This window comes from Modestobacter sp. L9-4, assembly GCF_019112525.1.
In the GTDB taxonomy this organism is placed as follows: Bacteria; Actinomycetota; Actinomycetes; order Mycobacteriales; family Geodermatophilaceae; genus Modestobacter.
This window is the reverse complement of sequence record NZ_CP077800.1, coordinates 4,164,218-4,220,278: the sequence shown is the minus strand read 5'-3', so window position 1 is coordinate 4,220,278 and position 56,061 is coordinate 4,164,218. Positions and strand designations below refer to the sequence as shown.

Genomic DNA, 56,061 nt, shown 5'->3' with positions numbered 1-56,061 from the left:
CAGCGCGGAGGCCAGGAACTGCGCCGCCCCCGGCGGGGTGCGGACGACGGCGAGGTTGGCGCTGCCCTCGGCGCTGGTGAGCAGCTCGGCAAGCAGCCGGGTCAGCCGGGCCGGCGCGGACTGCGCGGGACGCAGCGGGGCGTTCTCCGGGGGCAGCACGTAGGACGCCGGGGCGCCGTCGGACCCGCGCATCTTGACCGCGCCGAGCTCCTCGAGATCCCGGGACAGGGTGGCCTGGGTGACGTCGACGCCGGACTCGGCCAGCAGCCGGGCCAGCTGGGTCTGCGACGTCACCGGTCCGGCGGTGATCAGCTCGGCGATCCGGGCGTGCCGGGCCGAGCGGGTCAGCGCCGTGGTCACCCCGATCGCTCGAGCAGCCACAGCAGCAGCGCCTTCTGGGCGTGCAGCCGGTTCTCCGCCTCGTCCCAGACCGCGCTCTGCGGGCCGTCGATCACGTCGGCGGCGATCTCCTTGCCGCGGTAGGCCGGCAGGCAGTGCAGGACGACGGCGTCGGAGGCCGCGCGGGACAGCGCCTGCTCGTCGAGGGCGTAGGGCAGGAACGGCGCGCTGCGGGCGGCGTACTCGTCCTCCTGGCCCATCGACACCCAGGTGTCGGTGACCAGCACGTCGGCGCCGTCGGCAGCCGCGGCCGCGTCGGCGGTCCACTGCACCGAGCCCCCGGTGCCCGCCGCGATCCGGGCGGCGCGCTCGAGCACGGCCGGGTCGGGCTGGAAGGTCTCCGGGGAGCCGATCCGCACGTGCATGCCGGCCAGCGCGCCGCCGAGCAGGTAGGAGTGCGCCATGTTGTTGGCGCCGTCGCCCAGGTAGCTGAACGTGAGCCCGGCGAGGGTGCCCTTGTGCTCGGCCACGGTCTGCAGGTCGGCCAGGATCTGGCACGGGTGGTAGGAGTCGGTGAGGGAGTTGACCACCGGCACCCGGCTCACCGCGGCCATCTGCTCGATCCGCTCGTGCCCGCCGGTGCGCCACACGATGGCGGCGACCTGGCGGTCGAGGACGCGGGTGGTGTCCTCGACGGACTCCCCGCGGCCGAGCTGGCTGTTGCCGGCGTCGATGACCAGCGGCTGGCCGCCGAGCTCGGTGACGCCCACGGAGAAGCTGACCCGGGTGCGGGTGGACGGCTTGTCGAAGAGCAGCGCCACGGTGCGGGGCGCGCCGTTGGGGGCGCGGAGCGGCGTGGGCGCCTCCGCGGTGTGCCGGCCGCTCTTGAGCGCGGCGGCCAGCGCGAGGACCTCGGCCTGCTCGTCAGGGGTGAGGTCGTCGTCGGCGAGGAAGTGGCGGGTCACTGGTCTGCCTCCTGCAGGGCGGCGTCGAGGGCTGCGGGCAGGGCGGTGACGAACGCGTCGAGCTGGGCGTCGGTGACCACCAGGGAGGGGGCCAGCCGGATGACGTCGGCGGCGACGGCGTTGGTGAGGAAGCCGGCCGCCCGCAGGTGCGCCTCGGCCGCGGCGGCGACCGGTGCGGTGAGGACGACACCGAGCAGCGCGCCGCGCCCCCGGACCCCGCTGACCCCGGCGTGCCCGAGGCCCTCGACGCCGGCGGTGACGCGGTGCTCGATCTCCTTGGCCCGCTCCAGCAGCCCCTCGTCGCGGATGGTGTCCAGCACCGCCAGTGCGGCGGCCGCGGCGATCGGGTTGCCGCCGAAGGTCGAGCCGTGCGAACCGGCCGTCATCAGCTCGGCGGCCGCACCGAAGGCGAGGGTGGCGCCCAGCGGCAGGCCACCGCCCAGGGCCTTGGCCAGGGTGATCACGTCGGGCTGCAGACCGTCGGCCTGGTGGGCGAACCACGTGCCGGTGCGGCCGGTGCCGGTCTGCACCTCGTCGACGGCGAACAGCGCACCCACCGAGCGGGCCGCGGACTGCGCCGCCGCCAGGTAGCCGGCCGGGGCGGGCAGCACGCCGCCCTCGCCCAGGATCGGCTCGAGGAAGACCATCGCGGTGGCGTCGGTGAGCTCCAGGGCGCCGGCGTCGCCGTAGGGCACGTGCCGGACGCCGCCGGGCAGCGGCGCGAAGGCGCCGGACTTGCCGGGCTGGCCGGTGAGCGCGAGCGCCCCCATGGTGCGGCCGTGGAAGGAGCCGAGCGCGGTGACGACCTCGGTACGGCCGGTCAGCCGGCTGATCTTGAACGCTGCCTCGTTGGCCTCGGCGCCGGAGTTGGCGAAGAAGACCCGCCCGGGCCGGCCGGCCAGCTCGATCAGCCGCTCGGCCAGCACCAGCTCCGGCTCGTGCATGGCCAGGTTGGACACGTGGCCCAGCAGCTGCGCCTGCGCGGTGATCGCGTGCACGACCGCCGGGTGGGCGTGGCCCAGGATCGTGGTGGCGATCCCGCCGAGCAGGTCGGTGTACTCCCGGCCGTCGACGTCCCAGACGCTGGCGCCGGCGCCGCGGGCCAGGGCCACGGGCGGGGTCTTGTAGTTGCCCATCATCACGGCCGACCAGCGGGTGGCCAGCTCCTCGGTGTGCGTCGTCATGCTGTCGCCTCCCCGTCTGTGTCGGCCGGGACGACCATCGTCCCGGTGCCCTCGGTGGTGAACATCTCCAGCAGCAGGGCGTGCGGCAGCCGGCCGTCGACGACGGTCGCCCGCTTCACCCCGCCCTCGACCGCCCGCAGGCAGGCGGCCATCTTCGGGATCATCCCGGCGTCCAGGTCGGGCAGGATCCCGGCCAGCTCGCGGGCGTCGATCTGCTCGACCAGGGAGTCCCGGTCGGGCCAGTTGGCGTAGAGGCCCTCGACGTCGGTGAGGACGACGAGCTTGACCGCGCCCAGCGCCACGGCCAGCGCGGCGGCGGCGGTGTCGGCGTTGACGTTGTGCACCTGGCCCGAGGCGTCGGGCGCCACGGTGGCCACGACCGGGATGTGCCCGGCCTCCAGCAGCGCGGTGACCGGCGCCGGGTCGACGGCCACGACGTCCCCGACCAGCCCGACGTCGACCGGCTCGCCGTCGACGACGGCGGCGGTGCGCTCGGCGGTGAACAGCCCGCCGTCCTCACCGGACAGCCCGACGGCCAGCGGGCCGTGGGAGTTGATCAGGCCGACGACCTCCGGGCCCACCTGCCCGGTGAGCACCATCCGGACGACGTCGATGGTCTCCTCGGTGGTGACCCGCAGGCCCCCGCGGAACTCGCTGCTGATGCCCAGCCGGTTGAGCATCGAGCTGATCTGCGGGCCGCCGCCGTGCACGACGACGGGCAGGATGCCGCAGGTCCGCAGGAAGACCATGTCCTCGGCGAACGCGCGGCGGCACTCCTCGTCGACCATCGCGTGGCCGCCGTACTTGACCACCACGACGTTGCCGTGGAACTCCCGCAGCCAGGGCAGCGCCCCGGTGAGGACGGCGACCTTGGCCGCGTCGCCGGCGGGGTCGTTGACCCGCATCACCCGGTGGGTGCCGATCCGCCGGGGCGGCGCCTCGTCGGGGGCGACGTCCGGGGGCGTGGGGTCCTGCGCGGGCCCGGCCGGCGTCCCCTCCGGTGCTGTCTCGCCCGGTGCCGTCCCGTCCGGTGCCGTCCCGTCCGGTGCCGTCTCGTCCGGTGCCGTCTCGTCCGGTGCCGTCTCGTCCGGTGCCGTCTCGTCCGGGGCGACGTCCGGCGGGGTGGGGTCCTGGGCGCTGCTCACGTCCGCGCTCATCTCGTCGTTGCTCATCCCGCTGGTCACGTCGAGTAGGCCGAGTTCTCGTGCACGTAGGCGATCGAGAGGTCGTTGGTCCAGATCGTCGCCTCCTCGGTGCCGGCCCGCAGGTCGACGTCGATGGCGATCGCCCGACCGGTGAGGTCGACGCCCTCGCGCGGGTCGCCGATCGCGCCGTTGCGGCAGACGGTGACGCCGTTGATCGTCACGTCGACCTGGTCGGCCTCGAACGCGGCGTCGGTGGTGCCGATCGCGGCGAGCACCCGGCCCCAGTTCGGGTCGTTGCCGAACAGCGCCGTCTTCAGCAGGTTGTTGCGGGCGCAGGCCCGGCCGGCGGTCAGCGCGTCGGCGACCGAGGCGGCACCGCGGACGGTGATCGCGATGTCCTTGGTCGAGCCCTCGGCGTCGGCCAGCAGCTGCATGGCGAGGTCGGTCATCGCCGCGGTCAGTGCCGCGGTGACCTCCTCGGCCGTGGGCGTGACCCCGCTGGCGCCGTTGGCCATGGCGATGACCGTGTCGTTGGTGGACAGGCAGCCGTCGGAGTCGACCCGCTCGACGCTGACGCTGGTGGCCTGCGCCAGCGCGGTCTGCAGCAGTTCCGGCGGGACGACGGCGTCGGTGGTGAGGACGACGAGCATGGTGGCCAGGCTCGGGGCGAGCATGCCGGCGCCCTTGGCGATGCCGCCCACGGTCCAGCCCTCGCCGCGCTGCACGGTGGTCTTGGGCACCGAGTCGGTGGTCATGATCGCCTGGGCCGCGGCGGTGCCGCCGTCGGCGGACAGCTTCCCGACCGCGGCGGTGACGCCGGGCAGCAACGTGTCCATCGGCAGCCGGACGCCGATCAGCCCGGTGGAGGCCACCGCGACCTCACCCGCGCCGATGCCCAGCTCGGCCGCGACGTGCTCGGCGGTGGCGTGGGTGTCGCCGAAGCCCTCGGGCCCGGTGCAGGCGTTGGCGCCGCCGGAGTTCAGCACCACGGCCTTGAGCCGCCGGGCGGTGAGCACCTGGCGGCTCCACAGCACCGGCGCCGCCGGGAAGCGGTTGGTGGTGAAGACGGCGGCGGCGACGTCGTCGGGGCCGTCGTTGACGACCAGGGCGACGTCGGGGTTGCCGGAGCTCTTGAGGCCGGCGGCGACGCCGGCAGCCCGGAAGCCCTGCGGGGAGGTGACGGTCACGGTGCGACTCCGACGAGCGGGAGACCGGTGGTCTCGGGGAGGCCGAGGGCGAGGTTGGCGCACTGGAGTGCGGCACCCGCGGTGCCCTTGGTGAGGTTGTCGACGGCGGCGACCACGACCAGCCGGCCGGCGTCGGGGTCGACGGCGAGCTGCAGCTGCACGGTGTTGGCGCCCAGCACCGCCGCCGTGGTGGGCCACTGCCCCTGCGGCAGCAGGTGCACGAACGGCTCGTCGGCGTAGGCGGCTGCGTAGGCGGCGCGGGCCGCGGCCGCGTCGACGCCGGGGGCCAGCGGGGCCGAGCAGGTGGCCAGGATGCCGCGGCTCATCGGCACCAGCGTCGGCGTGAAGCTCACGGTCACGTTCGTACCGGCCGCCTGTGACAGGTTCTGCACCATCTCCGGGGTGTGCCGGTGGACCCCGCCGACGCCGTACGCGCTGGCCGAGCCCATCACCTCACTGCCCAGCAGGTGGGTCTTGGCCGACTTGCCGGCGCCGCTCGTGCCGCTGGCGGCGACGACCACGATGTCGGGGGTCACCAGGCCCGCGGCCAGCGCCGGGGCCATGGCCAGGGTGACCGAGGTCGGGTAGCAGCCGGGGACCGCGATCCGCCGCGCGCCGGCCAGCTGCTCGCGCTGACCGGGCAGCTCGGGCAGGCCGTAGGGCCAGGTGCCCGCGTGCTCGCTGCCGTACCAGCGCGCCCAGGCGGCCGGGTCGTTGAGCCGGTGGTCGGCGCCGCAGTCGATGACCAGGACGTCGTCGGGCAGCTGCGCGGCGATGGCCGCGGACTCCCCGTGCGGCAGGGCCAGGACGACGACGTCGTAGCCGGCCAGGTCGGCTGCGTCGCTGGGCTGGACCACCAGGTCGGCGTACGGGGTGAGGTGCGGCTGGAGCTCGCCCAGGCGTCGGCCGGCACTCGAGTTGGCGTGCACCCCGGTCAGCCGCAGCTGGGGGTGCCCGGCCAGCAGCCGGCACACCTCACCGCCTGCGTACCCGGTGGCGCCGGTGACCCCGACCGTCCACGTCTGCGCGTTGCTCACGACGCATGACAATACATGCGCCTGCATGACCGTGCACGGCCGGGGTCGACCCCCGGGTGCCCGTCAGGGCTCGTAGGTGACCTGTTCGGCGACCGCCAGCACGTCCTCGCGGGACAGGGTGTCCGGGGCCTGCAGGAGGAAGACCGGACCACCCGGCACCTGGCCCATGACGTACCACGTCCGCGCCGGCTCAGGCTCGTCCGGGAAGCCGGGACCGGTCAACGGGTCGGGCACCGAGGCCAGCTCGGCGGGCCGCCCCTGGACGGTCACCGCCTCCACCGGCTCGCCCTGGGCCAGGTACTGCAGGTACCCGGGCACGGTGTGGTCGGTGTCCCACCGGCCCCACATGCTGACGTTGACCTGGTTGCGGAAGCTGGGAGTCGCGTCGTCGACCAGCGTCAGGTTGCTGCCGGACTCGTAGCTGGCCACCGTCCAGCCCTCCGGGGCCAGGCCCACCTGGACCGCCACCGGCTGGGGCCGCTCGACGACCGACTGGGCCACCGCCACCACGGCGTCGACCCGCCCGTAGGTGTCACCCTCGCCCCAGACCTGCAGCCAGCGACCGTCGGGACGGTGCCAGACCAGCTCGGCGAGGGTGTCGGAGCAGACCTGCGCGGGGGGCTCCGTCCGGTCCAGCCGGCCGGGGACCGGCTCGCAGTCCGGCGCGTCCCGCACGATCCGCCGGGCGTCGGCCGGTGTCCCGGCCACCGTCACCGTCCTGCTCTCCACGACGCCGGTCGGCGGCGACGAGCCGTTCCCGGGGCCGAGGTCGCGGGGGTCGGTCTGGCTGACCGTGAACGTGAAGCCGGGTTCGTCCGCCGAGCGGTACTCGGCGATCCAGCCGGGGGGCTGCTCCCCGAACGGCGTGGGGCCGCCGACCTGGGTCAGCTGCACGGCCAGGCCCACCGGGGCGGGGTCGAGTGACCACGGGAAGGTGACGGCCTCGGCGGCGACCAGCGACAGCCCACCCGGCGGGTCGATGGGCTCCGCGGGCGTCGGGAGCGGCGCGGGCACCGGCGCCTCGACGACGGGCGGCTGCGCGGTCGGCACCTCCGGGGCACGACCCTCCTCCGGTGCGATCACGACCGCCGTGGTCCACGCCGCTGCGAGGGCGAGCACGGCCGCGCCGGCACGCACGGCGACGCGGCGGGAGGGCCGCCGGCGTCGCGGGGTGGTCCGCGCCTCGTGGGCGTCGGAGACCAGCTGCCGGGCGGCGAGCACCGACGCCGGTGCGTCGTCCCGGTCGGAGGTCTGCAGCACGTGCAGGAAGTCCTCGGGCAGCGGCGGCAGGTCGACGTCCCGCACGGCGGCGCCGGCGTCGAGGAGCGCGTCCAGTTCCCGGTCAGCGAGCATGGTCGGTCTCCTCTGCGTCGGCGGTGGCGGCGAGGACGGTCCTCAGCCGGGTGCGGGCGCGGTACAGCCGGGTGCGGGCCGCGCCGGTGGTGAGGCCGAGGACGGCGGCGGCCCCGGCCGGAATCAGGCCCTCCCAGGCGATGAGGGTCACCAGCTCCCGGTCCTCGGCGGAGAGCTCGGCGAGCGCGTCGCGCATCCGCCGGGCGGCCACCGACTGCTCGTGCAGCACCGCCGGGTCGGGCACCGCGTCGGGCACGAACGAACCCGCGAGCCGACTGCCGAGGCGGCCCGTCCGGGCGGCGCTGCGGGTGCTGTTGGCCAGGCAGTGCCGGGCGATGCCGAACAGCCACGGGCGCGCCTCGGCCGGGTCGGCCGGCAGGTCGGCGCGGCGTCGCCAGGCGGTCGCGAAGGTCTCGGCCACGACGTCCAGCGCGTCCTCGCGGGAGGCACACCGGCGCAGCGCGTAGCCCAGCACCGCCGTGCCGGAGGTGCGGTAGACGGTGGCGAAGTGGTCGTCTGCTCCGGGTGGGCTGGTCATCGGGGCGGCCCCTGCGTCGAGATCACGTCCGACACATGTCCGGCTCGGCCCGATCGTCACAGGCCACGCCCAGCCGCCCGGCGACTCAGCCGACGAGGCGGTCCAGGAGCGCGAACGTCCGGCGGGCCATCAGGGGTGCGCCCATCTCCCGGACGGCGCGCTCCCGGGCCCGCGCACCGAGGTCGGCCCGCCGGTCGGCGTCGTCCAGCAGCGCACCGAGCGCGGCGGCCATCGCCACCTCGTCCCCGACCGGGACGACGACCGCGTCCTCCCCCACCGCCCCGACCACGTCTCCGACGGCGGTGGTGACGCACGGCAGCCCGGCCGCCATCGCCTCCAGCAGTACCAGCGGCAACGCCTCCCGGCGGGAGGACAGGGCGAAGAGGTCGACGTCGGCGAGGAACGCGGGCGCGTCGTCGACGAAGCCGGTGAACCTCACCGGCAGCCCGGCGGCCAGCTCCCGCAGCCGGTCGGCGTCCCGTCCGTGCCCGCCGATGACGACGTCCAGCTCGCGGTCCTCGGCGACCAGCCGGCGCACCGCACCGAGCAGCAGGTCGAAGCCCTTCTGCGCGGTCAGCCGCCCGAACGCACCGATCCGCGGCGGTGTGTGCCCGGCCGGCCCGGTGGCGACCGCCGGCAGGTGCACGCCGTTGGGGACGACGCCGGTGCGCTCGCGGGCGACGCCCAGCTCGGTGACCACCTGCTCGCGGGCGTCCTCGCAGGTGCCCAGCACCAGGCCGAGCCGGCCGTAGAGGTCGGCCAGCGCACTCCGCTGCGCACCGGTGCCGGTGTCGCCGGGCAGGTGCAGCACGCCGGCGGTGGGCGCGGTGGCCAGCGCGGCGGTGACCGCGGCGGCGTTCGAGCCGGGGTCGACCAGGTTGACCAGGACGGCGTCGGGCTGCTGGGCGGCAAGCGCGGCCCGCACCTCCGGGGCGTCGCTGCGGTGCCGGACCAGCGGGACGACGGTGGTCGGGATCCCGGGCAGGCGCCGGGCGAACCCGTCGGCCACCGGCTCGGCGACCACCAGCGACGCCGTCCAACCCGAGTCGGCGGCGTTCTGCAGCAGGTGGGTCAGGTACACCTCGGCCCCGCCCCAGGCGTCGGAGTCGGCGACCAGGCTGATGCGGCGGCTCACCGGACGTCCACCAGCTCGCGGGCCGCGGCCACGACGGCGGCCACCCGCACCGAGGCGGCGCAGCGGAAGTCGATCGGGCAGACCAGGTGCGGGCACGGTGCGCAGGGCACGTCGGCCACCACCGCCCGCTGCCGCGGCCCGGTGTGCGCCCAGCGGACGGGGTCCCCGGGCAGGAACACGGTGACGCTGGCGGCTCCGACGGCGACGGCCAGGTGCGCGGACCCGGTGTCGTTGCCGATCAGCACGGCGCTGTCGGCCAGCAGCGCGGCCAGCCCGCCCAGGCTCGTCGCACCCGTCAGGTCGGTGACCGGCGCCCGCATCCGCTCCCGCACCGTGGCGCTGATCCCCCGCTCGCCGGGCACCCCGGTGAGGACGACGTCCCAGCCGTCGGCGGCGAGCGCGTCCCCGACCGCGGCGTACCGCTCGGTGGGCCACTGGCGAGTCGGCGCGGAGGCGCCCGGGTGCAGGACGACGTAGCGGCCGGGCGTCAGACCCGTGGCGGCCAGGGTGGCGGCGTGCTCGGCGCGGTCGGCGGCGGTGAGCGGGAAGTGCATCGCCGGCGGCGGACCGGCCGGCAGCCCGAGGTGCTCGAACAGCCGCAGGTGCCGCTGCGCCTCGTGCAGGTCCAGCGGGTAGCGCAGGTGGGTCGCCTCGGTGCCCGCCGGCGGGTCCCAGCCGGTCGGGGCGAACCCGCCCACGATGCGCGCCCCCAGCGAGGCGGTCACCCGGTTGGCCGGCGGCCGGTCGCCGTAGACCTGCAGCGCCAGGTCGAAGTCCCGCTCGTGCGCGGCGGCGAGGAACGGCGCCCAGCCCGCGGGGTCCGGCGTCCGCTCGGGGATGCCCTCGGCACCGGGGAAGGGCAGCAGCTCGTCGACGTCGTCGGCGTAGCGCTCGACCACCCCGGCCATCTCCGGCCAGGTGATGAGGGTGACGTGCAGGTCGGGGCGGTGCTCGCGGAGCCGGCGCAGCGCCGGCGCCGAGCAGAGCAGGTCACCCAGGCCGACCCGCAGCCGCACGAGGGCGACCCGGCGGACGGCGGGGTCGGCGAGCGGGAGCGGCACGCAGGGCATCCTGCCCGGCGCCCGGGCACCCCGCTCACCGGGCCCGCGCACCGGGCGCCGCGGCGGGTGGACGTGCTCTACTGCGCACAACCGACCGCAGCCGACGGTCGTCGGACGCGGAGGTGGCAGGGTGCACGTCCTGCGGTTGTGCAGTGTCTTCGAGCCGCCGGCAGCAGCCGACGGTGCCGGGCTGGACGCCCGCACCGCCCGGTTCGACCCGATCGGCGGGATGCAGAACCACACCGCGGCGCTGACCCGCTGCCTGGACGCGCAGGGCCACTCGCAGACCGTGCTCACCTCGCGGCTGGGCGGGCCGCGCCGGTCCACCGGCCAGGGCGCCGGCGCGCTCGTGCACCGCACGGGGGTGCGCACCCGCCGGGCCCGGCAGCTGTGGGCACTGGCCGCGCTCCCCCGCGCGCTCTCCCGCGGTGCGGCCCCCGTCGACGTCGTGCACGGCCACCAGGGCGAGGACCTCGCCACCCTGGTGCTGGCCCGGCTCGCCGCCCGGCGGCACCGCTGCCCACTCGTCGTCACGGTGCACTGCAGCGTCGGGCACACGCTCACCGCGCACTCGCTGCACGCGCGGATGGTGCGGGCCGTCGGCGGGCTGATCGAGCGCAGCACGCTGCGCCGGGCCGACGCCGTCGTCGTCCTCACCGAGCGGACGGCGGCCGCGCTGCGGGCCGACGGCGTCCCGGCCGGGCGGATCAACGTCATCCCCTCCGGCTTCGAGCCGACCCTGTTCGAGCGTGCACCGGGCACGGCCGCGCACGACCGGCCGCGGATCGGCTACGTGGGCCGGCTGGCCGCACAGAAGCGGGCCGACCTGCTGGTCACCGCCTTCGGCGCGATGCGGGAGGAGGCCGACCTGGTCGTGGTGGGCGACGGACCTGAGCGCGACCGCGTGCACGCCCTCATCCGCGCCAGCCCGGCCGCCGACCGGATCAGCACGAGCGGCTTCGTGGAGCACTCCGCCGTCCCCGGGGTGCTGGCGTCGCTGGACCTGCTGGTGCTCCCCTCGGCCTACGAGGAGATGGGGTCGGTGCTGGTCGAGGCGATGGTCGCCGGCCTGCCGGTGGTCGCCAGCGACGTCGGCGGCATCCCCGAGGTGGTGCGGCACGGCGAGACCGGCCTGCTCGTCCCGCCCGGTGACGTGCCCGCCCTCACCGCCGCCCTGGACCGGCTCGTCGCCGACCGGGAGCTGCGCGCCCGGCTCGCGGCGGGCGCCCGGGAGCGGTCGCGGGACTACTCGTGGCCGCACCTGTCCACCCGGGTCGCGGACGTCTACCGGCAGGTGCGGGGCGGCGAGCCGGCGCTGACCGTCCCGGCGTGACCGGCACGCGGGTCGCCGTCCTGGTCCCGGTGCACGACCAGTCGGCGTGGCTGCCCCGCGCGCTCGACGGGCTGCTCGCCCAGCAGGTGACCGACTGGGAGGCCGTCGTCGTCGACGACGGCTCCCCCGACCCGGCGGCGGTCGCCGCCGCGGTGGAGGCGCTGGCCGACCCGCGCGTCCGGCTGCTCACCCACCCGCGGAACCGGGGCCTGGGGGCTGCGCTCAACACCGGCCTGGACGCCACCGCCGCACCGGTGGTCGCGTACCTGCCGGCCGACGACGTCTGGGCCACCGACCACCTCACCGCCCTGCTGGCGTGCCTGGCCGGCCCGGACGTCGTGCTCGCCCGCAGCGCCCTCACCGAGCCCGCCGGCACCCCGTACGCCCAGCTCGTGCAGGTCGCCCACCGCCGGACGGCGGACCGGTGGACCGAGCGCGCGGAGCTGGAGGCCGACGACCTCGACCGGCTGTTCTGGCACCGCGTCACCGGCCGCGGCACGACGGGGGACACCGGCCGGGTGACCTGCACCTGGACCCGGCACGCCGGGCAGCGGTCTCGGGCTGTCCGGGAGTCCAGCGACGGCGGGCTCAACGTCTTCCGCAGCCGCTACCGGGTCGCGCAGCCACTGCGGTTCGCCTCCACCGACAGCGGTGAGGTCGACGAGGTCGCCCGATACGCCCGGTTCCGCGACCGCGCGTACCCCGAGCCCGACGGGCTGTCGGTGCTGCTGGTCGGCGAGCTGGCGTTCAACCCGGAGCGGGTGCTGGCGCTGCGCGAGCGCGGGCACCGGCTCACCGGGCTGTGGACCACCGACGGGCTGGGCGACTCCACGGTCGGGCCGCTGCCCTTCGGGCACGTGCCCGACCTCGACCGCGACACCTGGCGCGACGGCGTCGCCGCACTGGCACCCGACGTCGTCTGGGCACAGCTGAACTGGCGGGCCGTGCCGTTCGCGCACGCGGTGCGCGCCGCGTTCCCCGACGTCCCGTTCGTCTGGCACTTCAAGGAGGCCCCGCAGCGCAGCATGGTGCGCGGGGAGTGGCCGCTGCTGGCCGACCTGGTCACCGGCGCCGACGCCTGCCTGCTGGCCACCGAGGAGGAGCGCGACTGGTTCGCCGGCGCGCTGCGCGGCCGGGTCGACCCGGCGCGGCTCGGCGTGCTGGACGGCGACCTGCCCAAGCGCGACTGGCTCGACGCACCGTTGTCGCCGAAGCTGTCCGACGCCGACGGTCAGCCGCACACCGTGGTCGTCGGCCGCCCGGCCGGGCTGGACGCCGACTGGCTGGTCGAGCTGGCCCGGCGCGGGGTGCACACGCACCTGTACGGGCGGGTGCGGGCGCCGGGGCCGACCGGGTCGTGGACCGGGTGGCTGGACGAGGCGCTGGCGACCGCACCCGACCACGTGCACGTGCACCCCGCGGTGGGGCCGGAGGACTGGGTGCGCGAGCTGTCCCGCTACGACGCCGGCTGGCTGCACCGCCTGCCCAGCGACAACGGCGGCGAGCTGCGCCGGGCCAGCTGGGACGACCTCAACTCCCCCGCCCGGCTGCCGGTCTGCCTGGCCGCGGGGCTGCCGCTGCTGCAGCCGGACCACCCCGGGCAGCTGGTCTCGGTGGCCCGGGTGCTGCGCGAGGACGGCACCGGCCTGTTCTACGACTCCGCCGACGGCGTGGCCGACGTCCTGGCCGGGGAGCTGGCCACCCGGGCGGGCGGCCGGGCGGCGCTGGCGGCGCGCGAGCGGCACACCTTCGACGCGCACGCCGACCGGCTGGTCACCCTGTTCGGCTCGATCGCCCGCTGAACCGGCCCCCAGCCAGTCGGCAGGCAACGGGCAGCGGTTCTGTCAGACCCCCCGGGCAGGGTGTCCCCGAGGCGGCTGACGGAGCCGGCCCGGGGAGGAGAACCATGCAGACCACCGAGCTGCCCGGCGGGATCGACCTGGTCGAGGAGGTCGGCGGGCCGGTGCTCCGGCTGCGCGGCGAGGTCGACTGGCTGGTCGTCGACGCCTACGACGCCGTCCCCGATCGCCGGCGGTCCGCGGTGGCCGTCGACCTGTCCGCCGCCACGTTCCTCGACGTGCCGGGGCTGCGGCTGCTGCTGCGGGCCACCGAGGGCACCCGCCGGTCGGGCCAGGTACCGGAGCTGCGGCGCGCCTCGCACACCGTGCAGCGGATGGTCCAGATCGCCGGGGTCGAGAGGCTCTTCGCCGCCGTCTCCTGACCGGCGCGCGCGCCGGCGCTGCAGCGGGCAGGATCTCCGGCGTCCTGCCGCCCGCTCCGCGCGCCGACCGCAGTCCCAGGAGACGTCCCCGTGAGCCCGTTCGACCGGATCGTGATCGTCTTCAACCCGCACAGCACCGGCGACGCGCCCCGGTCGGCCGAGGAGCTGCGCGCCGAGCTGGCCCGGCGGCTGCCGGCGGCGCCGGTCCAGCTGCGCCCCACCGAGCACGCCGGCCACGCCCGGGAGATCGCCCGTGAGGTGGCGGCCACCGGCAGCCCGCTGATCGTCTCGGTCAGCGGCGACGGTGGCTACAACGAGGTCGTCGACGGCGCCGTGCAGTCCGGCAACGACCGGGTCGTGTGCGCCGTCCGGGCCGCCGGCAACGCCAACGACCACCGCCGCACCACCCGGGAGCACCACCTGGCCGACGCGATCGTGGCCGGTGACGTCCGGCGCATCGACCTGCTGCGGCTCACCCTCGGCTCCGGCCCCACCGCCCGGACCCGGTACGCGCACTCCTACATCGGCGTCGGGCTCACCCCCGTGGTCGCCGTCGACCTGGAGCAGGGCGGCAAGGGCTCGTGGCGGGAGATCGTCGCGGTCGTGCGCGGATTCGCCCGCTTCCGCCCCTTCCCCGTCCGGCTCGAGGACGGGCAGCGGCGGACCATCGACAGCCTGGTCTTCGCCAACATCTCCCAGATGGCCAAGTACGCGACGCTCACCGAGGGCGCCGCCCCTGACGACGGCCGCTTCGAGGTGGTCACCCAGCGGCACACCGGGAAGCTGCGGGTGCTGGCCACGGCCCTGCGCGCGGCGACCCGCGGGCTGGGTCCGCAGCCCAGCGCCACGCACTACGCCTTCACCGCGCTCGCCCCCATGCCGCTGCAGCTGGACGGCGAGCTGGTGGAGCTGACCGCCGGCACCGAGGTCGCCGTGGACATCGCCCCGGGGGCCCTGGCCACCCTCGTCTGAGCGGGGCCGCCGGGGGGCTCAACCGATCGGGTCGGCGTCCCCGTACGGGCGCAGCCGTAGTCGGCGGGCAGCGTCCTCGGGGGTCGTGCGGCGCAGCGTGTCCAGGTCGTCGGCACCGGCGCGCAGGAAGCGACCCGACCACTGGTCGAGCTCACCGGCCGCGATCGCCACCGCGAGGGCGACGACGTCCTCGGGCCGGGTCCAGTCGGTGCGGCCGTCGTGCATCGGCATCGCCCGCGTCATCGCCGTGTCGATGACGCCCGGCGCCAGGTCGAACGCGCGCACGCCGTGCGTGGCCCCGGCCAGGTCGATGCCCTCGGTGATCCGCATCTGGGCGGTCTTGCCGGCCGAGTAGGCGCTGTAGACGTCGCTCCCCCGCGTGCCGAGCCCGCTGCCCAGCCCGATCACCCGACCGCCACCGGCGGCGACCATCCCGGGCACGACGGCGCGGGCGAGCAGGAACGGCCCGCGCACCTGGCTCTCGACCACCGCCCACCACTGGTCGGGGTCGGCCTCCCACAGCGGCACCTCGGCGGCGTCGATCAGCCCGGCGTTGTTGACCAGCAGCGTGACCGGACCGAGCTCGGCGACCACCTGGGTGACCGCGGCCTGCACCGCGTCGGGGTCGGTGACGTCGGCGGCCACGGCCAGCGTGCGGGCACCCGTCGCCCCGGCGACCTCGTTCATCGCGGCGGTCAGCCGGTCCCCGGAGCGGGCGAGGCCGGCCACGGTCGCGCCGCGCTCGGCCAACCCCTGCACCAGGTACCGGCCGATGCCGGCCGAGGCCCCGGTGACCAGCGCGACCGTGCCGGCGAGGGTCGTCCCCCGGTCACCCCCGGCCCCGGTCACGGGCTCGCCCGGGGCGTCGGGGGAACGGGCCCTCCCTCAGGCACGGAGCGTCGCTCCGGTGGCGGAGGCGGCCGCGGCGACCGCGGACTCGAAGGCGGCCCGGGCCTCCTCGGTGGTCAGCGTCCGGTCGGCCGCGCGGAAGGTGAACGCGTAGGCCAGCGACCGGCTGCCGGCGGGGACCGGGGTGCCGGTGTAGACGTCGAAGAGCCGCAGGTCCTCCAGCAGCTCCCCCGCCCCGGTGGCCAGCGCGTCGCGCACCAGTGCCTCCGGGTGCTCGTCCGCGACGACCAGGGCGGCGTCCATGTGCACCGGCGGGAACGTCGAGATGGCCGGCCCGACCGGCACGCCACCGAGCGGCAGCGCGTCGAGGTCGAGCTCCATCGCGCAGGTGCGGGCCGGCAGCTCCAGCGCCGCACACACCCGCGGGTGCAGCTCACCGGCGTGGCCGACGACCGTCTCGCCGACCAGCAGCTCGGCGCAGCGGCCGGGGTGCCAGGGCGCCAGCTCGCCGGCGCGCACGGTCAGCTCGACGCCGGCGGCCTCGGCCACCACCCGGGCGGCCTGGACGGCGTCGGCCCAGTCGGCCGGGCGGCCCGGGCCCCACCAGCCGCGCGGCTCGCGCTGACCGGTGAGCACCACGCCCACGTGCCAGGGCTGCACGGGCACCGCGCCCAGCAGTGCGGCCAGCGTCGCGTCGTCCGGACGGCGGTCGACGCCGGGCACCGGGGCGGTGCCGGTCAGGCCGCCGGGGAAGACCGCGCCGTGCTCGAACAGCGCCACGTCGCGCTGGCCGCGGGCGAGGTTGCGGGCCAGGGAGGCCAGCAACCCGGGCAGCAGGGTGGTGCGGAGCGCCGGGGACTCCTCCGACAGCGGGTTGCGCAGCGTGATCAGCGTGCGGCGCTCGTCGTCGGCCGGGATGCCCAGGTGGTCGAGCACGGTGGTGCCGAGGAACGGGTAGGCCGGCGCCTCGACGTAGCCGGCCTCGGCCAGGGCGCGGCCGACACTGCGCCGGCGGCGCTGCCGGTCGGTGAGCCCGCGGCCGGCCGGTGCGCTGGGCAGCACCGACGGGATCTCGTCCAGGCCGAAGGACCGCACGACCTCCTCGACCAGGTCGGCCGGGTCGGTCAGGTCACCGCGCCAGGACGGCGGCGTCACCTGCAGGCGCTCGCCGTCGGCGTCGACGCCGGCGCCGATCGCCCGGAGCACGTCGACGACCTCTGCGGCCGGGTGGTCGACGCCGGAGACCCGCCCGGGCAGGGCGGCATCGAGGGCGATGACCGGGCGGGGACCGCGGACGTCGAGGTCGACCGGCGCGCCGACGACGCGGGCGCCGCCGTGCTCGGCCAGCAGGGCCGCCGCGCGGGCCAGCGCCACGACGGTCACCTCGGGGTCGGTGCCGCGCTCGAAGCGCTTGGCCGCCTCGCTGGGCAGCTTGTGCCGGCGCACACCGCGGGAGATGCCGGTGGGCGCCCAGTGCGCGGCCTCCAGCAGCACGCTGGTGGTGCCGTCGCCGATCTCGGTGGACGCACCGCCCATCACGCCGGCCAGCCCGATGGGGCCGGACCCGTCGGCGATGAGCAGGTCGTCGTCGGTGAGCGTGCGGTCGACGCCGTCCAGGGTGGTGAGCCGCTCGCCGGCGCGGGCCAGCCGCACCTCGATCGGGCCGGTGAGCCGGTCGCGGTCGAAGGCGTGCATCGGCTGGCCGAGCTCGAGCATCACGAAGTTGGTGACGTCGACGGCCAGCGAGATGGTGCGGACGCCGCACTGGGTCAGCCGGCGGCGGATCGTCCACGGGCTGGGCGCGGCCGGGTCCAGGCCCTCCAGCGCGACCATGGAGAACCGGTCGCAGCGCTCGGGGTCGGCGACGGTGACCTGCCAGGCCGGCTCGCCGGACCAGGCGGGCGGGGTGAGCGCCGCGGGGTCGCGCCAGTCGACGGCCAGCGCGGCGGCCAGGTCGCGGGCGATGCCGCGCAGGCTCATCGCGTAGCCGCGGTCCGGGGTGACCTCGAGGTCGAAGACGACGTCGTCCAGGCCGAGGACGCCGACGGCCGGCGTCCCGGGGGGGTACCCGTCCTGGCCGAGCACCAGGATCCCGGCGTGGTCCTCGCCGATCCCCAGCTCGCGGACCGAGCAGATCATCCCGTCGGAGACGTGGTCGTAGGTCGTCCGGGCGGCGATGGCGAAGTCGCCGGGCAGCACCGCACCCGGGAGGGCGGCGACGACCAGGTCACCGACGGCGAAGTTGCGCGCGCCGCAGACGATGCCGCGCGGGGACTCCTCGCCGACGTCGACCTGGCAGTAGCGGATCGGCTTCTTGAAGCCGGTGAGCTCCTCGATCTCCAGCACCCGGCCGACCACCAGCGGGCCGGTGGTGACCGGCGGGCGGACGACGTCGTCGACCTCGAGACCGAGCCGGATGAAGGCGGCGTCGAGCTCCTCGACGGTGATGCCCGCCGGGAGGTCGACCATCTCGGACAGCCAGCTGACGGGGACCTTCACTGCTCGACTCCGAACGCTGAGGTGAAACGGACGTCGCCCTCGACGATGTCGTGCATGTCGCCGACGCCGGAGCGGAACTGCAGGGCGCGCTCGATGCCCATGCCGAAGGCGAACCCGGTGTAGACCTCCGGGTCGATGCCGCAGGCGGTGAGCACCCGCGGGTTGACCATCCCGCAGCCACCCCACTCGACCCACTGCGGACCGTCGCGGTGCTCGGGGAACCACACGTCGAACTCCGCCGAGGGCTCGGTGAAGGGGAAGAAGTGCGGCCGCCAGCGGGTCTGGGCGTCGGCGCCGAACAGCGAGCGGGCCAGGTGGTCCAGGGTGCCGCGCAGGTGGGCCATGGTCAGGCCCTTGTCGACGGCCAGGCCCTCGACCTGGTGGAACACCGGGGTGTGCGTCGCGTCGAGCTCGTCGGTGCGGTAGACCCGCCCGGGCGCCACCACGTAGATCGGCGGGGTGCGCTCGAGCATGGTGCGGGCCTGCACCGGGCTGGTGTGGGTGCGCAGCACCAGGCCGGAGTCCTCGGGTGCCACGAAGAAGGTGTCGGCCAGCGACCGGGCCGGGTGGTCGGGGCCGGTGTTGAGGGCGTCGAAGTTCAGCCACTCCGCCTCGAGCTCCGGGCCGTCGGCGACCTCGTAGCCCATCCCGACGAAGACGTCGGCGATCCGGTCGGTGAGCGTGGTCAGGGGGTGCCGGGCACCGCGCGGGGCACGGTCCCAGGGCAGCGTGACGTCGACGCGCTCCTCGGCCAGCACCCGCTCGTCGCGCTCGGCCTCCAGCACGGCCAGCCGCTCGGCGTACGCGTCGGTGACCGCCACGCGGGCGGCGTTCACCCGCTTGCCGGCGTCCGAGCGGGCCGCGGGCGGCAGCGCACCGAGCTCGCGGCGGGCCAGCAGCACCGGCGCGCGGTCGCCCAGGTGGGCCGGCCGGACAGCGGCCAGCTCGGCCAGGTCACCGGCCGCGGCGAAGGCCTCGACCGCGGCGCTCACCGCGGCGTCGAGGGCCTCCGGGGAGAGCGCGGCGACCTGCTTGGGGTCGTAGGGATCGTTGGCGCCAGACACAGGAGGTCATTCTGCCGGGCGGAGGACTCCCCGCGCGCCCGGGTTCCGATCACCCGTTGGGGTGGCGGGACCCGCGCGGACACCCAGGTGGGGCCCGGACGTGCCGATGGGCTCACGTGACCTCGATCGCCACCCCCACCTCATCGCTCGACGACGTCCTGCGCACCGGCGCCGTCCACAGCGTCTACCAGCCGATCGTCGAGCTGGGCACCGGACGCATCGTCGCCTACGAGGCGCTGGCCCGCGGCCCCCAGGGACCGCTGCACACCCCGGACGCGCTGTTCGCCGCCGCCCGGACCGCCGGCCGGCTGGCCGAGCTCGACGCCCTCTGCCGCTCCGCGGCCCTGCGGGGCGCAGTGGCCGCACGGCTGGGCCCCCCGCTGACCGTCTTCGTCAACGTCGAGCCCGAGGTGCTGGAGTCCGCGCCGCTGGAGGACCTGCTGGCGATCGCCACGACCGCGCCCGCCGGGCTGCGGGTGGTCGTGGAGATCACCGAGCGCGCGCTGGCCACCCGCCCGGCGGACCTGCTGCGGGCCGTCGAACGGGTCCGCGAGGTCGGCTGGGGCATCGCCCTGGACGACGTCGGCGCGGAGTCGATGTCGCTGGCCTTCATGCCCCTGCTCCGCCCGGACGTCGTGAAGCTGGACCTGAAGCTCGTGCAGCAGCGCCCCGGCCCGGCGGTCGCGGAGATCATGAACGCGGTCAACGGCTACGCCGAGCGCACCGGCGCCCTGGTGCTCGCCGAGGGCATCGAGGACGAGGCCCACCTGGCCATGGCCATGGCGCTGGGCGCGAGCCTCGGGCAGGGCTGGCACTTCGGCCGGCCGGGGCCCACCGCGGTGACCGACCGCGAGGTCGCCGCGCTCAAGCTGCCCAAGGCGATCCCCCTGGACGCCGACGTGCACGGCTCCCCGTTCGGCTGCCTGCCCGCCGGCACCGAGCTGCGCGTGGCGCCGAAGGCCCTGCTCATCGAGCTGAGCAAGCACCTCGAGCGGCAGGCCATGCGGCTGGGCGAGACCTGCGTCGTGGCCTCCACCTTCCAGGAGGCCCGGCACTTCACCCCGGCCACCACGCTGCGCTACCGCGACCTCGTCGCCCGCACCGGCTTCGTCTGCGCCCTCGGTGCCGACCTGCCCGTGGAGCCGGTGCCGGGCCTGCGCGGCGCGCACCTGCACCCCGACGACCCGGTGCGCGGCGAGTGGGACGTCGTCGTCCTGAGCCCCCACTTCAGCGCGGCCCTGCTGGCCCGCGACCTCGGTGACAGCGGCCCGGACGCCCAGCGCCGGTACGAGTACGCCCTGACCTACGAGCGGACCACCGTGGAGCTGGCGGGGATCTCCCTCGTCGCCCGGGTCGCCGCCCAGCCCGCACCGCCGGAGCCCGAGACCACGGCCCCCACACCGGAGGTCATCGCCGCGCTGGCGCACTCGACGCTGGTCGGCCCCTCACCGGACGAGCCGCTGCTGCTGCGCGCCCTGGCCGCCACCACCAGCGGCGTCGCCATCACCGACATGACCGCGCCCGACCAGCCGCTCATCTACGTCAACGCCGCGTTCGAGTCCCTCGCGGGGCAGTCGGCCGCCCAGGTGCTGGGCCGCAACTGCCGCTTCCTGCAGGGCCCGGACACCGACCCGGCCGTGATCACCCGGATGCGCTCGGCCATCAACGCCGGCCAGGAGTTCCGCGCGACCCTGCTCAACCACCGCGGCCCGCAGCGCGAGCCGTGGTGGAACGAGATCCACCTGGCGCCCGTGCACGACGCCCGCGGGGTCGTGGTGCAGTACATCGGCGTGCAGAACGACGTCACCACCCGGGTGACGGCCGAGCGCGAGCTGCTCACCGAGCGGGACCGCACCCGCCAGCACCTGGCCCGGATCGAGGAGCTGGCCTACACCGACCCGCTCACCGGCCTGCCCAACCGCCGCCGGCTGGAGGAGCGGATGGAGACCGCCCTGTGGCAGGCCCGCCTCGACGGGGGCGCCGTCGCGCTGCTGTTCCTCGACCTCGACGGCTTCAAGGCGGTCAACGACGCCTTCGGTCACGCCGCCGGCGACGAGCTCCTGCAGACCGTCGCCGACCGGTTGCGTGCCCGGCTGCGCCGCGGTGACCTGCTGGCCCGCCTCGGGGGCGACGAGTTCCTGGTCGGCCTGCTGGGTCTGGACGCCGCGACCGCCCGGGTCGAGGCCGAGCGGGTCGCCGACGACCTCCGCGCCGCGCTCACCCACCCGGTCGAGCTGGCCGGCAGCGAGGTGACCGTGCGGGTGAGCATCGGCGTGGCCGTGCACCCCGAGGACGGCGACGAGTTCGGCCCGCTGCTGCACCGCGCCGACGCCCGGATGTACGCCGGCAAGCACCCCGCCGACCGCTGAGCGGAGTGCGGGCGTGCAGGTCTCCTGCGCGCCCGCACTCCGTTCACCCCTGGGCGAGCTGGGTGGCGTAGAGACAGATCGCGGCGGCCACCGAGAGGTTGAGGCTCTCCGCCCGGCCGCGCATCGGGATGCGGACGCGGGCATCGGCGGCCGCGGCGAGGGCGGGGTCCAGCCCCCGCGCCTCGTTCCCGAACAACCACAGCACCGGCCCGGCCAGCAGCCCGTCGCCTTCGGCGGCGTCCAGGGCCACCTCTCCCCCGCCGTCGGCGGCCAGCACGGTCACCCCGGCGGCCTGCAGCTCGGCGATGAGTCCGGGCAGCGGCGCGCTGCGCACCACGTCGACGTGCCAGAGGCTCCCGGCGCTGCTGCGCACGACCTTGCCGTTGTAGGGGTCGGCCGAGCCGGCCCCGAAGACGACCGCGCCGGCACCGCAGGCGTCGGCGGTGCGCAGCACGGTGCCGGCGTTGCCCGGGTCGTTCAGCTCGGCCAGCGCCACGGACAGCCGCGGCGGGTCGGTGACCAGCCGCTGCGCGGGGACGTCGCGCAGCGCGCAGACGGCGACCAGGCCCTGCGGGGTGACCGTCTCCGACAGCACGGCCGCGGCCTTGTCCGTCACCAGCCGCACCGGGACGTCGGTGGTGGCCAGCAGGTCGCGGTGCGTGGCGGCCGCTGCCTCGGTGGCGAGGACCTCGCGCACGGCGCCCGGCTCGGCGAGGGCCTCGCTGACCGCCTGGCGGCCCTCGGCGAGGAAGGCCCCGGCGTCGTCCCGGCCACTGCGGCGGGTGAGCTTGCGGGCGGCGACGACCCGCGCGGAGCGCTCGGTCAGGAGGTCGGGCACGAGGTTCCTCTCATGGTCGGGCCGGACAGACAGCGACGCCGTCGCCGGGAGGTCTCGAGGACCCACCGGCGACGGCGTCGCTGGGTGGTGCGGGGTACTGCTCAGGCAGCGGCGGGGTCGGCCTGTGCCGCGCCGGTCGCCTGCGGGTTCGCCAGCAGTGCGGCGCGGGCCGAGGCCACCAGCGAGGTGAAGGTGGCGGGCTCGTTGACGGCGAGCTCGGCCAGCACCTTGCGGTCCAGCTCGATGCCGGCCAGCTTCAGGCCCTGCATGAACCGGTTGTAGGTCATGTCGTTCTGCCGCGCCGCGGCGTTGATGCGGGTGATCCACAGCTTGCGGAAGTCACCCTTGCGGACCTTGCGGTCGCGGTAGTTGTAGGTCGCGGAGTGGAGGATCTGCTCCTTGGCCTTGCGGTACAGCCGGGACCGCTGGCCGCGGTACCCACTGGCTGCCTCGAGGGTCGTACGACGCTTCTTCTGGGCGTTGACCGCCCGCTTCACGCGTGCCACGTGGAAGCTCCTGTCTGCTCGTTCGGGAGGGGGGCGGGATCAGATGCCGAGGAGCTTCTTCATCCGGCTGGTGTCAGCAGGGTTCAGCTCAGCCGTGCCGGAGATCCGCCGCTTCCGGGAGCCAGACTTGTGCTCGAACTTGTGCTGGTTGTTCGTGTGCTCGGCCACCAGCTTCCCGGTGCCCGTGACGCGGATCCGCTTGGCGGCGCCCTTGTGGGTCTTGTTCTTCGGCATGTCCTCGTCCTGTTCGTGGATGTCCGCGCCGGGGGCAGCTGGTGCCCCCGGGCGCGGGCGGTCTCGGTGGTGCGTGGTGCAGGTCGGTGCTGCGGGCCGTCCGGCTCAGGCCGGAGGGGCCTGCTCTGCCGGGGCCTGCTCAGCGGGAGCCTGCGCGGCCGGGGCCTGCGGCTCCGACGCTGCGTGCTTCTCCGCCTTCGCGGTGCGCCGGACGGCGTCGGAGGCCACCTGGTTCCGGTGCGGAGCGATCACCATGACCATGTTGCGGCCGTCCTGCTTGGGGTTCGACTCCACGATCCCCAGGTCGGACACGTCCCCGGCCAGTCGCTGGAGCAGCTTGTAGCCCATCTCGGGGCGGGACTGCTCGCGACCGCGGAACATCACGGTGATCTTGACCTTGTCGCCGCCCTTGAGGAAGCGCTCGACGTGGCCCTTCTTGGTCTCGTAGTCGTGCGGGTCGATCTTCAGGCGCAGCCGCATCTCCTTGATGACGGTGAGCGCCTGGTTCCGCCGGGCCTCGCGGGCCTTCTGCGCGGCTTCGTACTTGAACTTGCCGTAGTCCATGAGCTTGGCGACGGGCGGGCGCGCCATGGGCGCGACCTCGACGAGGTCGAGCTCGCTGTCCTGCGCCAGCCGCAGCGCCTCGCCGATCGACACGATGCCGACCTGCTCGCCCTCGGGTCCCACCAGGCGGACCTCGGGGACGCGGATACGGTCGTTGATGCGGGGCTCGGTGATGGCCTCTCCTCTGCTGCTGCGGGGAGGAGCCGCACCCGTCCCGGGGCATGGACGACAGAAGGCCCCGTGAGCTGATCGCTCACAGGGCCCACTCGCCGACTGCCGGACCGGCACCCTCGTCGAGGGTGCGGTCACGGCGACGACCGGACACGCCGGTCGCCTTCCGGGGACCTGAGCGCCTTGACGGCACCAGGTGGGAGCGGGCTCCTCTTTGGTCGGTGGCCTCGATCTCGCGATCGTGACCACCGGGTGGTTCACACGCCTCCGGGGAGGCCTGCCCACTGTACAGCGCGGGCCCCCGCTGCGTCATTCCCGGGCCCGCGGCGGACCTCAGTCGGGGTAGAGCAGGTCCTCCTTGGGCGGGGCGGCAGCGGCCGCCCGGGCCTGGTGGTCGCCGAGCAGGGCGCGCAGCCCGCGCACCGCGGCCAGCGCACGCGCGCCGTCCGCGGCCTGGACGGCGGAGACGGCCAGCTCGTCGTCGTTGGTGAGCATCAGCGTGGCCCACGGTGAGTGCTGGTCGAAGCGCACCGCCCGCACCGCCGCCCACGGCACCTCGTGGTTGATAACGACGTTGCGCACCCGGATGCCGTCGGCGTCCGCGTCCACCCGCGACCGCCCCACCATCAGGACGCCGGCCGCCATCGCCAGGCCCAGCCCGACCATGGCCACCTGGTCGGAGGTGTGGAAGGACACGACGCCGGTGGTGGAGCTCTTGAGCAGCACGGCCACCACGCTCATCACGACGACCAGGCCGGCGGCGGCCAGCGCCGTGATCAGCCGCAACCGGCGCGGGACGGCGGAGACCGGGGGCGGCGGGGTCGGGGGCACGCCACCATCGTGCACGCCCCGGCACCGCCCGTGCAGCGGTGGCCGCCGCTGGTGCGTCACACGGTTGGAACACCGAGGCCGCACCATGGAGGGGTGACCGACCCCGCGCTCGCCCCCGAGGCGGAGAGCTCCGGCGCAGCCGCCCCCCTGGAGCTGCTGCCGCTGGCCGGCTACACCGTCGCGGTCACCGCGGCCCGGCGCAGCGAGGAGCTCGGCGCGCTGCTGGACCGCCGCGGCGCACGGGTCGTCCACGCCCCGGCGATCCGCATCGTGCCGCTGTCCGACGACGCCGAGCTGGTGGCCGCCACCCGCGAGGTCCTGGCCGAGCCGGTCGACCTGGTGGTCGCCACCACCGGCGTGGGCTTCCGCGGCTGGCTGGAGGCAGCCGAGGCCTGGGACCTCCCGCTGCGGGAGCACCTGCTCGGCTCGCGGGTGCTGGCCCGCGGCCCGAAGGCGCGGGGGGCGATCCGCGGCGCGGGCCTGGTCGACGCCTGGTCGCCGGAGTCGGAGAACTCCGCGGAGGTGCTCGCGCACCTGCTGTCGGGCGCCGAGGGGCCGATCCAGGGACGCCGGATCGCCGTCCAGCTGCACGGTGACCCGCTGCCCGACCTGGTGTCCGGGCTGCGCGCGGCCGGCGCCGACGTGCTGACCGTCCCGGTCTACCGGTGGGTGCTGCCCGAGGACACCGCCCCGCTGCGCCGGCTGGTCGTGGCGATCGCCGCCCGCGGGGTCGACGCGGTCACCTTCACCAGCGCCCCGGCCGCGGCGAGCCTGCTGCAGGTCGCCGGCGAGGAGGGTGTGCGGGCCGGGGTGCTCGCCGCCTTCGCCGACGCCGTGCTCGCGGTGGCCGTGGGGCAGGTGACCGCCGCCCCGCTCGAGGCCGCCGGCATCCGCACGGTGCAGCCGGAGCGGGCCCGGCTGGGGGCGCTGGCCCGCTCCGTGGTCTCCGACCTGCCCGCGCGGCACCCGGTGCTCACCTGCGGCGCGCACACCCTGCAGGTGCGCGGGCACGCCGCGGTGCTCGACGGGCGGCTGGTCGAGCTGCCGCCGGGCCCGATGGCGGTGTTGCGTGCGCTCGCCCGCCGTCCCGGCGTGGTGGTCTCCCGCCCCGACCTGCTCGGCGAGCTCTCCGGTGGCGGCGACGCGCACGCGGTGGAGATGGCGGTCACCCGGCTGCGCGCGGCGCTCGGCGCCCCGGTGGTCGAGACGGTCGTCAAGCGCGGCTACCGCCTGGCCGTCTGAACGACCGCCCGCCGGGGACGGCACCGGGGCGGTCACCCACCCGGAGGTGGGCGACCGCCCCGGCGGACGGACAGGTTCAGCCGACGGACACGGTCTCCTCCCGCGGCGCCGGGACGGGCTCGACGGCTGCGGTGTCGGCCGGCCGGCGACTGGCGGCGGTGCGGGCGTGGGTGGCGTAGAGGGTGAGCCCGACGAAGGCCAGGCCGCCGACCAGGTTGCCCAGCACGGTCGGGACCTCGTTCCAGACCAGGTAGTCACCGATCGAGAAGTCGCCACCGAGCATCAGCCCGGACGGGAACAGGTACATGTTCACGACCGAGTGCTCGAAGCCCATGTAGAAGAACAGCAGGATCGGCATCCACATCGCGATGACCTTCCCGGACACCGAGGTGGACAGCATCGCCGCGACGACCCCGGTGGAGACCATCCAGTTGCACAGCACCCCGCGCAGGAACAGCGTCAGCATCCCGGCCGCGCCGTGATCGGCGTACCCGACCGTGCGGGCCTCGCCGATCGACCCGATCCGCTCCCCGATCTCGTTCGGCGGCACGGAGAAGGCGTAGGTGAAGATCACCGCCATCATCACCGCGACGACCAGGGCGCCGGCGAAGTTGCCGGTGAACACCAGGCCCCAGTTGCGCAGCATGCCGCGCACGGTGACGCCCTTGCGCTTGTCGATCAGCGCCAGCGGCACCAGCGTGAAGACGCCGGTGAGCAGGTCGAACCCGAGCAGGTAGAGCAGGGAGAAGCCGACCGGGAAGAGCAGAGCGCCGACGAGGGCCTGCCCGGTCTGCACGGTGACGGTGACCGCGAAGGCCGCGGCCAGCGCGAGGACCGCGCCGGCCATGAAGGCCCGGATCAGGGTGTCGCGGGTGGCCATGAAGACCTTCGCCTCACCGGCGTCGATCATCTTGGTCACGAAGTCCTTGGGCATCACGTAGGACATGGGGCTCCTCGACTGGCGGGTGCAGGGGGGTCGTGTGGGTACGTGCGGGGGTCACCAGCGGTAGTCGAGGAACTTCCCGTCGAGGGTGATGACGACGCGATCGCCGTCGGGGTCCGGGCGGCGGGCGATGTCGATCTTGAAGTTGATCGCGCTCATGATCCCGTCGCCGAACTCCTCGTGGATGAGCGCCTTGAGGGCCGGGCCGTAGACCGACATGGCCTCCATAAGCCGGTAGACCGTGGGGTCGGTGAGCAGGGCCGGGTCCGAGCCGCGGGACGGCTGCAGCTGCAGGCTCTCGGCCACGGTCTCGTCGAGCTCCAGCAGCGTGCAGACCCCCTCGGCCTGCTCGCGGCTCATCGGGTGCTGGCCGAGCAGGGCGGCGGTGCACCAGACCAGCGGTGCGCCGATCCGGTCGGCGATCTGCGACCAGGACAGGCCGTGCCTGATCCGGGCGGCGACCACCAGGTCGGCGGCGTCGGACCTGGTGAGGATCGGGGACATCGAGCTCCTCGTGGTGGGTGGACGGGACGCTGTGCGGTGGCTGTGCGTCCCGGTGACCCGACCCTAGGGAGCCCGGATGACGGCCTCCGTTCGCCGGCGTGACCGGCGCGGGACGCGCACCGCACCGCGGCCGGGGACCACCGTGCGGCCGCGGGAACGCGCCTACAACGCACGGCGGGCGGGGCGCCGACCGCGCCCCGCCCGCCGTCCCCGGGCCTCAGACCCCGGCGAGCCGGTTGCCCGGACGCAGGTAGACCGCCCAGGTGACGACGACGCAGACGGCGTAGAAGGCGATGAACGCGAGGTAGGCGCTGTCGCCGGTCTTCGTCTCCAGGAACGACTGGCGGAAGGCCAGGTTGACCAGCACCCCGCCGAAGGCACCGACCGCGCCGGCGATGCCGATCAGCGCCCCGGACCGGCGCAGCGCCAGCCGGTCGGCTGCGACCGTGTCGCCCCCGGCGGCCACGGCGTCCATGGCCTTGGCCCGGAAGATCGCCGGGATCATCTTGTAGGTCGAGCCGTTGCCGAGGCCGCTGAGGACGAACAGCGCCACGAACCCGACGAGGAACAGCGGCAGCGACTGCTGCTTGCTGGCCATCAGCACCACCGTGGCACCGGCCGCCATGGCGATGAAGGTGCAGAAGGTGATCCGGGCGCCGCCGAAGCGGTCGGCCAGCGAGCCGCCGAGGGGGCGGATGAGCGAACCGAGCAGCGGGCCGAGCCAGGTGAGCTGCGCGGCCGCCAGCGGGGTGGCGAAGTCGTCGTGGAACTGGTTCTGCAGCACCTGGCCGAAGGCGAACCCGAAGCCGATGAAGGAGCCGAAGGTGCCGATGTAGAGGAAGGACATGATCCAGGTGTGCGGCTCGCGGGCGACCTCGCGCATCGCCCGGGGCTGGTTGCGCGCCGAGGTCAGGTTGTCCATCACCAGTGCGGCGCCCACCGCGGCGAGCACGATGAAGGGCAGGTAGACATAGAGCACGACCCGCGGGCTGTCGGCGCCTGCGGTGGCCAGCACCAGCAGGCCCACCAGCTGGATCACCGGGACGCCGAGGTTGCCGCCGCCGGCGTTGAGCCCGAGCGCCCAGCCCTTGAGCCGGGTCGGGTAGAAGGCGTTGATGTTGGTCATGGAGCTGGCGAAGTTGCCACCGCCGACGCCGGCGAGGCAGGAGACGAACAGCAGCGTGCCGAAGGAGACGCCCGGCTCGAGCACGATCGCGGTGGCGATGGTCGGCACCAGCAGCAGGGCGGCGCTGAAGATCGTCCAGTTGCGGCCGCCGAACTTGGCGACGGCGAAGGTGTAGGGCAGCCGGACGAAGGCGCCCAGCGCGGTGGGCAGGGTGGTGAGCAAGAACTTCCCGGCCGGGTCGATGCCGAACACCGGCTCGGGCAGGAACAGCACCATCACCGACCACAGGCTCCAGATGGAGAAACCGATGTGCTCGGAGAAGACGGAGAAGAACAGGTTGCGGCGGGCGACGCCCTTGCCGGTGGACTCCCAGAAGTCGGGGTCTTCGGGGCGCCAGTCATCGATCCAGCGGCCACCGAGGCGGCCGGGCTGGTGCGGGGTCGTCGGAGCGGTGGTCTCGGTGACGGAGCTGGCCATGACGGAACGGTGGCGGGTCGGTATGGCCTCGCCGTTGCCGCAGCGGTGACCTCGTGTTCCGTTGTGCTCACCGCCCCTGCCCCGCTGTGGTGAGGGCCGCCGGTGGCCGGGTGCGTTCCCGCCCCGGCCGCGCCATGATCACCGCGTGAGGGACTCCCGTGGGAACGAGCGCGCCCCCGGCCGCGACCTGGTCGAGACCGGTGAGCTGGTCGCCGGCTCGATGACCCGCGCCGTCGCGGGGCTGCTCTTCGACCCCGAGGGCAGCGCCGTGCGGCTGGACGAGCGACTGGCCTCCTGCCTGCGCGAGGCCGCCACCTCCGCCGCCGGGTTGCCGCTGACCTGGGAGCGCGCCCGCGCCGGCGCCGTCCTCGCGTTCGCCGCCGAGCTGTCGGTCACCCGCGCAGCCCAGGGGCGGGCGGTGCGCGGCGACGGCTTCTTCACCGTCAGCACGGCGGCCCGCTCGGCCGCCGAGCGCCTGGTCGAGGACGTCGTCCAGGCCGCGCGGACCACCACCGAGGAGCGCCGGGTGCGGCACCTGGGCTACCTGGTCGCCGAGGTCGTGGTCTCCCCCGACGTCGACACCGCGCTGGCCGCTCGTGCGCTGCAGCTGGCGCAGTCGTGCAGCTGGCGGCAGCTGGTGTTCCTGGCCGCCGTCGGACGGCGCGACCGGGCGCCGCTGCCCCTGGGGTCGCTGGACGACGAGCCGCTCGCCTGGCGGGCGTGGGGCGCCCGCGAGGACGTCACCGACCTGCAGCGCGCCGGCCTGCTCGACCCGCCGCCGGCGCTCGCCCGGCCCGGCGCGGTGCGCGCCCGGCTGCGTCCGGCCGACCTGCGGCTGACCCGCCGCGGGGTGCTGGTGCACCGCCTGCTGGCGCTGGACTTCGTGCGCGAGGAGGACGTGGCCGCGGCCCTGGCCGACCTGGACCTCGCCACCCCCTGAGCCCTCTCCCCTGGACCGCCTCCGTGCAGGGTCGGCGTCGATGGACGACGCTGGTGGCCCGGCAGGACGGAGGGGCACGTGCACATCGACGACGACGTCTCCGGGCCGGCCGGCCCCTGGCCCCTGGCCGTGCTGCTCACCGACGACCGGGCCGGCGCCGAGGCGCTGGTGACGGCTGCGCTGGCCGGGCGGCATCGTGAGCCCGCCGGGCTGCGGCGGGCGGTCGCGGTGGCCGCGCTGGACTCCCCCGACGCCGCCGCTCCCCCACCGGCGGCGTCCGCGCTGCGGGACCCGGGCGCCGAGGCGCTCACCGACGCCCTGCGCGCGCTCCCCCGGGCGATCCGCACGCTGGCCGTCGTCTCCCTGCTGGACCCGGCGACCGCCTCCACGCTCGGCGGCACACCCGCCGAGGCGGTGGCCGCGCTGCGCGCGGAGCTCGCCCGCCAGGACGCGCGGCAGCGGGCGGAGCGGGAGCGCTTCGAGGCCCCCTTCCGCGCACCCGGCTCGCCGCCACCGCCGTCCGAGCCCGACCGCACGCCGCTGCCCGACCGGCTGCGCGCCCTGGCCGCCCGGACGCCGCTCTCGGACGCGCAGGCCGCCGCGCTCGACCACGACGCGGACGACCGGCGCCGCGACCGGCGACGGGCCCGGCGGCGCGTGCTGGCCGCGGTGCTGGTGCTGGCCGGACTGGTGGCGCTGGTCCGCGTCGTCCCGTGGCCCGGGGAGCCGGTCCCGCCCGTCGACGTCTTCGCCGGGCCCACCCGGGGCTCGCTCGCCGGGGACGCCGCCTTCCTCGCCGAGCTCCGCGACCAGAGCTGGGCCGGCACCGACCTGGCCACCGAGCCCCCGCCACCGAGCCGCCGGGTCGTGTGGGCCGACGACGTGGAGGGCGGCCGCGCCGCGCTCGTGGTCAGCGGCGAGGGCATCGACTTCGCCGCCGCCTGGTTCGCCGGCCCGCCCGGGGCCGCGCCCCGCGGGATGCGCGTGCAGGCCGTGCAGCTGGGCCCGGACCGGACGCTGCCGGTGGCGCTGGCCGCGCCGGTCAGCGGCGCGCTCGTGGTCGTCGGTGCCCCCGGTGACCAGGTGACGGTCTCCCCGCGGCCGGAGGTCACCGCCGGCGGCAGCGTGACCCGCAGCTGGTCACCGGCCGAGACCGTCGACGGCGTGGCCGCGGTGACGCTGCAGCAGTCGACGCGCACCGACTCCCCCGCGGTGCGCTTCCGCGTCACGCGGGCCGACCGCGAGCTGCCGGCCGGCCCGGTCGACGTCGTCACCGAGTCCGACCCCGGCCCGCCCTGGCTGCCCCGGCTGCGGAACGCGCCGGGGCCCGCGGTCGGCGACACCGCGGTGAACCAGCAGCTGCAGGACCTGCTGGGCCGGCTGGGCCAGCGCGCCGACATCTCCGGGACGACGGTGCTGTGGGCCGGCGACCTGCCCGGACGCGACGCCCGCACGGTGCGCACCGCCGTCGTCGCGGTGCCGCAGCCCTCCGGGGCGGTCGTGCTGACCGCACCGTTCGGGTACGCCCGCGACCTCAGCGGCCAGGCCGACAGCAGCACGTGCGTCACCGGGGTCCTCCCGTCGGGGCCGCCGCTCGCCCAGCGGGTGGTGGCGCTGCGCTGCGCGTTCGGGGCGCCGGAGCCGCTGCTGCTCGTCGTCGCGCCCCGCGGCGCCGACCGGGTGCGGCTGCTCGACGCCGCCGGCGAGGTCCTCGACGACCGCGCGATGGACGACGGCGTCGCGGTGGTCACCTCCCCCGGGCTGGTCACCGGCGTCGAGGTCGACACCCCCGCGGACGGCACCGTCAGCGCGCCGGTGCTCCAGGACGCCGACCTGCGGGGCTGAGCCCGCAGCGCGGCCGGCGCTCCCGTGGTCCACCCTGGGAGCGCCCGCGGGACGGAGGACACGTGCTCACCCACCAGCCGGGCCCGGACGACGACGTCCCCGGGCCCTCGGCGGTCTGGCCGCTGGCCGTGCTGCTCGGCGACGACCGCGCCGCCGCCGAGGAGCTGGTGTCCGACGCCCTGGCCGGACGCCGCTCGCCGACGCGGGCGGTCATCAGGGCGGCGCTGCGCGTCCCGGACGACGCTCCCCGGCCGGCACCGCCGGTGCCCGCGCCGGGCCCGCCCACGGGCAGCGAGGCGCTGACCGCGGCGCTGCGCGCGCTGCCCCGGCGCACCCGCACGCTGGCCGTCGGCGGCCTGCTCGACCCGCCCGCCGCTCGCACCGTCGCGGACGCCGCGGAGGTCGACCGGGCGGTCGCCGCGCTGCGGTCCGAGCTGGCGCACCAGGACGAGCGGCAGCGGGCCGAGCGGGACCACTACGAGGCGCTCTTCCGTCCGCCCGGCTCCCCCGCACCGCCGTCCGAGCCGGACCGCACGCCGCTGCCCGACCGGCTGCGCGCGCTCGCCGCCCGCACCCCGCTCGCCGGAGACGAGGCCGCCGGGCTGGTGCAGGACTCCGGCGCCCGCCGCCGGTCCCGCCGGCGCACCCGGCTGCAGGTGCTGGCCGCCGTGCTCGTCGCGGGGGTGGTCGCGGCGGTGGCCATGCTCGTGCCACGCCCCGTGGACCCCTCGACCCCGGCCCCGGCTCCGGGGGTCGACGTCTACGCAGGCCCCCCGCGGGGCTCCCTGTCCGCCGACCCGGTGTTCCTCGAGGCGCTGCGGGCGCGGACCTGGTCGGCCACCGACCTGGCGACCGATCCGCCGCCCACCGACCACCGGGTTGTGTGGGCCGGGGAGGTCGACGCCGGTCGCGCCGCACTGCTGGTGAGCGGGGAAGGCACCCCGGACTTCGCGGTCGCCTGGTTCGCCGGCCCGCCCCGGGCGACGGCCGGACAACTGCGGCTGCAGGCGGTCCACCTCGACCCGGACACCGCGGTGCCGGTCGCGTTGACCGCCCCGGTGAGCGGCGCGCTGGTGGTGGTGGGCGCACCCGGTGACCGCGTGCAGGTCTCCGCGCGGGCGGTGCTCGGCGCGGACGGCACGGCCTCGCGCACCTACTCCTCCGCCGACACCGACCGCGGGGTCGCCACCGTCGCGCTCCCCGCTCGACACCCGGTGCCCACCCGGCGGTGCGGTACAAGGTCCTGCGCGACGGGCGGCCGCTCGACACCGCACCCCCCGACGTCGTGGCCGAGCCCGACCCCGGCCCCGCGTCGCTGCCGGGGCTGCGGCCCGCGCCCGTCCCCTCGCCGGTCGACGCGGTCCTCGACCAGCGCAGGCGCGACCTCCTGAGCCGGCTGGGTCAGCGCGCCGACAGCTCCGGGACGACGGTCCTGTGGTCCGGGGACGTGCCCGCCGGCGACGGCCGGCCGACGCGGGTGGGCATGGTCGCCGTGCCGCAGCCCGCCGGCTCCGTCGTCGTCGCCGCGCTCCACGGCCGGGACGACGGGACGGCCGGGACGTGCGCGCCCGGTGTGCTGCCGGCCGGCCCGCCCCTGGACCGGCTGGCGGTCGCGCTGCCCTGCGACCTGGGCGGGCCGTCGTCGCGCCTGCTCGTCGTGGGACCGCCCGGGGACGACGTGCTGCGGCTGCTGGACGCCGACGGCGTCCTGCTCGAGGAGCGGCCGATGGACGACGGGGTCGCCATGGTCGCCCCACCCGGCCGGCTCGCCACGGTGCAGGTGCGCACCGCCGACGGCCGCATCCTCCTCGCCCGGACGCCGGCGCCGCTCGCGCTCGGCGACTGACCGCTCGGGGTCGCGGCCGGCTCAGCTCCCCGACCGGGCGTAGGCAGCCGGCGTCGTGTCCAGCATCCGGCGGAAGTGCCGGGTCAGGTGCGACTGGTCGACGAACCCGGCCGCGGTCGCCACCTCCGCGGCCGGCATGCCCGCGAGCAGCAGCCGGCGGGCCAGGTCGATCCGGCGGCCGGTGAGGTAGCGGTGCGGCGGCAGCCCGTGCCGGCGGGTGAACGCGCGCACCACCGACGTCGGGTGCACGCCGAGGGCCGCGGCGGTCTCGGCCAGCGGAAGGCCCTCGGCCACCCGGGCGTCGATCAGGTCGCGGACCCGGTCGGCGAGCGCGTCGTCCCGTCCGTCCGGGGCGGTCACGACGGCGCGGTCGAGGTGCTGGGCCAGCCGCTCCAGCACGAAGGCCAGCCGGCTCTCCGCCTCCAGCGCGTCCCCGCCCGGGCGCAGCACCGCGTGCAGCGCCGACAGCCGGCTGCGCAGCGCGGCGTCGTCGACGCCGGGCTGGTCGACCGCCGTGCCGACCCGCTGCGCGCCGAGGGTGCCCGGCTCCAGGTAGAGCACGCGCTTGCGGAAGCCCGCCGGTGAGGACGAGCGGCCGTCGTGCGGGACACCCGGCGGCAGCAGGGTGACCAGGCCGCGGGTGGCGCCGTGCGGGTGCCGGTCCAGGTCGTAGGCGACCGCGCCGTCGTCGACGAGCAGCAACGTCCACGCCTCGTGGGTGTGCGCCGGGTAGACGTGGTCGGTGAAGTGCGCGTGCAGCACCTCGGTCAGCCCCGGCACGCCGGGCCGCCACGCCACGACCTCGGCCACGTCAGGAACGTACAAGACCGACGTCGAGCTCCGGGCCGAGGCTGAGCGGCATGACCTCCCCCGACGAGCTGCCCCGCTGGGCCACCAAGATCGCCGTCCTGCTGCGGGAGGACCTCGCTCCCTGGCAGGCGCTCAACGTCACCTCGTTCCTGGTCAGCGGCATCGTCGCGACCGGCACGGAGCTGGTCGGCGAGCCCTACGAGGACGCCGACGGCACCCGCTACCTGCCGATGATCCGGCAGCCGGTGCTGGTGCTCGCCGGCCCGGTGAGCTGCTGAGCACCGCACGCACCCGGGCCCTGGAGCGCTCGCTGACGCCCGCCGTCTTCACCGCCGAGCTGTTCAGCACCCCCGGCGACGTGCAGAACCGGGCCGCCGTCCGCGCGGTGGCCGGCGCGGACCTCGACCTGGTCGGGCTCGCCGTCCACGGCCCGAAGAACGCCGTCGACAAGGTCATGAAGGGCGCCCGCATGCACCCGTGAGCCGCGGCTCCGGCGGGCATGCCCCCGCGGTGTGGTCCTCAGTCGGTGCGGATGCCGGACTCGAGCACCGCCCGGACGAAGCGGTACTGCGCACCCTCGTCGACGACGTCCCCCTGGTCCGTCATCAGCCCGCAGCCGGGCCGGACCACCGCGCTCCACCCGACCGGCCCGGGGACCCGGTGGACACCGCCCCACAGGTCCTCTGCGGGCACGTGGTGACGGCCCGCGGTGTCGAAGACGGCGTCCCGGATCACCGAGGAGGGGAACGGCGGCGGCGGTGGCCGGACGTCGTCGCCCGGCGGCGACCAGGCGCGCCGCGCGTCCGCGGTGTGGCGGTCGGCTGCGTCGGCCGCCAGCTGCCGCAGCGGGCCGTCGGCCACCAGCTCCAGTGCATCGGGGACCAGGACGTGCCGCCGGAGATCGGGCAGCCGGTCGGGGTGCATCCCGGCCGCCGTCCGGTCCAGCAGCAGCTGCCACCACACCAACCAGGCCACGGCCAAGCCGGCGTCCGGCGCCGTCGTCCGTGCCGGGACGGCGATCCCGGGCGGGACGTCCGGTGACGGGGGCACGGGTGTCCCGAGCTCGTCCCGGCACCGCAGCGCGACCGACAACGCGGTGGCGGTGCCCACCTCGAACCGCCACGACATGCTGCCGGTCCGGTGCACAGCGCGCTCCTCCGTGTCGGGTGCACCAGTAGAGCACCGGCAGACCTCCCGGGCGCCGCCGCGGCCGCCCGGCAAGACCCTCGAGAGCGGCCACTTCGGCCGACCTTTGGCGAGCCGGCCGAGAAATGCTGCCTACCACCGAGCTGATGCTCATCGTGTATGAGCCAGGACCAAGAAGGTCTTGGACGGGCTGCGGTTGCGATCTCAAAGTGGAGAGATCGACGAAGGAGAACACCGTGCAAGCAACTCCATACCCGGCCCTGGATCCCACTGCGACGCTGTGGTCGAGGGCATCCGGACGTGATGCCCAGGACTTGTTGATCATGAGGCACGGGTGGAGTCACGACGAACGCCACTTGTTCACGTTCCAGGACCGCCTGCCCGCTGAGCTGACCATCGCGTCGGTCCGCGCGCCGATCGCTGAAGCGGGCGGCTACGCCTAGTTCCCCAGCAGCGGCAACCCGATCGGGAACCCACGCCCTGCTGTGGCCAACGCGGCTGTGGCCGCTGTCTTGGACTGGTTCGATGCGCTGCCTGCATACCGGTCGGTCGGGCTGATGGGGTTCTCACAGGGGGAAGCGATGGTGTTGCAGATGCTGCGCCATCGCCCGACCCAGTTCGCCTATGGCGTGCAACTGGGCGGCTTCGTCGTCGACGACCGGCAGACCGGTGATAAGGAACTGCGCGCCCTGCGGCCCCCGGTGTTCTGGGGACGCGGCCCGCGGGACACGGTCATCCCTGCTTCGGCGGTCCGCCGCACAGCGGTCTTCGCCGGTCCGCACACCTCCACGACGGAGCGGGTCTATCCGCAGCTGGGCCATGACGTGGCCGGTGCCGAGGTGGGGGACTTCGCTGACTTCGTCGCCGCGCAGGTCCGCCGGCCCACGTCCATCGGTTGACCGTGCCCATCCAGGTCATCTCGCTCGCCGCGTGGATGACGACAGTGACGGCTGCCCCGTAGGGTCAGCTCAGGGGCACCGCGCATGCAGCGACGAAGTCGGCGATGAGCGGGGTGGATCGGGACCCTTCCCACGCCAAGCAGACCTCGCTCGGCTCGAGGTCGCGGACGGGGACGTAGGCGACGTCGGGCCGTCGGTAGAAGCGGGCGGTCGACAGCGGCAGGACGGCGATGCCGCTGCCGACCGCGACCATCTCCAGCTTCTCCTCCACGGTTCGGCTGGGCCGTGCGGCGGCAGGCCGCCGTTGCCGCAGCTCCTCGCCAACAGCGGCCCATTCCGGCACCGCTGCTGGGTCCTGCAGCAGGTGCTCGTGCCGGAAGTCGCCCAGCTCGACGGAATCGCATCCCGCAAGCGGATGCGCTGCGGGGAGCATCACGACCCGTTGCTCGACGAACAACGGCACGACCTCCAGCCCCGTCCGGTCGAAGGGCCTGCGCAGGTAACTGACGTCGGCGCGACCGTCGTGCAGGACCCGCACCTGGTCCTCCCACCCGGTCCGCAGCACCTCCACCGTCACCTCGGGGTGGGTGGACTGGAACGCGCGGACGGCCTCGGTGACGGTCAGCCCGGCATGAAGCCGACGGTGAAGACGGCCGCCCCACGCGCCGCCACAGCGACGCGGCGCCGTACGGCGGTGGCCGTCGCGAGCAGCGCATCGGCGTCGTCGCGCAGCTGCCGGCCGATGGCCGTGAGCTGGGTGCCGCGGGTGTCGCGGAGGAAGAGCTGCACGCCGAGCTCGTCCTCCAACGCACGGATCTGCCGGGACAAGACGGGCTGGGCAATCATCAGCGTCTCGGCTGCTCGACCGAAGTTCAGCGCATCCGCCACGGCGACGAAGTAGCGCAGCTTGCGGAGATCCAGGTCGGCGTTCACCGCGTCATCGTCGCACTCATACCCAAAGGGTGTCAGTGGCGACGAAAGAGGTCTTGGACGTTGCAGCAGAGCCGCGGCAAGACTCGATGTGTCCCCAGGAAAGGAACATCGTGACTCTCAACAACGCGCGAGTCGTCATCATCGGCGGCACGTCAGGCATCGGTCTTGCCACCGCACACGCTGCAATCGACGCCGGCGCCGAGGTCGTCATCGCCTCCAGCCGCCAGTCCAGCGTCGACACAGCGCTCAACGAGCTGACGGCAAGCGCGACGGGGCATGCCCTCGACGTGCTCGACGAGGCCAGCGTCGCTGCCTTCTTCGCCCAGGTGGGCGACTTCGACCACCTCGTGTTCACCGCCGGTGAGCCCCTGAGCCTGCTGGCCGTCGACGGTCTGGACCTCGACCAGGCGCGGGCGTTCTTCCAGATCCGCTACTTCGGCGCGCTGAACGCAGTCAGCAAGGCGGTATCTCACATCCGTCCGGCGGGTCCATCACCCTCACGTCGGGAGCCGCCCGCACGCGCCCCGGAGCCGGCTGGGCCGTCGCATCCAGCCTGTGCGGCGCCACGACCAGCCTGGCGAAGGCCCTGGCGGTGGAGCTCGCCCCGATCCGCGTCAACGTGGTGGAGCCCGGCGTCGTTCGCAGCCCCCTGTGGGGCGGCATGACACAGGAGCAGCAGCAGGCCATGTTCGCCGAGCAGGCCCGCGTGGTCCCGGTCGAGCGGGTCGGCGAGGTCGAGGACGTCGCCCGCGCGTTCGTCTACGCCATGACCCAGACCTTCATGAGCGGCACCACCGTCGCCGTGGACGGCGGCGCACTGCTCGTCTGAGCAGGCACTGACGACCATTCCAGCCTCAGCCGAGGCGACGTCGCGATCCTGGGCCGGGTGGACCAGCCCCTCGGGGTTGGTCCACCCGGCCTGGCGACCGGACGTGTCGGCGCGCACCGCCGACGACGTGCGGAGCACGCCGAATCCACTGCAAGGACCGGAGAACGCGCATGAGTGACACCGCCAAGACCCTCACGGCCCGAGCCGACATCGGGGTGGTCGGGATGGCGGTGATGGGCTCGAAACTGGCCCGCAACCTGGCCAGCCGCGAGGGCGACAGGGTGGCGGTCTACTCCCCCGAGCGCACGCGCACCCTGGTCGCCGAGCACCCCGAGGCCGGCTTCGTCGCCGCGGAGTCGATCGAGGACTTCGTCGCCTCCCTCACCCGCCCGCGGACGGCGATCGTTCGTCCTGTCGGAGCGACGTCCCGTCTCTCCGGACGACGCGGGCTCCGCCGTGGCCTCACCCGGATCAGCGAGTGAAGCCGCGTCGGCCGACATGGCCTCGGACAGGCGTCAGACGGTGACGACGAGCTGTCCGGACTCCTCGTGGACCGGGTACACCCGCAGCGGGGCCGCGCCGCCGGGGCTGGTGCCGTCGGTCCAGCGGAACGTGTAGAGATGCAGCGGGCAGACCAGCACGGTCAGGTCGGTCTGCCCGTCGGCCAGTGGTCCGCCGGCGTGCGGGCAGGCGGCCTGGGTGGCGTGCAGCGAGCCGTCGCGCAGCCGGAACACCGCGACCTGGACCCCGTCGACGACGAAGGCCCGCCCCTCCCCCGGCGGCACGTCCTCGACCCGGCCGACGACGTGCGGGGTGCCCGCCGGCACCGCCTGGGTGCCGAACAGGCCTGCGGCCTCGCGCTGCGTGACGCTCATCGGACCGGCACCAGCGGCAGCTCGACCAGCGGCAGCGCGGTGCGGAACTGACCGGGGGTGGCCGGCGCCTTGCCGTCCTGGCCCCACGGGTCGGTGTAGGCGTCGATCGACTGCTGCATGTTCTCGTCGAGTGCGGCGCAGATGCCCTCGCTGTCCTCGAGCAGCACGGCCTTGATCTTCTCCAGGCCGATGCGGGGCACGAAGTCGTAGGTGCGCTCGAGCCAGTTGGCGTTCTCCCGGTAGTACTGCATGAACCGGCCCGACAGCTCGATCACCGCCTCCGGTGAGTCGACGGTGGCCAGCAGGTCGCCCTTGCGGATGGTCGCCCCGGCGGCACCGCCGACGTACACCTCCCACTTGCCGTTCCCGACGGCGACGACGCCGACGTCCTTGACGTAGGCCTCGGCGCAGTTGCGGGGGCAGCCGACCACCGCCAGCTTCATCTTCGCCGGGCTCTCGATGCCCTGGAAGCGGGTCTCCAGGTCGATGCCGAGCTGGGTCGAGTCACCGAGGCCGAAGCGGCAGAAGTCGCTGCCGACGCAGGTCTTCACGGTGCGGAAGCTCTTGCCGTACGCGTAGCCCGAGGGCATGCCCAGGTCGTTCCACATCGCCGGCAGGTCCTCCTTGCGGACCCCGAGCAGGTCGATCCGCTGCCCACCGGTGATCTTGACCATCGGGACCTCGTACTTCTCGGCCACGTCGGCGATCGTGCGCAGCTGCGCGGGGGTGGTGACCCCGCCCTTGATCTGCGGGACGACGGAGAACGTGCCGTCGCGCTGGATGTTGCCGTGCACGCGGTCGTTGATGAACTTCGCGTCGTTCTCCTGGACCGCGTCCTTGCCCCAGATCATCCGGAGCAGCGACGTCAGGCCCATCTTCGACTTGGCGTCCTCCGCGCCGCCGGGTGCCAGCGCGGCGAACACGGCCGAGGGGCTGAGCAGCCCCCGCTCGCGGATCGCGGTCATCAGCTCCGGCTTGGCCATCGGGATGCCGGGCACGTACCAGCTCGCGGTGGGGTCCTCGACGACGTCGCCGTCGGCGGCCCACTCGACGATCTGCTTCACCAGCCCCTTGCAGGACCCGCAGCCCTTGCCCGCGCGGGTCTTGTCCATCACCGACCCGACGCTGCCGCAGCCGCCGGCGACCGCCTCGCAGATCGCGCCCTTGGTGACGCCGTTGCAGTTGCAGACCTGCGAGTCGTGCGGCAGCTCGGCCACGCCCACCTCGGCGTCGCCGTCGGAGAGGTCGACCAGCAGCTTGATCCGCTGCTCGGGCAGCGGCGTCCCGCGGTCGAAGGCCTGGGTCAGGTAGGCGACCTTGCGGGTGTCCCCGAGCAGCGTGGCGCCGATGAGCTTGTCGTCGCGGACGACGACGGACAGGTGCACCCCGCGCCGCGGCTCGGAGATGACCAGGAACTCGTCGGTGTCCCGCTCGGGCCGGTTGACCCCCATCGTGGCCACGTCGACGCCGGCGACCTTGAGCTTGGTCGCCGTCCGGGAGCCGTGGTACGCGGCGTCCGGGTCGGTGCCGGTGAGCAGGTCGGCGAGCACCCGGGCCTGCTCCCAGACCGGGGCGACCAGGCCGTAGAGCTCGCCGCGGTGCTGCGCGCACTCCCCCACGGCGTAGACGTCGGGGTCGTCGGTGCGCAGCTGGTCGTCGACGACGATGCCGCGCTCGACCTCGATGCCGCTCATCAAGGCGACCTCGGTGACCGGCCGGATACCGGCGGCGATCACCAGCATGTCGGCGTCGATCGCCCGGCCGTCGGCCAGGACGACGCCGCGGACCCGGTCGGGGCCGATGACCTCGGTGGTGCGGGTGGCCAGGTGGACGACGATGCCCAGCGCCTCCACGGACTGCTTGAGGATCGCCCCGCCGTCGGGGTCCAGCTGCTGGTTCATCAGATGGGTGCCGGCGTGCACGACCTCGACGGCCAGCCCGTGCTCCTGGAGCCCGCGGGCGGCCTCCAGACCGAGCAGCCCGCCGCCGACGACGATCGCCTTGTCGTGCTCGGCGGCCGCGGCGAGCATCGCGCGGGTGTCGTCGATGGTGCGGAAGCCGAAGACGCCGGGCAGCAGCTGGTCCTCGGCCCGGTACAGCCCGGTCATCGGCGGGATGAACGAGCGGCTGCCGGTGGCGATGACGAGCTGGTCGTAGGGCGTCGTCGTCCCGTCGGCGGCGTGGACGACCTTGGCGTGGGTGTCGATTCGCAGCACCCGGACGCCGGCCCGCAGGGCGACGCCGTTGTCGGCGTACCAGTCTTGGCTGTTCAGGACGATGTCGTCCTCGTGCTCCTCACCGGCCAGCACGTGGCTGAGCATGATCCGGTTGTAGTTGCCGTGCGGCTCCTCACCGAAGACGGTGATCGCGAACTGGTCGCCGCCGCCGCGCTCGAGCACCTCCTCGACCACGCGGGCGCCGGCCATGCCGTTGCCGATGACGACCAGGCGCTGGCGGGTGTCGATCCCGTCGGCCTCGTCCATCGCGAAGTGCAGCGTGCTCACGCCCTCGGGGCGCCCACCCAGCACAGCAGTCATCAGACCTCCACCAGTCCCAGGTCGACCACGATCTCGCCGGTGACGCCCAGGGGCGCCGCCGCGTGCAGCTCGACGACAGTGCCGCCGTCGAGGTCCTCGACCACGCGCAGCGGCACGTGGCAGTCGCCCTTGGCCCCGATCGGGAACCAGCGCATCGGCTCTCCGTCGCGCACCAGCAGCAGGTAGACCAGCTCGTCGGTGGAGTTGCCGCCGCGGAAGTACAGCGCCTGCGCCGTCCTCCCCTCCGGCACCTGGTAGCGCAGCGCCGGGTCGACCGGGCCGGGCTTACCCAGCCCCTCGCCGGTGATCGCGTAGACGCCGGACAGGAAGCGCGGGGTGCTCTTCACGCTGGTGGTCCTCCTCCGTGACGGGGCGTGCGGGGTGTGGGCCGTGGCTGGGACGTGGGCGCCGGGCTGCGGCTGGGCGGCCGGCTCGGGTGCGGGGATGCGCTCGGCAGCGGGGCCGACGCGGGTGAGCGCGACCGCGCAGACCTTGAAGGCCGGCATCCGGCTGGTCGGGTCGAGGGCGGGGTCGGTGAGCGCGTTGGCGCTGGCGCCGCCGCCCCAGTGGAAGGGCACGAAGACGACGTCGGGCCGGATGGCGTCGGTGACCTGGGCGGTGAACCGGGACCGGCCGCGGCGGGTGGCCAGCTCGACGACGTCGCCCTGCGCGACGCCGAGGCTGCGGGCCAGGTCGGGGTGCAGCTCGGCCCGGGGTACGGGGGCGATGAGCTGCAGGCTCTTGCTGCGGCGCGTCTGGGTGCCCGACTGGTACTGGGCCAGCACCCGGCCGGTGGTGAGCACGAGGGGGTACTGCGCGTCGGGCCGCTCGTGGGCCTCGACGTGCTCCACGCGGTGAAAGCTCGCCCGACCGTCGGGGGTGGCGAACCGCTCGGTGAACAGCCGTGGGGTGCCGGGGTGCTCGGGGTCGGGGCAGGGCCAGAAGACGCCGTCCTCGGCGTCGATGCGGTCGTAGCTGATGCCGGAGTAGTCGGCGGCGCCCCCGGCGCTGGCCCGGCCGAGCTCGGCGAAGACGGTGCCGGCGTCCCCGCTGAACAGGTGGCCTACGCCTAGCCGGCCGGCCAGCTCGGCGAGGAGCTGCAGGTCGTCGCGCACCCCGGCGGGGGCGCTCATCGCCTGGCGGCGGCGGACCACCCGGCCCTCGAGGTTGGTCATCGTGCCCTCCTCTTCCGCCCACATGGCGCTGGGGAGGACGACGTCAGCGAGCTCGGCGGTCTCGGAGAGGAAGAAGTCGCTGACGGCGAGGAAGTCCAGGTCGCCGAGCCGGCTGATGACGCGGCGGGCGTCGGGGGCGGAGACGGCGATGTTGGAGGCCAGCACGAGCATCGCCCGCACGCCGCCGTCGGTGCCGAGCGCGTCGAGCATCTCGAAGGCGCTGCGGCCGGGGCCGGGGATCGACTCGGGGTCCACGCCCCACACGGCGGCGACGTGCGCGCGGGCCGACGGGTCGGTGATCTTGCGGTAGCCGGGGAGCTGGTCGGCCTTCTGACCGTGCTCCCGGCCGCCCTGCCCGTTGCCCTGGCCGGTGACGGTGCCCCAGCCGCTGCCCTCGCGACCGGGCAGGCCGAGGGCCAGGGCGAGGTTGATCCAGGCCAGTGCGGTGTCGGTGCCGCTGCGGTGCTGCTCGGCGCCCCGGGCGCTCAGCACGATCGACCGCTTCCCCCGGGCCAGGGCGAAGACGATGCGGCGCTGCTGGGCGACCGGCACGCCGGTGAGCCGCTCCACCCGGTCGGGCCAGTAGGCGGCGACACCCGCCCGGACCTCGTCGAAGCCGGTGGTGCGCGCGGCGACGTAGGGCTCGTCGACCAGGCCCTCGGCCAGCGCGATGTGCAGCAACCCGTTGGCCAGTGCGAGGTCGGTGCCCGGCAGCGGCTGCACGTGCAGGCTCGCGTTCTTCGCGGTGTTGGTGCGCCGCGGGTCGATCACGATGTGCTCGGCGCCCCGCGCCCGGCCGGCGTCGAAGTACTGCATCGCCGGCGGCATCGTGTCGGCCGGGTTGCTGCCCACCAGCACGACGACGTCGGCTTCGGCGAGGTCGGCGAGCGGGAACGGCATCCCGCGGTCCAGACCGAACGCCTTGATCGCGGCCCCGGCGGCCGAGGACATGCAGAACCGGCCGTTGTAGTCGATGGAGCTGGTGCGCAGCGCGACCCGGGCGAACTTGCCGAACTGGTAGGCCTGCTCGTTGGTCAGCCCGCCGCCCCCGAAGCAGCCCACGGCGTCCCGGCCGTGCTGCTGCTGAGTGGTGGTGATCGCGGTGACGATGCGGTCGAGGGCGTCGTCCCAGGTGCTCTCCACGAGCGGGCTGGTGCGGTCGCCGGGGACGGCGCGCACCAGCGGGCGCAGCAGCCGCTCCGGGTGGTCGAGCAGCTCGGGGGCCGACCAGCCCTTGGAGCACAGGCCGCCGCGGTTGACCGGGAAGTCGGCCGGCACCAGCGTCGGGGGGCGTTCGCCGGCGGTCATCGTCACGCCGCACTGCAGCGAGCAGTAGGGGCAGTGCGTGGCGGTGGTGCGCACCCCGGTCACCGGGTGCGGCAACGAGACGGCGGTGGACACGTAACGAGACTGCGGTGGCACGGTTTCCCGGCCGCTGCGCCTGCGTCAAGGTCGCGTTCCGTCGGCCTCACACCGTGCGCGGGACGGCCGTGCGGCGAGCGCTCAGTCGGGCAGCTGCCGCCGCAGGGACGCCGGGGCGCGCCGGGACCAGGCCGCGTGCAGCAGCTCGTCGAGCAGGTCGGTCTCCACCACGGCCAGGTCCACCCGCACACCGGGCGTGCTCGAGCCCCAGGTGAGCAGGGTGACACCGGGCTGCGCGGACGACGCCCGGGCCACCTCCTCCCCCACCAGCACGTTCATCACGCCGTCCGCCGGGACGGTGGCCAGCACCTTGCCGGCGCCGACGCGGAACGAGCGCCGCCCGTGGTGGTCGGCCTCGCTCACACCCGGCAGCGCGAGCACCGCTGCGACCGCCTGGTCGAGGTCCATCGCCGCACGGTAGGGCCGGGAGGGAGGTCAGCGGTCGGATCCGGTCCCGCTGGTCCGGTCGAGCCGCGCGTCGTGCCGCCGGACGACCAGCGCGCAGGCGACCACGCTCACGGCGACCGCAGAGCCCGGGACCGCGACAGCGGGCAGCAGCCCCTCGGTGGCCATGCCGCTCACGGTCAGCAGCAGGCACCAGCCCGTGACGGTCACAGCGATCGCCCACGGCCCCCCGCCCTCGTACGCCCTCGCAGCGGTGAGCCGTCGTGCGCGGTCCGCACGGAGCAGCGGCAGGACGAACCCGCCGACGGCGCAGAGCAGGCCGACGGCATGGACCAGCCACCAGGTCGGCGTCATGGGCGGGGACCAGTGGCGCGCCAGAGCGGCCCCGCGGCGGCGAGCAGGACGAGCGCCAGGACGGTGATGACCGCGGTGCCGACCCGGCCGAGGGTCACGCCGGCGCTCGTGTCGACCACCCAGTTCGCCCAGGCGTTGGCCGCGGCATCGGTGACCAGGACGGCCACCGAGAGGACGACGCCGCTGCGCCTCGCCCAGGCCAGCAGGACCGCGGCCAGCGGGTCCAGGACCGTCAGGCCGATGAAGTACCCCCGCAGCCAGCCGGGCAGCTGCGGGTACGGGGCGAGGCCGGCGCCCAGCAGCTGGACGACGTGCACCACCGTCCCGTAGGCCAGCAGCAGCACGGCCACGGCCACGACCCGGACGCGGCGCGGGGCGTCGGCCCACCTGGTCAGGCCACGCCGCGGCACGGCCGGACCGTACGCACTCCGCACGCCCGCGGCCAACGCCTGTGCGACGCCCGGGGCGTGACCCGGTGGGGCGTCCTGGTGGGCTCCTTACCGCCCGCGGTTCGGCGTCAGTCCCAAGACCCGCGCAGCCGCTTGGTCTGGCCGCGTTCCTTCTTGGCCTTGATCCGGCGCTCCTGCGATCCCCGCGAGGGCTTGGTCTTCCGGCGGGCCGGTGGCGGTGCGGCCACGGCGGCGCGCAGCACGGCGGCCAGCCGGGCCCGGGCGGCCTCCCGGTTGCGCAGCTGCTGGCGGTGCTCGCTGGCGGCGATGGTGAGGGCGCCGTCGACCAGCCGCGGCCCCAGCCGCTCGGTGAGCCGCGCACGCTGGGTCTCGGTGAGCCCGGGCAGCTCGAGCGGCGACACGACCAGCTCGACCCGGGAGTCGGCGGTGTTCACGCCCTGCCCGCCGGGCCCCGAGGACCGGGAGAACCGCCACGACAGCGCGGACGCCGGCACGACGAGCGAGCCGACGACCGGGAGGTCACCGAACGCGTCGTCACCAGCCACGTGCCCATCCTCCCTGGTCGGGGGCCGCGTCGACCACCGACTTCCGCCGCAGCCCTGGCAGGCTGCCGCGCATGAGCCCACCGCCGCCGCCCGCGCCGCCCCGATCGCGGGCAGCCGGCGGCCGGGAATCTCTCCTGCTGGGCGGCGCCGCTCTGCTGCTCGCGGTGGCCGCCGCACTCGTCGGAGGGCGGGGCTGGCCGCGCCCGGACCGGACGTCGTCGGGCTGGCAGGTGGCCGAGGTGCCCACGACTCTGCTGGTGCTGCTCGCCGTCGCTGCCGTCGTCTGCGTGGCCGTCGCCGCGGCGCTGACCCGGCCCTGGCAGCTGCCCTGGCCGGTCGCGGTCGTGTGGTGGCTGTTCGCCTTCGTCGCCGTGTTCGCGCACGGGTGGAACGACCTCTACTTCGCAGCCCTGGCCGACCCGGGCGGAGGCGCGATCATCCCGGTCTTCGACGGGTTCTTCACCTTCATCCCTGCGCTGGTCGTCGCACTGGCCGCCATCCCCGCCGGCCGGCAGGCCCAACTGCGCGCCGGCCTGGGCACGGCGGTGGTGGGTGTGCCATTGCTGGCGCTGGGATGGGCGATCTACGCGGCGCCGGGCGGGTACCTGTCCGCGGCACTGGGCTCGCTGTGGCCGACGGCCTTCTTCGGGGTCGCACCGGTGGCCGTGGCGTTGGCCCTCACCGTGCCGCTCAACCCGCGCAGCACCCCGACCGGGTGACCCGGGTGCCGGAGGCTCCCCCTGGGTGACGGGCGCGTCGCCCGGTCGGGTGCTCGTCACCCGCTCGGCTCGCCGAGGCCGTGACTGCGTGTGACGCTCCGGTGGTGACGAACGGGAGCGCGAACCACCTGCAGCTGGTCACCGGCACCGAGTTCACGGGCAACTCCGCCAGCGAGCAGCCCGTGTCCGTTGAGCTCGCGCAGGCGCAGGCCGCGGCCGCCGCCCAGGACGAGCGGTTCGCCGACCTGCTGGCCCGCGCGGAGCAGCTGGACGCGGCCGCCGCGCCGCCGGTCACCGGGACCCGGGCCCGCCTGCTGGTCGCGCTCACCGCCGGGCTCACCGTCCTGCTGGCCCTGCTCGGCAGCCAGCCCTGGCAGCTCCCCGAGCGGGTGGACGGCGCGGTCGCCACCGTCCCGCAGTCGCTGCTGTCGTTCCTGGTGCTGTGCGGTGCGCTGTGCGTCTGGGTGGCCGGCCGGGCGGTGCGCCCCGACCGCACCCTCGACTCCACCGGCGCCGTCCGCGTGTGGTGGCTGGTGCTGATCGGCGCCGCCGTCGTCTCGCTCACCGCCACGCTCTCGCTGACCTCGTACGCCGGCAGCGGGGAGCGGCCCGGCGGGCTGCTGGTGCGCTGCGCCGTCCCGCTGGTCCCCGCGCTGCTCGCCGGCGCGCTCGCCCGGGCCGACGGGCGCGGCGCCCGGGTCCGGGCCGCACTGGGCACCGGCGTCGTCACCGTGCCGATGACCGCGCTCGGGTGGTCGCTGCTGGCCTCGGCCGGCGCCGCGGCCGACCTCGGCGACGTGCTGGGCATGACCGTGCTGTCGGGGGCGGCCCCGCTGGCGCTGGCGGTGGCCTTCGTGGCCGCGGACCGCCGGCCGCGGGGCGCCTGAGACGACTGCTCGTCCCAGGCGCCTCGCTCAGGCCGGGACCGGGTCGGCACCGTGGGCGCCGCCGGGGCGGCACCGCACGAGCCGCCGGGCGGTGAGCCAGCTGCCGCGGAGCGCACCGTGCCGCTCGAGCGCCTCGACGGCGTAGGCCGAGCAGGTCGGCGTGAAGTGGCAGCACGCCGTCCGGCGCGGGCTGATGTCGCGCTGGTAGACGCGGACGGCGGCGATGAGCCGGTCGGCGACCCGGCCGTTCGGGCTCTCCGCCCGCACCCGGCGCAGGGTGCTCGGTGCGACCAGCGCCAGGTCCATCCCGCAGCCCAGCGACTCGGCCAGGCAGCAGCCGGTGTTGAGCAGGAAGAGGTCCCGCAGGCAGCCACCCCCGCCGCCACCGCCACGGCCGTAGCCGCGGCCGTAGCCGGGCGGCGGGCCGTACCCGTAGCCGCGGCCGGGGCGGCCGTAGCCACGTCGTCGACGTGGCCCGCCGCCGCCCCAGCCCCAGACGAAGACCATCAGAGGATCGGGTTCCCGCCGGTGACCGCGAGCCGGGCGCCGGAGATGTAGCTGCCCTCGTCGCTGGCCAGCAGCACGTAGGCCGGGGCGAGCTCGGCCGGCTGGGCGGCGCGGCCCAGCGGCACCTCGGAGCCGAAGCTGGCCACCTGCTCGGGGGGCAGGGTCGCCGGGATGAGCGGGGTCCACACCGGTCCGGGGGCCACGCTGTTGGCGCGGATGCCCTTGTCGCCGTACATCTGCGCCAGGCTGGCGGTGAAGTTGGCGATGGCGGCCTTGGTCATGGCGTAGGGCGCCAGGGTGGGCTTGGGCATGTCGGAGTTCACCGACGAGGAGTTCACGATCGCCGAACCCGGCCCCATGTGCGGGATCGCGTCCTTGCAGAGGACGAACATCGCGGTGAGGTTGGTGGCCACGGTGTGGTCCCACTCGTCGTCGCTGATCTCGTCCAGGGTGTCGTGGCTCATCTGGAACGCGGCGTTGTTGACCAGGATGTCGATGCCGCCGAGCTCCTCGACCGCCTTCGGGATGATCGTCTTGGCGTGCGCGCGGTCGGACAGGTCGCCGGGCACCAGGACGCACTTGCGGCCGGCCTGCTCGACGTACCTCGCGGTGTCCTGTGCGTCCTCGTGCTCGCTGAGGTAGGAGATGAGGACGTCGGCGCCCTCACGGGCGAAGGCGATCGCGACGGCGCGGCCGATGCCGCTGTCGCCGCCGGTGATGACGGCCCGCTTGCCGGTGAGCTTGCCGGAACCGACGTAGCTCTCCTCGCCGTGGTCGGGCTTCGGGGTCATCTCGGCGAGGACGCCGGGCGGGGTCTGCTGCTGCTCGGGCTGGGACTCGGGGCGGGGCGACGACACGGTGTTCCTCCTGCGGGCACGGGCGGCGGCACTCCGGGCGCTCTTCTCACGCGGCCGGCTCGTGGTGCGCCGGCCCGGTGCCGCTCCGCCGTCGGCCTACCCGGGCGTCGCCGTGGCGAACCCGAGACGGGTCCGTCGAGCCGGCGGACGCCGCACGTCCGGCCCCGGACGGCCAGCGACCCGGGAGGTGACGAGGAGGCGTGCCGCGCCTCGTCTCCTCCCGGGTCGCCGGTCGGATCTGCTGCCGTCCCACCGGGTGCCGGTGGGGTGTCCGTCAGGCCGCGCGGGACGCCGCCACGCGCACGCTGCTGCGCATCGGGACGACGGAACTGACCGGTGCGTCCCAGCGCATCTCGAGACGACGCCGTCCGGCACCGTCGACCACGGGGACCCACTTGAGCTCGGGGCACAGGTTCTCACGCATGACATCCACCTCTCGTTAACCTTCCGTTCACCTAATGTCCCACTGTTCGCCTCTTCATGCACGCACCGACCCGCTGAGACCGACTCGTGACCCGATCGGGTGACCTGCCGGCCCGCGGCCCGGCGCGGGAACGTCACGGGCATCGGGCACGCTGGAGGGCACGATGACGCTCTCCCCCGCCGGCACCGACGCGACCCCGGCCGACTCCCCCGCCACGGCACTGCCCTCCCCGGGCGCCACGCCGCTGATCGCCGACCCCGACGACCTCACCGACCTCGTGGCCCTGGGCAGCGACCCCGACGCCGTGTTCGCCCGGTTCGCCGAGTGGGCCGAGGCGTCGGGCACGGTGCTCTACCCGGCGCAGGAGGAGGCGCTGATCGAGCTTGTCAGCGGCGCGAACGTCGTCCTGGCCACCCCGACCGGCTCGGGCAAGTCACTCGTCGCGACCGGCGCGCAGTACGCAGCGCTGGCGACCGACCGGGTCAGCTTCTACACCGCACCGATCAAGGCGCTGGTCAGCGAGAAGTTCTTCGCCCTGTGCGGGGTCTTCGGCGCGGCCAACGTCGGCATGCTCACCGGCGACGCCAGCGTCAACGCCGACGCACCGATCATCGCCTGCACCGCCGAGGTGCTGGCCAACATCGCACTGCGTGAAGGGCCCGACGCCGACATCGGCCTGGTCGTGATGGACGAGTTCCACTTCTACGGCGACCCCGACCGCGGCTGGGCCTGGCAGGTGCCGCTGATCGAGCTGCCCAACGCCCAGTTCCTCCTGATGAGCGCCACCCTCGGCGACGTCACCACGCTGCGCGAGGACCTCACCCGGCGTACCGGCCGGCCCACCGCCCTGGTCGCCAACGCCGAGCGCCCGGTGCCGCTGTCGCACTACTACGCGACCACGCCGATGCACGAGACGATCGACGAGCTGCTGAGCACGAAGCAGGCGCCGGTCTACGTCGTGCACTTCACCCAGGCCACCGCGCTCGAGCGCGCGCAGGCGCTGATGAGCGTCAACGTCTCCACCAAGGAGGAGAAGGCCGCGATCGCCGACATGATCGGCGGGTTCCGCTTCTCCTCGGCGTTCGGGACGACGCTGTCGCGGCTGGTGCGCCACGGCATCGGCGTGCACCACGCCGGCATGCTGCCCAAGTACCGGCGGCTGATCGAGCAGCTGGCCCAGGCCGGGCTGCTCAAGGTCATCTGCGGCACCGACACCCTGGGCGTGGGCATCAACGTGCCGATCCGCACCGTGGTGTTCTCCGCCCTGAGCAAGTACGACGGCACGCGCACCCGGCTGCTCAACGCCCGCGAGTTCCACCAGATCGCCGGACGGGCCGGACGCGCGGGCTACGACACCGCCGGCACGGTCGTCGTCCAGGCGCCCGAGCACGAGGTGGAGAACCTCAAGCAGTTCGCCAAGGTCGCCGACGACCCGAAGAAGCGCCGCAAGCTGGTGCGCCGCAAGGCGCCCGAGGGCATGGTGCCGTGGAGCGAGGCCACCCAGCAGCGGCTGATCAACGCCGACCCCGAGCCGCTGACCAGCCACTTCAAGGTCTCCACCGGGATGCTGCTCAACGTGCTCGCTCGACCCGGTGACCCGTTCGCGGCCATGAAGCACCTGCTCACCGACAACCACGAGCCCCGCTCACGGCAGCGCAAGCACGTCCGCGAGGCGATCGGCATCGCCCGCGGCCTGCTGCAGGCCGGGGTCATCGAGCGGCTCGCCGAGCCCGAGCCCGACGGCCGCCGCTACCGGCTCACGGTCGACCTGCCGCCGGACTTCGCGCTCAACCAGCCCCTGTCCACGTTCGCCCTGGCCGCGATCGGGCTGCTCAACCCGGGCCCGGACGAGAACGGCGTCGACACCTACGCCCTGGACGTCGTCTCGGTCATCGAGGCCACGCTGGACGACCCGCGGCAGATCATCGCCGCCCAGCTGAACAAGGCCAAGGGCGCCGCGGTGGCGCAGATGAAGGCCGAGGGCATCGAGTACGACGAGCGCATGGAGCTGCTGGAGGAGATCACCTACCCCAAGCCGCTGGAGGAGCTGCTCGAGTACGCGTTCGAGACCTACCGCTCGTCCAACCCCTGGGTGGCCGACGCCCAGCTGTCGCCCAAGTCCGTGGTGCGGGACATGTGGGAGCAGGCGATGACCTTCCGCGAGCTGGTCAACACCTACCAGCTCACCCGCTCCGAGGGCGCCGTGCTGCGGTACCTGTCGGATGCGTTCAAGGCGCTGCGCTCCGGCGTCCCGGCCGACGCCCGCACCGAGGAGGTCACCGACATCGTCGAGTGGCTGGGCGAGCTCGTGCGCCAGGTCGACTCCTCGCTGCTGGACGAGTGGGAGGAGCTGACCAACCCCTCCGGCCCGCTCGACGCCCCGGTGTCGGTGCCGGCCCGGCCGCGCCCGCTCAGCGGCAACGAGCGGGCGTTCACCGCGATGGTCCGCAACTCCCTCTTCCGCCGCGTCGACCTCATCGCCCGGCGCCGCTGGTACGACCTCGGCGAGCTCGACGCGGCCTCCGGCTGGGACGCCGACCGGTGGGGTGAGGTCGTGCAGGCCTACTTCGCCGAGCACGGCGAGCTCAACACCGGCGGCGACGCCCGCGGCCCGGCGCTGCTGATCGTCGACAAGACCGACCCGCGGCTGTGGCAGGTGCGGCAGATCCTCGACGACCCGGCCGGCGACCACGACTGGGGCTTCGACGCCGAGATCGACCTGGACGCCTCCGACGAGGAGGGCGTGCTGGTCCTGCGCGTCGTGGACGCCGGCCGCAAGGACTGAACGAAGGACCCTCCTGCCCCCCACGCCTCGCGAGCTCGGCGCGGGCCCCTGCAGGAGGGCCAGGGCCGGGGTCAGCGGGGCCGGTGGAGGCGGGGGAAGGTCGGGCCGGGCGGGGGCGGGACGGCGGCGGCGGGGTCCCGGCGGCGGCGGAGCTCCAGGGCCAGGCTCTCCTCGCCACGGGCCATCGCCCACTCGTGGTTGGCGGCGAACACCGGGCGCAGCAGCCAGCTCAACCGGGCGATCACCGGCTTGGTCGCGGCCACCTGCCAGTCGTAGTCGATGACGACCTCGGGGCCGTCCTGGGCGAACGTCCAGCGACCGGCACCGACCAGGTCACCGACCGCGGACAGGGCGGAGCCCCGCTCGGTCGGCGGCTCGGTGATCGTCAGCGTCCAGTCCAGCGTGTACGGCAGCCACCCCTGGGTGGCGAGCCGCACGCTGCGGCCCACGCCGTCCGGCCGCCCCTCGGCCACGGGCACGACGGCGGAGTAGACCGACGGCCACCAGCGGGTGAGCGTGCCCGGGTCGCTGAGCACCGCCTGCACCTCGGCGACGGTGCCGGCGACCCGCCACGTGGAGGAGAAGCGGTAGGAGGGCGCGCTGCGTGACACCTCCCGAGCCTGCCCGGCCCAGCGGCGCCCTGTCGAGCACCCGTATGTGAGCCACCTCGCAGTGGACTGCCCCCTCGGGGTGATCAAGACGGGATCGTCCGCTGACGATGCACCTGGCATGAGGCCCGACGTCGCGACCACGACGTCCCCTCCGCCAGCTGAGGACGGACCATCCAGATGAGCACCCCACGCGTCGCACCGCTGCTGCGTGCTGCCCTCACGCGCCTCCACCCGCCCGCCGAGCTGGTGGAGCACACCCGGTGGCTGTTCTGCGTCAGCAGCATCGCCGCCGTCGGCCTCACCAGCCTCACCGTCCTGTCCGGCGACGTCACCGGCTGGTCGTTCCTGCTGGCCGCGGTCGCCGCCGTCACCTTCCTGACCTCCTGGCTGCACCGCTACCGCCGGCGGCGGGCCCCCCTGGCCGCCGACCTCGCGGACATGGCGGCCCTGGTCCTGTTCGCCGCTGCCTGCCCGCGACCGGTGCTCGCCCTCGGGGTCGCCTTCCCCGCCGTCTGGTACCGGGCCGTCTACGGCGACACCCGGCGCATCGTCGGCTACGGGATCGGCGTCTGCCTCGCCCTGAGCGCCGCGCTGCCGGTGTGGACCCTGGTCCCCGGGCACGGGGCGCAGCTGGCGTCCTCCGCCGTCCTGGGCAACCTGCCGGTGCTGCTGCTGACCGTCTTCGTCGTCCGCCACCTGGCGGTGGGGCTGTTCGAGCGGGAGTCCACCCAGTCCCGCGACACCGCGCTGGCCGCCCTCGGCGGGCAGCTGCTCGGCGTCACCGACCGCTCGGAGATCCTGCGGACGGCGTGGTCCACCGCCGAGGCGGTCTGCGCCGCGACGCCGGGTCTGCGGGCGGCCGTGCTGCACCGCGAGGGCGACACCCTGCTGGTCCAGGGCACCGCCGGGGAGTTCCTCCGCCCGCCCGTCAGCCTCTCCGCCGCCATGGTCCCCGCGGAGGCCGACCTGTCGGTGCCGCAGGCGGTGGAGCCGCCCGCCGCCCTCGTGTTCAGCTCCGGCATCCGCGGTGAGTGGCTGGTCGTGCCCATGCCGGACGAGCCGGCGAACTGCATGTTGCTCGGCGGGTACCCCACCGTGCCGCGCGACGCCCTGCTCGCCGTCCAGTCGATGCTCAACCAGGTCGCCCTCGCCCTGCGCACCAGCAGCGCCCACCGCGAGCTGCAGGCCCAGGCGCTGACGGACCGGCTCACCGGCCTGGCCAACCGGACGGCCTTCTCCGGCGCCATGAACGCCGCGCTCGCCGACCCGGACTCCGAGTCCTGGGTGCTCTTCCTCGACCTCGACGACTTCAAGGTCGTCAACGACTCGCTCGGCCACCTCTCCGGCGACCGGCTGCTGGCCCACCTGGGCTGCGAGCTCACCGGCACCCTGCGCGCCGAGGACCTGTGCGCCCGGCTCGGCGGGGACGAGTTCGCCGTCCTGCTGCGCGGCGCCGGCGAGGCCGAGGCCCGCGGGATCGGCCAGCGGATCGTGGAGATGATCTCCACCCCCGTGGAGCTGCCCGAGGGACTGGCCCGGATCGGCGCGAGCATCGGGGCCACCCGCGTGCAACCCGGCCTCAACGAGACGCTCATCGTGCACCAGGCCGACGTCGCGATGTACGCGGCCAAGGCCGCGGGCAAGAACCGGGTGCAGTTCTTCCACCCCGGACTGCTGCAGCTGGAGGACGCCGCCAGCGCCGAGGCCGAGCTGCGCGCCGCGGTGGACGACGGCCAGCTCGTGCTCGCCTACCAGCCGGTGGTCTCCTCCGCCGACGGCAGCTGCACCGCCGTGGAGGCGCTCGTCCGCTGGGCGCACCCCACCCGCGGGCTGCTGACGCCGGACGCGTTCCTGCCGCTGGCCGAGGACACCGGGGCGATCGTGCCGCTGGGCGAGTACGTCGTCCGGCAGGCGTGCGCCGACGCCGCCGCCTGGTCGCGGTCCGGCAGCCCGGTCGCCGTACACGTCAACGCCTCCCCCACCCAGCTGGCGCACCCCCGGTTCGTGGAGCTGGTGCGCGAGTCGCTGGCCGCGGCCGGCCTGGCGCCGGGTCAGCTGGTCGTCGAGGTCACCGAGACCACGGTGCTGGACTCCCCCGTCGTCTCGGCCACCCTCGACGCGCTGGTCGCCCTGGGCGTGGGCATCGCGCTGGACGACTTCGGCACCGGCTACTCCGCGCTCACCACGCTGCGCAGCCTGCCGATCGGCATCGTCAAGATCGACCGCTCGTTCGTCGCCGGCGTGCTGACCCAGGCCGCCGACCAGGCGGTGGTCGAGGCGATCGTGCAGATGGCCGACCGACTCGGCCTGGAGACCGTCGCCGAGGGCGTGGAGTCGGTCGAGCAGCAGCAGTTCCTCGAGCGCGCCGGCATCGGCTCGCTGCAGGGCTACCTGTACCTCCCGCCGGCCCCGATCGGGGACTTCTCCACCTGGCTGGTCGACAACCGCCGCCGGTCCTCCGCCGGGGAGCTCGCGCCCGCCTGACCCGGGGCGTCCTGACCGGCCCGGACGGACGACCGGGGCGTCTCCGCGGACCGCTCGCCCCGTTCCGCACCTGCTGAGCGGTGTGCCGACGGCTGTCCGTCGGGCGGTCCCGGGGGCTGTGACACCCTCGCGGAGATGCGGGCATGACGGCGTGGGAGATGGTCGCGGTGGCCGCGGCGGGGCTGGCCGCGGGCGGCATCAACGCCGTCGTCGGCTCGGGCACGCTGGTGACCTTCCCGGTGCTGCTGGCCGTCGGGCTGCCGCCGGTGACCGCGACCGTCTCCAACTCCCTGGGGCTCGTGCCCGGCAACCTGACCGGCGCGATCGGCTACCGGCGCGAGCTCGCCGGGCAGCGCGGGCTGCTGCTGCGGCTGCTGCCGGCCTCGGTGCTCGGCGCCCTCACCGGGGCGTTCCTGCTGCTGCACCTGCCGGCGTCGGCGTTCGAGGCGATCGTGCCGGGGCTGGTCGGTCTGGCCGTGGCGCTGGTCGCCGTCCAGCCGGCGCTGCAGCGGCGGCTGCGCACCCGGCCGGGCGGTGGACCGGACGGCGTCCGCGGCGCGCGGCTGGCCGGCCTGGTCGCCGGGGCGTACGCCACCGGCACCTACGGCGGCTACTTCGCCGCCAGCCAGGGCGTGCTGCAGGTCGGGCTGTTCGGACTGCTGCTGCGCGAACCGCTCCAGCGGCTCAACGCGATCAAGAACGTGCTGACCCTCGGCGTCAACGCCGTCGCCGCCCTCGCCTACGTGCTGGTGGCCTCCGACCGGGTCGACTGGCGGGCGGCCGGGCTGGTCGCCGCCGGCTCGCTGGTCGGCGGGCACCTCGGGTCGACCTTCGGACGCCGGCTGCCCGCGCCGGTGCTGCGGACCGGGATCGTCGTCCTGGGCCTGGTCGCGATCGTCGTGCTGGTGCGCCGGTGAACGTCGGTGAGTTCCTCCTGCTCGTGCTCGCCGGGCTCGGGGCGGGGCTGGTGGGCAGCGTCGCCGGGCTGGCCTCGCTGATCAGCTACCCCGCGCTGCTGGCCACCGGCATCCCGCCGCTGTCGGCGAACGTGACCAACACCGTGGCCCTGGTGTTCAACAGCGTCGGCTCCGTCAGCGCCTCCCGGCCCGAGCTCGTCGGCCAGCGCCGC

The 56,061-nt window shown here is 75.0% G+C and carries 56 protein-coding genes and 1 pseudogene (2 of these 57 only partly in view); 21 read left to right on the top strand and 36 right to left on the bottom strand.

The annotated features are described in order from the left end of the window. From KUM42_RS20065 to KUM42_RS20020, 10 genes are all read right to left on the bottom strand, one after another. Positions 1-381 carry the 5' portion of an arginine repressor gene (locus KUM42_RS20065; protein ID WP_237494273.1) on the bottom strand. The gene continues 195 nt to the left of window position 1, outside the view, so only the first 381 of its 576 coding nucleotides appear in the window; the start codon lies at positions 379-381; its stop codon lies off the left edge, out of view. Then, positions 357-1,304 (bottom strand): ornithine carbamoyltransferase, encoded by a 948-nt coding sequence (argF, locus tag KUM42_RS20060; protein WP_237494272.1) that lies wholly within the window; start codon positions 1,302-1,304, stop codon positions 357-359. The genes KUM42_RS20065 and argF overlap by 25 nt, the downstream gene beginning before the upstream one ends. Further along, the gene (locus tag KUM42_RS20055; protein ID WP_237494271.1) at positions 1,301-2,488 is read right to left on the bottom strand and encodes an acetylornithine transaminase; all 1,188 of its coding nucleotides are present in this window, start codon (positions 2,486-2,488) and stop codon (positions 1,301-1,303) included. The genes argF and KUM42_RS20055 overlap by 4 nt, the downstream gene beginning before the upstream one ends. Beyond that, a complete protein-coding gene (gene argB, locus KUM42_RS20050) occupies positions 2,485-3,660 on the bottom strand; it encodes an acetylglutamate kinase (RefSeq protein WP_237494270.1) in 1,176 nt (391 codons plus the stop codon). Before argB ends, KUM42_RS20055 begins: the two co-directional genes overlap by 4 nt. Before the next feature lie 8 nt (positions 3,661-3,668). Beyond that, positions 3,669-4,820: a bifunctional glutamate N-acetyltransferase/amino-acid acetyltransferase ArgJ gene (argJ, locus tag KUM42_RS20045; RefSeq protein ID WP_237494269.1), complete on the bottom strand. Its 1,152-nt coding sequence runs from the start codon at positions 4,818-4,820 to the stop codon at positions 3,669-3,671. Beyond that, positions 4,817-5,857, bottom strand: a complete 1,041-nt coding sequence (gene argC, locus KUM42_RS20040; RefSeq protein WP_237494268.1) for an N-acetyl-gamma-glutamyl-phosphate reductase — start codon at positions 5,855-5,857, stop codon at positions 4,817-4,819. Before argC ends, argJ begins: the two co-directional genes overlap by 4 nt. Before the next feature lie 63 nt (positions 5,858-5,920). Then, entirely contained in the window at positions 5,921-7,210 is a 1,290-nt protein-coding gene (locus KUM42_RS20035) for a hypothetical protein (RefSeq protein WP_237494267.1), read from the bottom strand. Beyond that, entirely contained in the window at positions 7,200-7,748 is a 549-nt protein-coding gene (locus KUM42_RS20030) for an RNA polymerase sigma factor (protein ID WP_237494266.1), read from the bottom strand. Before KUM42_RS20030 ends, KUM42_RS20035 begins: the two co-directional genes overlap by 11 nt. Positions 7,749-7,833: 85 nt before the next feature. Beyond that, positions 7,834-8,883, bottom strand: a complete 1,050-nt coding sequence (locus KUM42_RS20025; RefSeq protein WP_237494265.1) for a glycosyltransferase — start codon at positions 8,881-8,883, stop codon at positions 7,834-7,836. Next, a complete protein-coding gene (locus KUM42_RS20020) occupies positions 8,880-9,953 on the bottom strand; it encodes a glycosyltransferase family 9 protein (protein WP_370629325.1) in 1,074 nt (357 codons plus the stop codon). Before KUM42_RS20020 ends, KUM42_RS20025 begins: the two co-directional genes overlap by 4 nt. A 121-nt stretch (positions 9,954-10,074) precedes the next feature. Between KUM42_RS20020 and KUM42_RS20015 the strand changes: the two genes are divergently transcribed. From KUM42_RS20015 to KUM42_RS20000, 4 genes are all read left to right on the top strand, one after another. After that, positions 10,075-11,277, top strand: coding sequence for a glycosyltransferase family 4 protein (locus KUM42_RS20015; protein ID WP_237494263.1), 1,203 nt, complete (start codon positions 10,075-10,077; stop codon positions 11,275-11,277). After that, positions 11,274-13,079, top strand: a complete 1,806-nt coding sequence (locus KUM42_RS20010; RefSeq protein ID WP_237494262.1) for a glycosyltransferase — start codon at positions 11,274-11,276, stop codon at positions 13,077-13,079. The genes KUM42_RS20015 and KUM42_RS20010 overlap by 4 nt, the downstream gene beginning before the upstream one ends. A gap of 104 nt (positions 13,080-13,183) precedes the next feature. Continuing rightward, the gene (locus tag KUM42_RS20005) at positions 13,184-13,498 is read left to right on the top strand and encodes an STAS domain-containing protein (RefSeq protein ID WP_237494261.1); all 315 of its coding nucleotides are present in this window, start codon (positions 13,184-13,186) and stop codon (positions 13,496-13,498) included. A gap of 90 nt (positions 13,499-13,588) precedes the next feature. Further along, a complete protein-coding gene (locus tag KUM42_RS20000) occupies positions 13,589-14,470 on the top strand; it encodes a diacylglycerol kinase family protein (RefSeq protein WP_237494260.1) in 882 nt (293 codons plus the stop codon). A gap of 18 nt (positions 14,471-14,488) precedes the next feature. On the opposite strand, the gene KUM42_RS19995 is transcribed toward KUM42_RS20000, so the two are convergent. The 3 genes from KUM42_RS19995 to pheS are packed head-to-tail and all read right to left on the bottom strand — an operon-like array spanning position 14,489 to position 18,882. After that, positions 14,489-15,319, bottom strand: a complete 831-nt coding sequence (locus KUM42_RS19995) for an SDR family NAD(P)-dependent oxidoreductase (protein ID WP_237494259.1) — start codon at positions 15,317-15,319, stop codon at positions 14,489-14,491. A gap of 36 nt (positions 15,320-15,355) precedes the next feature. After that, entirely contained in the window at positions 15,356-17,818 is a 2,463-nt protein-coding gene (gene pheT / locus KUM42_RS19990; RefSeq protein WP_237494258.1) for a phenylalanine--tRNA ligase subunit beta, read from the bottom strand. After that, complete coding sequence (gene pheS, locus KUM42_RS19985; RefSeq protein ID WP_237494257.1) at positions 17,815-18,882, bottom strand: phenylalanine--tRNA ligase subunit alpha; 1,068 nt, start codon at positions 18,880-18,882, stop codon at positions 17,815-17,817. The genes pheT and pheS overlap by 4 nt, the downstream gene beginning before the upstream one ends. A gap of 116 nt (positions 18,883-18,998) precedes the next feature. On the opposite strand from pheS, the gene KUM42_RS19980 reads away from it, so the two are divergent. Continuing rightward, positions 18,999-21,251: a diguanylate cyclase domain-containing protein gene (locus KUM42_RS19980; RefSeq protein WP_237494256.1), complete on the top strand. Its 2,253-nt coding sequence runs from the start codon at positions 18,999-19,001 to the stop codon at positions 21,249-21,251. Between the two features lie 43 nt (positions 21,252-21,294). On the opposite strand, the gene KUM42_RS19975 is transcribed toward KUM42_RS19980, so the two are convergent. The 5 genes from KUM42_RS19975 to KUM42_RS19955 all read right to left on the bottom strand — a co-directional run bounded on the left by KUM42_RS19975 (position 21,295) and on the right by KUM42_RS19955 (position 24,395). Further along, positions 21,295-22,089: an RNA methyltransferase gene (locus KUM42_RS19975; protein ID WP_237494255.1), complete on the bottom strand. Its 795-nt coding sequence runs from the start codon at positions 22,087-22,089 to the stop codon at positions 21,295-21,297. 101 nt (positions 22,090-22,190) lie between these two features. Beyond that, positions 22,191-22,595: a 50S ribosomal protein L20 gene (gene rplT / locus KUM42_RS19970; protein WP_237494254.1), complete on the bottom strand. Its 405-nt coding sequence runs from the start codon at positions 22,593-22,595 to the stop codon at positions 22,191-22,193. A 39-nt stretch (positions 22,596-22,634) separates the two neighbouring features. After that, positions 22,635-22,829: a 50S ribosomal protein L35 gene (rpmI, locus tag KUM42_RS19965; protein WP_163612779.1), complete on the bottom strand. Its 195-nt coding sequence runs from the start codon at positions 22,827-22,829 to the stop codon at positions 22,635-22,637. Between the two features lie 105 nt (positions 22,830-22,934). Next, complete coding sequence (gene infC / locus KUM42_RS19960; RefSeq protein WP_237494253.1) at positions 22,935-23,516, bottom strand: translation initiation factor IF-3; 582 nt, start codon at positions 23,514-23,516, stop codon at positions 22,935-22,937. A 381-nt stretch (positions 23,517-23,897) separates the two neighbouring features. Next, positions 23,898-24,395 carry a PH domain-containing protein gene (locus KUM42_RS19955; protein ID WP_237494252.1) on the bottom strand — a complete coding sequence of 166 codons (498 nt, stop codon included), beginning with the start codon at positions 24,393-24,395 and terminating at the stop codon, positions 23,898-23,900. Between the two features lie 93 nt (positions 24,396-24,488). Here KUM42_RS19955 and KUM42_RS19950 point away from each other — a divergent pair, with 93 nt between their 5' ends. Then, complete coding sequence (locus KUM42_RS19950) at positions 24,489-25,637, top strand: uroporphyrinogen-III synthase (protein ID WP_237494251.1); 1,149 nt, start codon at positions 24,489-24,491, stop codon at positions 25,635-25,637. A gap of 76 nt (positions 25,638-25,713) precedes the next feature. On the opposite strand, the gene KUM42_RS19945 is transcribed toward KUM42_RS19950, so the two are convergent. The 3 genes from KUM42_RS19945 to KUM42_RS19935 all read right to left on the bottom strand — a co-directional run bounded on the left by KUM42_RS19945 (position 25,714) and on the right by KUM42_RS19935 (position 28,687). Beyond that, positions 25,714-26,583: a formate/nitrite transporter family protein gene (locus KUM42_RS19945; protein ID WP_237494250.1), complete on the bottom strand. Its 870-nt coding sequence runs from the start codon at positions 26,581-26,583 to the stop codon at positions 25,714-25,716. A 51-nt stretch (positions 26,584-26,634) separates the two neighbouring features. After that, positions 26,635-27,084, bottom strand: coding sequence for a cyanase (gene cynS, locus KUM42_RS19940; RefSeq protein WP_237494249.1), 450 nt, complete (start codon positions 27,082-27,084; stop codon positions 26,635-26,637). 217 nt (positions 27,085-27,301) lie between these two features. Beyond that, complete coding sequence (locus tag KUM42_RS19935; protein WP_237494248.1) at positions 27,302-28,687, bottom strand: MFS transporter; 1,386 nt, start codon at positions 28,685-28,687, stop codon at positions 27,302-27,304. Positions 28,688-28,832: 145 nt separating this feature from the next. On the opposite strand from KUM42_RS19935, the gene KUM42_RS19930 reads away from it, so the two are divergent. From KUM42_RS19930 to KUM42_RS19915, 4 genes are all read left to right on the top strand, one after another. Next, a complete protein-coding gene (locus tag KUM42_RS19930) occupies positions 28,833-29,627 on the top strand; it encodes a hypothetical protein (protein ID WP_237494247.1) in 795 nt (264 codons plus the stop codon). Positions 29,628-29,705: 78 nt separating this feature from the next. After that, complete coding sequence (locus KUM42_RS19925; RefSeq protein ID WP_237494246.1) at positions 29,706-31,472, top strand: hypothetical protein; 1,767 nt, start codon at positions 29,706-29,708, stop codon at positions 31,470-31,472. 62 nt (positions 31,473-31,534) lie between these two features. Next, complete coding sequence (locus KUM42_RS19920; protein WP_237494245.1) at positions 31,535-32,863, top strand: hypothetical protein; 1,329 nt, start codon at positions 31,535-31,537, stop codon at positions 32,861-32,863. Then, positions 32,758-33,318: a hypothetical protein gene (locus KUM42_RS19915; RefSeq protein WP_237494244.1), complete on the top strand. Its 561-nt coding sequence runs from the start codon at positions 32,758-32,760 to the stop codon at positions 33,316-33,318. Before KUM42_RS19920 ends, KUM42_RS19915 begins: the two co-directional genes overlap by 106 nt. Positions 33,319-33,339: 21 nt before the next feature. On the opposite strand, the gene KUM42_RS19910 is transcribed toward KUM42_RS19915, so the two are convergent. After that, positions 33,340-34,128 carry an AraC family transcriptional regulator gene (locus KUM42_RS19910; protein ID WP_237494243.1) on the bottom strand — a complete coding sequence of 263 codons (789 nt, stop codon included), beginning with the start codon at positions 34,126-34,128 and terminating at the stop codon, positions 33,340-33,342. 50 nt (positions 34,129-34,178) lie between these two features. Between KUM42_RS19910 and KUM42_RS20210 the strand changes: the two genes are divergently transcribed. Next, positions 34,179-34,406 carry a DUF2000 domain-containing protein gene (locus KUM42_RS20210; RefSeq protein ID WP_255557524.1) on the top strand — a complete coding sequence of 76 codons (228 nt, stop codon included), beginning with the start codon at positions 34,179-34,181 and terminating at the stop codon, positions 34,404-34,406. Next, entirely contained in the window at positions 34,400-34,609 is a 210-nt protein-coding gene (locus KUM42_RS20205) for a DUF2000 family protein (RefSeq protein ID WP_255557602.1), read from the top strand. The genes KUM42_RS20210 and KUM42_RS20205 overlap by 7 nt, the downstream gene beginning before the upstream one ends. A 38-nt stretch (positions 34,610-34,647) precedes the next feature. Here KUM42_RS20205 and KUM42_RS19900 read toward each other — a convergent pair whose 3' ends face one another. Then, positions 34,648-35,274 (bottom strand): hypothetical protein, encoded by a 627-nt coding sequence (locus KUM42_RS19900; protein ID WP_237494242.1) that lies wholly within the window; start codon positions 35,272-35,274, stop codon positions 34,648-34,650. A gap of 500 nt (positions 35,275-35,774) precedes the next feature. Between KUM42_RS19900 and KUM42_RS19895 the strand changes: the two genes are divergently transcribed. Beyond that, positions 35,775-36,173 carry an alpha/beta hydrolase gene (locus KUM42_RS19895; protein WP_237494241.1) on the top strand — a complete coding sequence of 133 codons (399 nt, stop codon included), beginning with the start codon at positions 35,775-35,777 and terminating at the stop codon, positions 36,171-36,173. A 64-nt stretch (positions 36,174-36,237) separates the two neighbouring features. On the opposite strand, the gene KUM42_RS19890 is transcribed toward KUM42_RS19895, so the two are convergent. After that, a complete protein-coding gene (locus tag KUM42_RS19890; RefSeq protein WP_255557601.1) occupies positions 36,238-36,798 on the bottom strand; it encodes a LysR family substrate-binding domain-containing protein in 561 nt (186 codons plus the stop codon). Beyond that, positions 36,795-37,106, bottom strand: coding sequence for a LysR family transcriptional regulator (locus tag KUM42_RS20355; RefSeq protein ID WP_304610723.1), 312 nt, complete (start codon positions 37,104-37,106; stop codon positions 36,795-36,797). Before KUM42_RS20355 ends, KUM42_RS19890 begins: the two co-directional genes overlap by 4 nt. Before the next feature lie 86 nt (positions 37,107-37,192). Between KUM42_RS20355 and KUM42_RS20475 the strand changes: the two are divergent. Beyond that, positions 37,193-37,935 (top strand): annotated as a pseudogene (locus KUM42_RS20475) (SDR family oxidoreductase). Positions 37,936-38,105: 170 nt separating this feature from the next. Beyond that, entirely contained in the window at positions 38,106-38,417 is a 312-nt protein-coding gene (locus KUM42_RS19870; protein WP_237494239.1) for an NAD(P)-binding domain-containing protein, read from the top strand. A gap of 33 nt (positions 38,418-38,450) precedes the next feature. Here KUM42_RS19870 and KUM42_RS19865 read toward each other — a convergent pair whose 3' ends face one another. The 7 genes from KUM42_RS19865 to arfB form a co-directional block, all read right to left on the bottom strand. Further along, positions 38,451-38,810: a Rieske (2Fe-2S) protein gene (locus tag KUM42_RS19865; protein WP_237494238.1), complete on the bottom strand. Its 360-nt coding sequence runs from the start codon at positions 38,808-38,810 to the stop codon at positions 38,451-38,453. Beyond that, a complete protein-coding gene (nirB, locus tag KUM42_RS19860) occupies positions 38,807-41,347 on the bottom strand; it encodes a nitrite reductase large subunit NirB (protein WP_237494237.1) in 2,541 nt (846 codons plus the stop codon). Before nirB ends, KUM42_RS19865 begins: the two co-directional genes overlap by 4 nt. Further along, the gene (locus KUM42_RS19855; protein WP_237494236.1) at positions 41,347-43,923 is read right to left on the bottom strand and encodes a molybdopterin oxidoreductase family protein; all 2,577 of its coding nucleotides are present in this window, start codon (positions 43,921-43,923) and stop codon (positions 41,347-41,349) included. The genes nirB and KUM42_RS19855 overlap by 1 nt, the downstream gene beginning before the upstream one ends. Positions 43,924-44,025: 102 nt before the next feature. After that, a complete protein-coding gene (locus tag KUM42_RS19850; RefSeq protein WP_237494235.1) occupies positions 44,026-44,352 on the bottom strand; it encodes an MmcQ/YjbR family DNA-binding protein in 327 nt (108 codons plus the stop codon). Between the two features lie 27 nt (positions 44,353-44,379). Next, positions 44,380-44,703 (bottom strand): hypothetical protein, encoded by a 324-nt coding sequence (locus tag KUM42_RS19845; RefSeq protein WP_237494234.1) that lies wholly within the window; start codon positions 44,701-44,703, stop codon positions 44,380-44,382. Continuing rightward, the gene (locus tag KUM42_RS19840) at positions 44,700-45,113 is read right to left on the bottom strand and encodes a hypothetical protein (RefSeq protein ID WP_237494233.1); all 414 of its coding nucleotides are present in this window, start codon (positions 45,111-45,113) and stop codon (positions 44,700-44,702) included. The genes KUM42_RS19845 and KUM42_RS19840 overlap by 4 nt, the downstream gene beginning before the upstream one ends. A 107-nt stretch (positions 45,114-45,220) precedes the next feature. Continuing rightward, positions 45,221-45,658, bottom strand: a complete 438-nt coding sequence (gene arfB / locus KUM42_RS19835) for an alternative ribosome rescue aminoacyl-tRNA hydrolase ArfB (protein WP_237494232.1) — start codon at positions 45,656-45,658, stop codon at positions 45,221-45,223. 71 nt (positions 45,659-45,729) lie between these two features. Here arfB and KUM42_RS19830 point away from each other — a divergent pair, with 71 nt between their 5' ends. Then, the gene (locus tag KUM42_RS19830; RefSeq protein ID WP_237494231.1) at positions 45,730-46,377 is read left to right on the top strand and encodes a hypothetical protein; all 648 of its coding nucleotides are present in this window, start codon (positions 45,730-45,732) and stop codon (positions 46,375-46,377) included. 104 nt (positions 46,378-46,481) lie between these two features. Further along, positions 46,482-47,264: a hypothetical protein gene (locus KUM42_RS19825; RefSeq protein ID WP_237494230.1), complete on the top strand. Its 783-nt coding sequence runs from the start codon at positions 46,482-46,484 to the stop codon at positions 47,262-47,264. Between the two features lie 27 nt (positions 47,265-47,291). Here KUM42_RS19825 and yidD read toward each other — a convergent pair whose 3' ends face one another. The 3 genes from yidD to KUM42_RS19810 form a co-directional block, all read right to left on the bottom strand. After that, positions 47,292-47,771 (bottom strand): membrane protein insertion efficiency factor YidD, encoded by a 480-nt coding sequence (yidD, locus tag KUM42_RS19820; protein ID WP_237494229.1) that lies wholly within the window; start codon positions 47,769-47,771, stop codon positions 47,292-47,294. Beyond that, on the bottom strand, positions 47,771-48,628 hold the full coding sequence (locus KUM42_RS19815; RefSeq protein WP_237494228.1) for an SDR family oxidoreductase: 858 nt from the start codon (positions 48,626-48,628) through the stop codon (positions 47,771-47,773). The genes yidD and KUM42_RS19815 overlap by 1 nt, the downstream gene beginning before the upstream one ends. Positions 48,629-48,902: 274 nt before the next feature. Continuing rightward, entirely contained in the window at positions 48,903-49,052 is a 150-nt protein-coding gene (locus KUM42_RS19810) for a hypothetical protein (RefSeq protein ID WP_237494227.1), read from the bottom strand. A gap of 163 nt (positions 49,053-49,215) precedes the next feature. Between KUM42_RS19810 and KUM42_RS19805 the strand changes: the two genes are divergently transcribed. After that, positions 49,216-51,837 (top strand): RNA helicase, encoded by a 2,622-nt coding sequence (locus KUM42_RS19805; protein WP_237494226.1) that lies wholly within the window; start codon positions 49,216-49,218, stop codon positions 51,835-51,837. Positions 51,838-51,908: 71 nt separating this feature from the next. On the opposite strand, the gene KUM42_RS19800 is transcribed toward KUM42_RS19805, so the two are convergent. After that, positions 51,909-52,448 (bottom strand): SRPBCC family protein, encoded by a 540-nt coding sequence (locus tag KUM42_RS19800; RefSeq protein ID WP_237494225.1) that lies wholly within the window; start codon positions 52,446-52,448, stop codon positions 51,909-51,911. Positions 52,449-52,625: 177 nt separating this feature from the next. Between KUM42_RS19800 and KUM42_RS19795 the strand changes: the two genes are divergently transcribed. From KUM42_RS19795 to KUM42_RS19785, 3 genes are all read left to right on the top strand, one after another. After that, positions 52,626-54,932 carry a bifunctional diguanylate cyclase/phosphodiesterase gene (locus tag KUM42_RS19795; protein ID WP_237494224.1) on the top strand — a complete coding sequence of 769 codons (2,307 nt, stop codon included), beginning with the start codon at positions 52,626-52,628 and terminating at the stop codon, positions 54,930-54,932. A 143-nt stretch (positions 54,933-55,075) separates the two neighbouring features. After that, positions 55,076-55,849 carry a sulfite exporter TauE/SafE family protein gene (locus tag KUM42_RS19790; protein ID WP_237494223.1) on the top strand — a complete coding sequence of 258 codons (774 nt, stop codon included), beginning with the start codon at positions 55,076-55,078 and terminating at the stop codon, positions 55,847-55,849. After that, positions 55,846-56,061: the beginning of a sulfite exporter TauE/SafE family protein gene (locus KUM42_RS19785; protein ID WP_237494222.1), read on the top strand. The gene runs 552 nt beyond the window's last position; 216 of the gene's 768 nt are visible here — the first part of the coding sequence; the start codon lies at positions 55,846-55,848; its stop codon lies beyond the right edge, outside the window. The genes KUM42_RS19790 and KUM42_RS19785 overlap by 4 nt, the downstream gene beginning before the upstream one ends.

What these genes read in the sequence shown, in the direction of transcription:
- KUM42_RS20055 (WP_237494271.1), bottom strand. Translation starts at nt 2,488, where the DNA reads ATGACGACGCACACCGAGGAGCTGGCCACCCGCTGGTCGGCCGTGATG.
- argB (WP_237494270.1), bottom strand. Translation starts at nt 3,660, where the DNA reads ATGAGCAACGACGAGATGAGCGCGGACGTGAGCAGCGCCCAGGACCCC.
- KUM42_RS20035 (WP_237494267.1), bottom strand. Translation starts at nt 7,210, where the DNA reads ATGCTCGCTGACCGGGAACTGGACGCGCTCCTCGACGCCGGCGCCGCC.
- KUM42_RS20030 (WP_237494266.1), bottom strand. Translation starts at nt 7,748, where the DNA reads ATGACCAGCCCACCCGGAGCAGACGACCACTTCGCCACCGTCTACCGC.
- KUM42_RS20020 (WP_370629325.1), bottom strand. Translation starts at nt 9,953, where the DNA reads ATGCCCTGCGTGCCGCTCCCGCTCGCCGACCCCGCCGTCCGCCGGGTC.
- KUM42_RS20005 (WP_237494261.1), top strand. Translation starts at nt 13,184, where the DNA reads ATGCAGACCACCGAGCTGCCCGGCGGGATCGACCTGGTCGAGGAGGTC.
- rpmI (WP_163612779.1), bottom strand. Translation starts at nt 22,829, where the DNA reads ATGCCGAAGAACAAGACCCACAAGGGCGCCGCCAAGCGGATCCGCGTC.
- KUM42_RS19945 (WP_237494250.1), bottom strand. Translation starts at nt 26,583, where the DNA reads ATGTCCTACGTGATGCCCAAGGACTTCGTGACCAAGATGATCGACGCC.
- cynS (WP_237494249.1), bottom strand. Translation starts at nt 27,084, where the DNA reads ATGTCCCCGATCCTCACCAGGTCCGACGCCGCCGACCTGGTGGTCGCC.
- KUM42_RS19935 (WP_237494248.1), bottom strand. Translation starts at nt 28,687, where the DNA reads ATGGCCAGCTCCGTCACCGAGACCACCGCTCCGACGACCCCGCACCAG.
- KUM42_RS20210 (WP_255557524.1), top strand. Translation starts at nt 34,179, where the DNA reads ATGACCTCCCCCGACGAGCTGCCCCGCTGGGCCACCAAGATCGCCGTC.
- KUM42_RS19870 (WP_237494239.1), top strand. Translation starts at nt 38,106, where the DNA reads ATGAGTGACACCGCCAAGACCCTCACGGCCCGAGCCGACATCGGGGTG.
- KUM42_RS19865 (WP_237494238.1), bottom strand. Translation starts at nt 38,810, where the DNA reads ATGAGCGTCACGCAGCGCGAGGCCGCAGGCCTGTTCGGCACCCAGGCG.
- nirB (WP_237494237.1), bottom strand. Translation starts at nt 41,347, where the DNA reads ATGACTGCTGTGCTGGGTGGGCGCCCCGAGGGCGTGAGCACGCTGCAC.
- KUM42_RS19850 (WP_237494235.1), bottom strand. Translation starts at nt 44,352, where the DNA reads ATGGACCTCGACCAGGCGGTCGCAGCGGTGCTCGCGCTGCCGGGTGTG.
- KUM42_RS19845 (WP_237494234.1), bottom strand. Translation starts at nt 44,703, where the DNA reads ATGACGCCGACCTGGTGGCTGGTCCATGCCGTCGGCCTGCTCTGCGCC.
- KUM42_RS19830 (WP_237494231.1), top strand. Translation starts at nt 45,730, where the DNA reads ATGAGCCCACCGCCGCCGCCCGCGCCGCCCCGATCGCGGGCAGCCGGC.
- yidD (WP_237494229.1), bottom strand. Translation starts at nt 47,771, where the DNA reads ATGGTCTTCGTCTGGGGCTGGGGCGGCGGCGGGCCACGTCGACGACGT.
- KUM42_RS19810 (WP_237494227.1), bottom strand. Translation starts at nt 49,052, where the DNA reads ATGCGTGAGAACCTGTGCCCCGAGCTCAAGTGGGTCCCCGTGGTCGAC.
- KUM42_RS19805 (WP_237494226.1), top strand. Translation starts at nt 49,216, where the DNA reads ATGACGCTCTCCCCCGCCGGCACCGACGCGACCCCGGCCGACTCCCCC.
- KUM42_RS19795 (WP_237494224.1), top strand. Translation starts at nt 52,626, where the DNA reads ATGAGCACCCCACGCGTCGCACCGCTGCTGCGTGCTGCCCTCACGCGC.
- KUM42_RS19790 (WP_237494223.1), top strand. Translation starts at nt 55,076, where the DNA reads ATGACGGCGTGGGAGATGGTCGCGGTGGCCGCGGCGGGGCTGGCCGCG.